The following is a 49,828-nucleotide window of genomic DNA, read 5'->3' on the forward strand; positions in this document are numbered from 1 at the left end:
AATGCTCCCGTTGTTTTAAGATCAATGGGTGAAGGAGCAACAGTTTGCGGTGCTGATGAACAAACACCGAATCCTCAAGTCTTAAATCCTGAATCTGTAATTGTAAATCAGCCGTCTGTCCATACCCTTCATTCCAACTGTGTACTCTCTTTTGATGTTGATAAGCCCAGAAGTATTGTACGCGAATTTTACGGGAAAGCTGCGGAAGAACCTCAGGAAGAATTATGCTGTCCTACCAAAAATTCTGATGAAGATACCAGTCATATTCCGCAGGAAGTATTGGACAGGTTTTATGGATGCGGAAGCCCGACAATTATTGCCGGGGTTCTACCGGGAGAGACAATGGTAGATCTGGGAGCAGGCGCGGGGATTGACTGTTTTATCGCGGCTAAAAAAGTCGGTCCGAAAGGAAAGGTATACGGAATTGATATGACAGACGAGATGCTGAAGGTTGCTAATGAAAACAGACTTCTGGTGGCAAAGAACCTCGGTTTCGATATTGTAGAGTTCAGGAAGGGATTTCTTGAAGAGATCCCGGTTGATAGCGGCACTGTTGATCTGATTACCTCTAATTGCGTTGTTAATCTGTCACCTGACAAAAAAGCCGTTTTCAGTGAAATGTGGCGGGTCCTGAAAGACCACGGCAGGATTGTTATATCTGATATTGTCTCTCAGGTAGAGACTCCCCCGCATCTCAAACTGAACAAACAGCTATGGGGTGAGTGTATCAGTGGTGCACTCACTGAAGATGAATTTATGGCCTACCTTGAACAGGCAGGTTTCTATGGACTTCAAACTTTATCCAAAGTATTCTGGAAAGATATTGAAGGGTACTCATTTCACTCGGTAACATTGCGAGGATACAAATTTGAAAAGAAAGAGGATTGTGTCTACATCGGACAGAGGGCCGTTTACCACGGCCCATATAAGGCAATAACTGATGAAGAGGGTCACCTGTTCCCCCGAAATGAACCTGTCGCAGTATGTACGGATACCGCTCAAAAACTAAGCAATCCTCCCTATACGGGACAGTTTGCAATTTTTAACGGGAATGATGGGAATAAGGCAGCATACAGTTGCAGCCCATCAAAGGAAGAAGGTGTTTCCTGTTGTTGAAAATACTATGTGAATTATACATCCATTTGAAAAAAAGAGACAAATTTGTTTTTTGTTTGCTATAATATCTCTCACGAGTCCCACCGTTTTCACAGAAGGAAAATATCGGTTCCACTTCTTTTCAAAAGAGGAAGAGAGAATGCATATACACGTTGTTTCTCCTGACGGAGAGGCGAAGTTTTGGTTAGAACCAACTATTGCTTTAGCGAATTATTCTGGTTTGAAAAAGAAGGAACTCAATTTTTCATAAAACAGTTGAGGAACACAGGAATGAAATCATTAGGAAAAGGAAAAAACATTTCAAGGTCTGAAATAACTAATATTTCAGAATACGGTTTTTGGATTCTTCTGGACAAGAAAGAAGACTTTCTTCCTTTTGCAAATATCCCTGGTTCATTGATGCCAAAATATCTACCCTGATTAATGTTACGTTACTACATGGCCGTCATCTCCACTGGTCTGATCTAGACGTTGACTTGTCATTGGAAATTGTAGAAAATCTGGAGAGGTATCCTTTAGACTACACACAAACGACAATAGTCTGGAAGATTTTGAGAGAAGTAAACCTACAAAGTCATTAATGAGGAATATGCATGACAAGGAATTACATTTTGAGCGTATTAGAACGTAAAATCTCATTAGTAGAATGGGACCGGTTGTAAACTCTCTTCTTACAAACTTGCTGTTGTTACAAAGATTCCGACGCTTCGAAAAATACCATAGCCCGTAAAAGCAATAACGGATGGAGAATGTACATATACTCATTATGAACAGAGTTTAAAAAGTGCATCAGCCTTTGTTACCATATACAAGACTCGATTATCTTTTAGATCATCAGGGTATTTAAGTAATCCCGTTGCTAATATTACTTGATGATTTTTTTCCAATAAGTCTAAGTCTTTAAATTTTTCCTATGCCGTTAATCAAATTATCCATTTCAATCCCTGCTGTTTCCGGTGTATCTACCAACAATAATTCAGGAAATGTAAGGTCTTCTTTATCTTGTGCTATAACTTCTCTGGTTTCAAGAATTTTGTCATCATTATCATGTATTGATTCTAAATCAACGTTCGATCTGGTTTCCCCAAAAGACTACGAAACTTGCCTTTTCGTTCTTGTCATTCTTTTTCTAGAGATTGAAGTTTTTCATTAATTAGATTTATATCGTCATTGCAATCACTAACAGTCAACTCTATGGTTGAAAGGGATTTCATTTTTGCTTTCAGTATTTTATTATATTCTTGCGACGTGTAATAGAAGCTTAAATATTGAGGCCAAGGATAAAAAGTCCTGCCAAACTACACGTCTGGCAAGTTTATGATTTGAGATTCCCGTCCTGGCAACATGGCCGGGCAAGTACGAATTAAGATTTAGGACACAGATTCATACAGATTAAGAAAGAGAGAAATTTAGCGATTGAGATTAGTTGACAATTGAAATATAAAATCATTTGATAAAGTCATAAATTTCTGTCACTGTTTTTGTTATTATTTATGTTATAATGTTTTTATAAAAAATTAAGCTCAGTGAAATACGAATAATATATAAGGATCAAACGTGGATCTAGAGAAGGCGATCAAGATCGTAAAAGAGTATGGAAATGTTCTGAGAGAAAAGTCGATAAGGAATGTTCAGGGCCGTTGTCAGTCACTATTACCATATGACAAAGATACGATAAAAGAGGCAATTAAGGTTGAGCTGATGTATGCGGGTACCGCAGAGCCGAGAGATGAGAAAATGTTCGGAACCCTGCAGTTGAGTTTTCTGCAGCTCGCCAGTTTTCTTTCTGATGGTGATGTAGTGCCGGAGTTTGAAGTTGATGGTGCTCTTGATACAGATGATGTCTGTCACGATTATTTCAAGTACCTTAAAAGTAGCGAAAAAGTAAGTAACCATATCCTGGAACAGACAAGCATTTTAGTAGATGAGCTTGATAAATTTTGTCAGGATAACGGGTTGTCGTAGAGGATAGAATTATTATATTCCTTCTATTAAATAGTTTAGGGATTTTAAAGTATGCGGATATGAGAACCCATTTTACCAATATGAACGAATTATGGACATTGAAAAAACCTGGGAAAAAGCCCTCAAATATACTGAAATAATACGACCGAGGGTAAAGCCTCTTGACACTCACCAAACCACCCATCTGCCATACATCTTTCTGGCTGAGTCCTCAGTCAATCTAGGAGATTGTGTGGTGCGCAAGGGAGAAGTCCTGGTTGAGAAACCCACGCTCTTGCTTCCGCCGGGTTCACCTCAGCTTGATGGGTTTGATTTCAGGGACGCATATCAGCAACAGCAGGATATGATTACTAATTTTTTTCTTGTCCGAGGTATTGAATTCCCGTCCCTTAAATATAATAATAAAACATATTCACTTGATATTTTTGAAGACAGGCTCAGCAAGGCGATTGAACAATACACCCAGGATCTGCAGAAAGAAGAGAATGTTACTTCCGGTCTTGTGATTGGCCCGGAAGATTGCTGGCAATTTTCTGTCCTCATATTCATCTGCACTCAGATCGTACGTTCTGCGGACAATGACATCAAGAGCTTCAGGAATAGATGGAACAGGTAGAATTTATATTACTATCCTTCGAAAATAAGGACAAGTCCGCAGTCAGGACACTCTTTTACATCCTTACCGACGTCGTGGCCACAGGCGGGGCATCTGTTCTGGTCGGCCCACTCCTGTGATTCGCGGTGTTCCGGATGCATTGTCATATAATGTTCATCAATATAGTCTTGCGCTTCATCAACATTCTCTTCGGTTACCATTAGGATGAACCTGCAACCACATGTTCCAGCGCTACATCCAGGTGCAAGCGTAACAGCGGTACCAATATCATTTTCAGTCAACATGTCAGCCAACTCTTTTATCCAATCCTGATCACCCTCCTTGACCGCTACCCACTCAACCTGAGCTTCTTCTGAATTTGGTGTTTCCATTTTTATACCTCTTTATAAGCTGAAAAATATTTTATTTGCAAATATAACATATAAAGGATTTTCTCGATTTAAGCAATCTCAAATTTATCTCTTTATCTGTGGCGTCTGGATTGTTGTAGACAAATTCTTGACAAAACTCTTGGACCTGAGGGACTGTAGTTACCCAGATAAGATACCGATTAGTACAAACAGAGTTTTTTTGAGCTTCATAACCACTCTCCTGTTTTATACGGCAAAAAATTACTCATTTTTTTGCACAAAGACATCTTTCTCTATTGTTAAGCAGGTACTAATAGTCTCTTTATAACCTGCATAGCGAGTATCAGTATATGTCCGTCGTGGCCCTTGATCGATTCTATTAAAGCTGCATCACCACCATTGTTTTCGGATATTTTTTCCAATTCGCTCTTTATCTCCTCACCAGGTCCTTTTCTTTTAATTTTATCCAGTGTATCACATACTTCTGATATATTGGTGTCTTCCAGAGAGTCTCGCAGTTTTGATATCAGTATCTGTATGTTGTCATCCGCAACTGTACCCATTCGCTTGGCAAGGTTCCTGTCTACCAGTTTTCTCTGGATCATCTCATCTACCTCTTCAAGTTTGTCAAAGTGGATCCCCGCCTCTTTTTCCCAAGATTCAAGCTGTTCGATTGATAAAGCCATTTCTAAAATTCCATCCTTTCAATTTTTATATTTTTTAAATGCGTCAGGTAGGTACTCAATAATGTCGGAAGCGATCATTGACAGCTCTCCCTTTTTCTTTGCCGCAATATCACCTGCCAGGCCATGGATGTAGACACCAAGTTGTGAAGCGTCAAATACATCGTATCCTTGGCCGATTAATGACACAATGGTTCCCGTCAGGGCATCACCCGCACCGGCAGTTGCCATTCCGGGATTACCCGTACGGTTTACGTATACTTTTTCATAATCTGCCACTATTGTTTTATCTCCCTTTAATACCAGGATAAGTTTTTTTTCATTACTCAATATTTTTCGAATTGATTGAACAAACTGTGTTGCCGTTTCCAACCTCTCTTTTTGAATATCCCTTGCCGAACCGAGCCCTGTTAAGCGTGACATCTCTCCGGGATGTGGTGTTAATACCACGTTTTTTTTATCTTGTGTAGTACATTTACATTATCCGTAAGCGCGTTAAGTCCATCGGCATCAATTACCATATTGCGATCTATATTTTTTATTAACCAGAGTATGAGTCCTCTCGTCTCCGGTTGTTGAGAAAGACCGGGTCCCAATGCGACGACATCGTGCGCCTCACACAACTTCATGATCTCTTTTCTCCCTTCATTGGAGAGTGTAGCCGCTTTTGTTTCGGGCAGAGGATGCGTCATAACGCACGTAAGTTTCACCTCCATTACAGGATTCAGGCTCTCAGGTATACCCAATGTAACAATACCAGATCCGCTCCTTAATGCGGCTTTCGCACAGAGGCAAGCAGCACCTGTCATACCCGGTGAACCGGCAAGCACCAATACACGGCCGTAGCTCCCTTTATGAGAGTTGCTTTTCCTGGTTTTTAATGCAGGCAGGTTTTTAATTTTGATCATGTTACCTGGTTGAAAGTTAAGTAATTTGTGTGTCATTTTTTTTTAAAAGGAGTCCAGCACTAATCTATGGGGGCTCCTGTGAAAGCAGGGTTTATTATAATTGATTGAATCTATTTAGTACTATTTATCAAAGACGCGACATAAGCAGCTCCAAAACCATTATCTATATTTACAACAGTAACATTTGCTGCACAGCTGTTCAGCATTGCTAAAAGTGGAGTAACACCACCGAAGCTTGTACCGTATCCTATGCTCGTTGGTACACCAATAACAGGACGGGCGACCATTCCTCCCACCACACTGGCAAGCGCCCCTTCCATACCGGCAATAACGATAATTACATTTGCAGTCATTATATCATTCTGATTGCTGAGCAGGCGATGTATACCCGCAACTCCCGCATCATAAAGGACCTTTACGTTGTTTCCCATTATTTCCGCAGTCTCCCTCGCTTCTTCAGCGACTGGTATATCTGAGGTGCCGGCAGTTACAATCAATATTAAACCCTTCTTCTTTTTTGAGCGAGATTTCTTAATAACGATTGTCCCGGCTTTCTCATTGTATCGGGCATTCTTATATTGTTGAGAAATACATTTATATATCTCTTTGTTGGCTCGTGTTGCTAATAGATCAGACCCATGTTTAATAATCTGACCTGCAATTTTAAGTACCTGTTCAGGAGTTTTTCCCGCACAGAATATCACTTCAGGAAAACCACAACGTATGGTCCGGTGAGTGTCAACCTTGGCGAATCCCAGGTCTTTATATGGCAGTTCCTTAAAACTCTGCAGGGCGTTTTCTATTGTAATGTCACCTTTTTTTACCTTTGTTAAAAGTTTTTTAATTGTGATATTGTCCATTGTAAATGCCTCAGAAAAAGTTATAAGTGCCTAAAGTTTCAAATGCGTTAACGTTATGGATTTTTTTATTATCAGGCACGGTCATTCACTTAAGGTACTTCATACTTGATTGCAGCGTTCAACACTATATTATATAGTGATACCTACTATGGTATTGCTTCAACTTCGAGATTAGAGAAATTTTTTTCTACATATTTATGAAATGCAAGTCCCGCTACCATTGCAGCATTATCCATACATAGCTTCTTTGAAGGATAAAAGAGTGGTATGCCACGCCGCTTTGCCGAATCGGTAAGTTTCTGTCGTAATCTAGAGTTACAGGCAACTCCACCGCCAAGGATAATGCTTTTAGTAGAAAATTTAGTTGCCGCAAAAATTGTTTTGTCTACAAGTACGTCAATAACCGCTTCCTGAAAACTTGCAGCAATGTCCGCAATCTCCTGATTAGTCAGCTTCGGCATTTCGCTGGCCTTACTTAAGTCCTGACCCATACAGTGATACAGGACTGCAGTTTTTATACCACTGAAACTGAAATCAAGAGATCCTTTTTTCAGATAAGAGCGAGGGAATTGTATTGCCCTCTCATTACCTTTTGCCGAAAGAGTATCGATCTCTGGTCCAGCGGGATATCCTAAACCTAAAATCTTACCAACTTTATCAAATGCTTCTCCTGCAGCGTCATCTATAGTAACTCCAACAGACTCAAAATTTATTTCACTATGTGTCAGAAATAAAGAGGTATGCCCTCCGGATACCACAAGACTGATCGCCGGATAATCAATATCATCATATTCTATTTTACTTGCGTAAATATGCGCATGTAGATGATTGACTGTTATCAGCGGTTTTTTCAATATCCAGCTTAACGACTTGGCTGCCGTAAGTCCAATTAATAGTGCCCCTATAAGACCAGGAGTATTTGCTACAGATATTGCGTCCAGGTCACTCATCTTTATATTCGCTTCAGCAACCGCTTTGTCAATTACCGTTATAATCGTGTCTGTGTGGGCCCGGCAAGCGATTTCTGGCACTACACCACCAAATCTTGAATGCAGGTCTTGTTGAGATGCAACTATGTTTGAATAGATTTTTTTACCATTTTCTACCACAGCCGCAGACGTTTCATCACAAGAGGTTTCGATTCCGAGAATTATCATATGTATTAAAGGAGGTTTGTCATGCGTGAAAGCAGCTGGAATTAGTCGTTTAAAACAATTAAATTTAGATCCGCTTTAACTGTTATATCTAGTTGGTTTCAGAATTATCACTCTTGCTTTTCAAAATATTAATTGCCCTGGCAAGCTGTGCATCAACAAATTTTTCTTTTTCATCATTAGTTTCTATTGGCTCTTTCCCGTTTTTCGTTCGTATGTCTGCCGCGTTTACTCTAGCCAAGTGCCTGTGCAAACCTCTCACTTCCTCTTGAGTAAGATCCACCTTTATATCCGGTTCAATACCTATACCATCAATCAGGGTCCCGGATGGTGTATAGTACTTTGCTGTTGTCAGTTTCAGTGCGGAATTTTTGTTTGTTATTGGTATTAAACTTTGGACTGAGCCTTTACCAAAAGTTTTGGTCCCCAGTAAAAGGCCGCGTTTATGGTCTTTAACCGCTCCCGCAACGATTTCAGAGGCGCTGGCGCTACCATTATTAACTAATATGATCAGTGGAAATTTTTTGTACGTTTTTGATCTGTGCGCTTTATATTCGTGATGCTGTGATTTGTGCCTGCCTTTTGTAGAAACAATTAATCCTTTTTTAATAAACTTGTCAGCCATCCCAACTGCAATATTCAAGAGGCCTCCCGGATTAAACCGGAGGTCGAGGACCAGGGATTCCATTCCTTGTTTTTGCAGTTCTTTCACTGCAACGTCCAGGTCATCTATTGTGTTATCTTGAAAACTGGTAACCGCGATATAACCTATCTTGCCCTCTTCATCAACGATCCTTGTGCCACGCGTACTGTTTAGATGGATTTTTGCGCGTTCTATAGTAATGTCAACCGGTTCACTTTCACCCTCACGTACTACAGTTATTGTTACCTTCGTATGTGTTTTGCCTCGGAGCATTTCAATTGCCTCAGGAATTGAAATATTCTTTGTTGATTTTCCATCAATTTTGATTATCACATCACCAATATATACTCCCGCGTGAAAAGCTGGTGAATCAACAATAGGCGTCAAAACCGTTAAAAATCCATTCTTTATAACGACTTCGATACCCAGTCCGTCAAACTCACCTTCTGTTTCAATTTTTAACTCCTTAAGGTTTTGTGAATCAATAAATTGACTGTAGGGGTCCAGGCCGGCAAGCATTCCCTTATAAGCGTTCATAAGCAACGTTCTCAGCCCGACTTCATCAACGTATTTATTCTGAATCTCCTTTATTATGCTTATAAACTCTTCAAAATCCTGAAAAAAGACGTCCGGATCAATTTTTTCCTCTTTCTGCGCAAGCAAGTAGCATGGATTTAAAGAAAAAATAAAAAATACTATCCAGATAATTATAAAGCTACATTTCATCCTTAACACTAATAACTGCTCCTCATTTTTTGAATCTTTCCCTTTTATTAATTATCATAGCAGGGTGAATTAAGTGAAACGGATCCACTCTTTATTTTACGGTATTAATGTGTGGGTATTTCGGTGGATTCGGCCGAAGGGCCTTAATCCACCCTAAACGAATATCTTTAAAGTCTACCCGTAGGGTGTTAATTTAATTCCTCCATAAATTTCCTCCTGTGAAGGAAGAATTTATGGGGAATAAAATGGGAAATTCAATGTGGTGGGCAGAGCCGGAATCGAACCGGCGACACCGGGATTTTCAATCCCGTGCTCTACCAACTGAGCTATCTGCCCTGAATTTTAATCAGAAGATGCAGTTTGTGCATTGTGGCTACTCTGTCAATACTTTCTCGGACGTCTTGTTCATAAATCTTATTCTGTCTCGTCCTAATTGCAACTTTAATTCATCTGCACTTTTAAACCTGGTTTCTTCTCTTAGTTTATAAAGAAACTGCACTTCCAGGTCCTTTCCATAAATTGATTCTTTAAAATCAATTATGTGGACTTCTACTACAGGCTCATCATCACACGTGCTTTCTCGGAATGTAGGACAAGTTCCTATATTGGTTATAGCATTATACTCCTTTCCTTCCAGAAGCGCTTTAGTCGCATATACTCCGGAAGGAGGTTTTATCTCATGATGAAGATTCAGGTTAGCAGTAGGAAACCCCAGCCCTTTTCCTCGGCCAGAGCCTTTTATAACCGTACCAAATACTGAAACACGCCTGCCCAACATTCCCCTTGCTTTCTGCAAGTTGCCTTGAATAATATGTTTTCGTATTGTTGTACTACTTGTTCTCTCGCCTTCAAATTCCACGGGATTGCATGTGACTACTTCAAATCCGTATTTTTTAGCATAGCTACTAACCATAGACGCATTACCCCTTCTGTCCTTGCCAAATGAACAGTCAAATCCTAGAACGACGACTTTAGCTCCCAACCACTCATACATTATTTTACTTATAAAATCTTCGGCGCTGACTTCAGATATTTTCTTATTAAATTCCAGCACCACTGATATATCAACACCGAGTTGTTCAAACAATACCAGTCTATGTTCCAGCGAAGTAATACAAGTTTGTTGTGTTTGTGAAAGAACGTTTTTAGGGCGACGATCAAAAGTCAGAACTATCGATTCCCCGTTTTTTTTGTTTGCCAGATGTATAGTTTTTTGAATGACCTTTTGATGGCCAGAATGAACACCGTCAAACACTCCTAATGTAACAACAGGCCAGGTAAGTTTTTTTTTATCTGTTTGATACCAAAAATTGTATCCAATTTGAACCTCTTGCGTACGTTAGCTTTTGCTCTTACCCAATTGAGTCTTTGTTCCTATCCAGGATTCCCATTCAGTCGAAAATGCAAACTGTTTTTCCATAAGATATTGTTGCATTATTTCATCTTTCTTTTCTTCGAATTCCTTTGGATCAACCCGCTTTCTATCCGCCAATGTTATTACATAACATGTCTTTTCACCTCTGTTTTCAACAGCAATGGCCGAGGTCCCAACTTTTAAACCGAAAGCAGTTTCTGCAATTTTAGCTTTTTCCGGTTCCAATACCTCCGTGTCATCACCTTCACCAAATATACCCGGTCTACAGACATATTTTGTTTCTACTATTGCTAATTTACCGGTCTCATTTTCTATAAATTTTATACCCTCTTCAAAAGATGTCTGATTTACTTTTTCAAGGCATTTTTTCGCAAACTCTTCCGTCTCTTCAAATGCTTTTTCATAACGTAGATCTTCGGCAACTTTATCATGGATCACTTTATAAGGAGGTATAAGTGGTTCGACTTTTTCTATTACACGAAAAATAAGTTTACCTTCCGCAGAACTTATAGGGGTCGATGGATCATTGACTTCCCTTTCAAATACCTGCTGGGGGAATTGTGGGAGATCAATAAACACTTCCCTTAATTCTTCTTTTGTGAAATAGTTTGTCCCGTTATTCCTGTTTGTAGCGACAACATGTGAAAGACCATATTTCTCAGCAAGTTTAGCAAAACTGATAAACCCTTCTTTGTCAATATTTTCATATATGTCATTATCCACATCAGCAATACGTTTGTTAAGCATTGTTTCGCGCTCTCTGAGAAGCATATTATTTTTAATTTGTGTTTTCACTTCATCATAAGGCTTGAATTCTGATACAGAAGTTTCATCCGGTTTTTCTACGGATTCTTTTTTGAACATAAGGGCTTTTTTTTCTTCATAATATTTTCGCATTTCTTCATCAGTAATATTAATCTGTTTCTCTACTTCATCAGACTTTGCGATTATATATTCAACTTTAACTTTTTCAGGTTCTTTATAGCCCCATATCCCCTCTGCAACATCAGGATAATTTTCTTTATACTTGTCGTAAAAAGATTTAATCTCGTCCTCTTTGATTTCAACCCGACGGATAAAATTCCTGGCACTAAGGGCAGCATATTTGATTTTTACCTGCTCATTTTCTTTGATATATCGCTGGAATGCCTCATTCCTGGTAACCTTTACGGAGCTTTTTAAGAGGTATTGAAGTTTACGGGATAAAAGATATTCTTTTATAGTTTGTTCAAACTGCGGTTCTGTCAAATGAAATACATTTCCAATCAAACGCCTGAAACCTTCTTTATCTTCAAAGATGCGCGGGTCAACAGGAAAAAAATTTCGTATCTCCTGCGCAAGTTCATCTTTCGTAATGACTATTCCCATGTTCTCCGCCTGACCGATGAGCGCCATCTGCCGCCACACCTGTTGGGCTACCGGTTCTTTGGAATCTCTGAAAAAAATCCGTGACCATCTGGTGGCAGTATTACTAAACTGGTCCTGAGTGATTTTCTGACCAAGGATCTCCCCGACACCAGGCTTTGGAATAATGTATTCCGCCGCAGGACCAATCCCCCAAATTAACATTAAAAACACGACTAGAACACCCAGGAGTTTTTTCTGATTTCTTCTAAACCAGCTTGTTGCAGCCATAAATACCTCTCATTTCGCATTTGCGTCACATTGAGTTTAATAAATCAAGAACAAAAATGCTTTATATTAAAATGAAACAATTCTTAAAAAATCGTGAAATAGTGAATAAAAACGAACGTTGAATTATATAAAGCAACGTAGTAACTATCAACTGCTTTTTATAAAAATTTATAATCAAGGTCCTATATCTGCTGAAAACACACAAGAAATTTAACAGGAAAACCCTTGACACTAACATACACCTTTGATTTAATTTTTAACTTTAGCATTATCAAGATATGTTTTCATTTTAAATCTTCAATAAATAATAGTAAGATTATTCGTATGGATAAAAACCTTGTAATAGTAGAGTCACCGGCAAAAGCAAAAACAATTGAGGGTTATCTCGGGAAAGACTTTACGGTACAATCATGTTTCGGCCATGTCCGGGACCTTCCCAAGACCAACAAAGCTATTGATATAAAAAACGGGTTTCAGCCAACATATGAAATCCCTAAAGAAAAAAAAGACGTTATAAAGGACCTTAAAAAGTCTGCAAAGAATGCTGACGTTGTATGGTTGGCAACTGATGATGATCGAGAAGGAGAAGCGATATCATGGCACTTAAACGAAGCGCTTAAATTAGATGAAAAAAATACTCGCAGAATTGTTTTTGGAGAGATCACTAAACAGGCAATATTAAATGCGATTGAGTCACCAAGAACAATTGATATTGATCTTGTCAACGCTCAGCAGGCCAGGAGGATTCTGGACAGGCTTGTTGGGTTTGAATTATCACCCATCTTATGGAAAAAGATCCAACGCGGCCTATCTGCCGGGAGGGTCCAGTCTGTTGCTGTAAGAATGGTAGTAGAAAGAGAACGCGAAATTGAACAATTTGAATCTAAGTCATTTTTCAAAGTAAGCGCAGAGTTCTTAGTTGAAGGTGACAAAGTGTTGAAAGCGGAGTTGTCCGAAAGGTTTTCATCCGAAAAGGAGGCTCATGGATTTTTATCCAAATGTGTTGGAGCCACTTTCTCAATAAGTAATTTGGAGAAAAAACCGGGGCAGAAAAAGCCGGCGGCGCCATTTACTACTTCTACATTGCAACAGGAAGCCAGCCTTAAACTCGGTTTTTCCGTAGCGCAAACTATGACCTTGGCTCAACGTTTATATGAATCCGGTAAAATCACCTATATGAGGACAGATTCTGTAAGCCTTTCACAATTAGCACTGGATAACGCCGCAAAGGAAATAGTTTCCGCGTATGGTACCGAATATTCGGAAGCAAGACAATACACTACCAAGTCGAGCTCCGCACAGGAAGCACATGAGGCTATCAGGCCGACAGACTTTTCAGAAAAAAGTGCTGGAAGTGATAGAAACCAGGCGCGTCTTTATGAGTTGATCTGGAAGCGGGCAATTGCATCACAAATGGCTAATGCACGTATAGAAAGAACCACAGCGACAGTCGCTATCTCCACGGTCCACCAAACGATGAAAGCGACAGGTGAGGTCATTACATTTGAAGGGTTTCTGAAGGTTTACCTTGAATCAAATGTTGAAGAAAAGGATGAAGAGGAAAGCAAAGGGCTTTTACCACCACTAAAAGTCGGTCAGGAGCTCAACCTTGATAAAATGAGGGCGGTTCAAAGGTTTACCAGATCTCCAGCAAGGTTTACTGAAGCAAGCTTGGTTAAGAAGCTGGAGGAGATGGGTATCGGCAGGCCATCTACCTATGCTCCCACCATTTCCACCATACAAAAAAGAGGATATGTGCTCAAAGAACACAGAGATGGCCAGGAGAGAGAATATCTTGAAATAATCCTGGCCGATAACAAAGTTGATTCCTTCACAAGAAAGGAAATTACCGGCGCAGAAAAAGCCAAACTCTTCCCAACAGATGTTGCCAGGATAGTCAACGACTTTCTTGTAAAAAATTTTTCAAGAGTCACTGACTATTCTTTTACCGCTTCCATAGAAAAAGAATTTGATGATATTGCCACCGGAAAGCTGGAGTGGGATAAAATGATTGGGGCGTTTTATGGTAGCTTTCATGAAAAAGTAGAAGCGACGGAAGCAATAGACCGGTCGGAGGTAGACACCTCAAGAGAATTGGGAAAGGACCCTAAAACGGGAAGGACACTGTTGGTCAGGCTGGGGCCATACGGTCCAATGGCTCAAATTGGAACGACAGAAGAGCTTGAAGAAGAAGAGAAACCTAAATATGCAGGTCTGCTAAAAGGGCAGTTGCTGGAATCCATTACTTTTGAGGAAGCCCTAAACTTATTTAAGCTGCCGAGAGAAGTTGGTACGTATGAAGGCAAAGTAATTACTGCCGCAATTGGCAGGTTTGGGCCATATATTCGACACGATAGCAAATTTGTTTCGTTAAAAGGTGATGATGACCCTTATACTGTTGAGCAAGAGAGGGCCATTGAACTTATAGAGGCTAAACGTAAAGCGGATGCGGAAAAGCATATCAAGTCATTTGACGAAAACCCTGATGTACAAGTGCTAAATGGCAGGTACGGGCCTTACATAAAGATGGGTAAAAAGAATGTCAAAATACCAAAGGATATAGAACCTAAAAATCTTACCCTTAAAGAGTGCCTCGATCTTGCAGAAAAAGCTCCTGAAAAGAGAGCAAGGGGAGGGAAGAAAAAGACCGTTACTAAAAAGAAAAAGTAGGGATTAATATTTCAATGTAACATAGCCCTTTGATTTGATATATAGGGAAATGGTTACGCCCTTATCTACAAACCCCTTCAATACTGTTTGAAATTCACTGACACCCTTTATATCACTGGAACCAACTCTTAAGATTATATCACCGGGTAAAATACCAGCTTTCTCTGAAGGACTATCGCTTACTACATATTTTACCAGTACTCCATGCCCCTCTTCAACTTCCGGGGGTAAGGTTTCTACTGCTAAACCTATACTGAGGCTTGTTTGCTCAATAAGCTTCCTGATTGTTACATACGACCGCCCGGACATGCTTTCAGGTTGTTCATCGATATTGATTGTTAATAGTTTTTCTTCTCTGTTACGAATGACTGTTACAGCGACATTACTGTTAACTTCTGAAACTCTTATAGCTTTCTGTAAGTCGTCTATATTTAAAATTTTGCGTCCGCCAAACGCAATGATAACGTCACCAGGAAGAATTTTTCCTTTTGACGCAGGAGTACCCTGCCAAACCTCGGATATGAAAGCCCCCTTATCCGAATCAAGACGAAATTCTCTCATCACATCGCTTTTACTGCCTAAGTTCAAATATGTGGCCAGGCTGTCATTTATATCTTGAAGCCCAACCCCCAGGTAACCTCTTACAACTCTGCCCTTTTCAATCAAGTCGGATATAACCTCATTTGCAATTTCCATGGATATCGCAAATCCAACTCCCTGAAATCCTCCTGTACGTGTTGCGATAGCAGAATTAACACCGATAATCTCACCGTGCAGATTTACCAGAGGACCACCGCTGTTACCCGGATTAATTGCGGCATCTGTCTGAATAAAATCTTCATATGCAAAAGGTTTGGCAAATGGGGTAATGTGCGTTCTTCCTATTGCACTTACAATTCCTGCTGAAACGGTCTGGTTGTACCCAAATGGATTGCCGATAGCGATGACCCAGTCCCCAACATTTACACTCTTTGGGTCTCCAAGAACAGCTTCTCTGAGATCTTCACAAGCAATCTTCAAAATTGCCAGATCTGTGTTTGGGTCCTGGCCGACCATTGCTGCATCATACTTGTCCCCGTTAGATAAGGTGACCGTAATTCTTCCATTTTCAAAACCGTGCACAACATGAAAATTAGTAAGGATATATCCTGATTTTTTTATTACTATTCCGGAACCAAAACTTGGCTTGTTAGGATTTTGAGATTTATTGTTCTTGTCGTCAGGAGATGAAAAAGAAGAGCCCCCTTCTTCATGGGGGTCAGTGTGTGTGCCATAAGCACCTTCTGCAACAATGCTTACTACGGAAGGAGCCACCAAGCGTGATACTTTTTGGAAAATTCGTACAAATGGATCTATAACCTTTTCCAATTCTAAAAGATCTTTTCTTAATTCCTCCGCTTCGCCACCAAGAGATACACTCTGGCTGAGTAAAAGCAAAAAAACAAAGCAAATTATTATTTTAGAACTCAGTAAATTTGAAACTCTTACAAACATAATAAAACAAATTGTACCAAAATATACATTCTTTACAACAAATCATTTGATTTTTGTATATTTGCTTTGTTACCATTTGTTCTCGTAAGGTAGATCTGTATATAGACTTTTATGTGACTCCGCCCTTCAGTCTGTCCACGGAAACGTCATTGCTGGATGTAGTGACGCTGAATGAAGAATCCGGATAATAACAACAATAATGAACAAGAACAGAACAGTAATATGAAAAAAGGTAAGCTTCTTGTAATTGAAGGGACCGATGGAAGCGGAAAAACGGTGCAAGCCGGTCTTCTCGTGGAAAGGCTGTCTAAAAAAGGCGATCAAGTCCAAATGACAGATTTTCCACAATATGGCAAGTCCTTTTTTGCAAAGATGATTGAGAAATATTTGAAAGGTGAATACGGTTGGCCACAGGAATTGAGAGATCATCTTATAAAACATCCACCTGCTGAGAGGACAAGTTTTACTGCTGACAATAAGAGTGCGGGACGACTTGAGTCACGCCCCAATGAGGTTAATCCATATCTGACTTCCCTTCTTTACGCGGGAGATAGATGGGAGGCAAATAAACAAATGCACAAATGGCTGGAAGAAGGTAGTATAATTATATCTAATCGTTATGTCTGCTCAAATATGGCCCATCAAGGAGCAAAGATCTGTGATTCGGTAGAGCGAAAACAATTTTTTAAATGGATCGAGGAGCTTGAACATGAAGTTTACGGCGTCCCAAAGGCAGACCTGACTATTTTTCTGCATGTTCCGATAAAAATTTCTCAAGAGTTAATTAAAGCCCGATCAAGAGAATCAGAAGGGTTGAAATCAGAAGTGGATCTACACGAAAAAGATACAGAGTACATGAAGAGAGTTCGGGATACTTATCTTGAACTTGCAGCTGGTGATAGTAACTGGCACACTATAGAGTGCACAGAAAACAATCAATTAAAATCTAAAGAAGAAATTTCAGAAGAGATTTGGAATACGATAAATAAAATTTTACATTAGTTCTTTATAGCGCCTGCGCATAAACTCGACTCGCATAAAACATGCATACTGTGTATAGTATATTAATAGTTTACCAGTACCATATGAAGCGTTGCATGTGGCTTAATCTTCTCTAGAATGGAGTTTATGCGTCTGCTCTCTCTATATATTTAAAAGTTATAACGATTATTAATGACAGAAAAAATAATCTATTCTTGACATTTTATAAGGTAATCAACTACAATAGCAAGTTTATAGTTACAAAAACAAAACAAATATGTATTGAAGGGGGTTTTTTTGGAAAATATATTGAAAAAAGATATAAGGGCGGTTATAGATGAATATCCGGAAGTTGGGCGCATTTTGGAAGAATATAATATTGGTTGTGCCCCATGTTCTGTTGGAAGCTGTCTGGTTAGCGATGTCGTTGGGGTCCATGGCCTCGACCCACAAACAGAAGCTACTTTGATGTATAAAATAGAAAAAGCTGTTTATCCGGATAGAGATATTCCGGAACCGAAGGTAGACATGTCAAAGGTGGTACCGAAAGAGATAAATTATTCTCCTGCAGTAAAAAATCTTGTAGACGAGCATGTACTGATTAAACGGCTCCTGGCTTTAATTCCTACTATTACTGATTTTGTCGAGAACAGTGCGACGGTAGATAAAGAGCTGATTATGAATTGTATTGATTTCATACGAGGTTATGCCGATAAGTTCCATCATATGAAGGAAGAGGACATCCTTTTTAAATATGTTGACGAAAAGTCGGAGATAATTAAGGTTATGTACGAAGACCATGTTACCGGAAGGAACCATGTTAAAAATGTCGTCGAAGGTGCAGAGACGGGAAACAAGGCACAGATCAAAGAGCATTTACATGGATACAGAGATTTGCTGACTCAGCATATAAAAAAGGAAGATGAAATCTTATATCCATGGATAGAACGTCAAATGTCTGATAGGCAGATTGGCGAACTATTTCAGAGGTGTAGTGCGGCAGATGCATCTGTAGGAGAAGAGCTGCCGAAGAGATATGAAAAATTTATAATTGATTTAGAAGAAAAATTTGCAAAGGAGAATTAATAATGAGTGATTGCTGCCCAGGATCAAAAACAATGGATTTTAGTGACAGTGCGCAGGGCGAAGATGAAACAGGCGCACGCCAATCTCAGCTGAAACAGTGGCCTATCCAGTTACACCTGGTTTCTCCACAGGCACCTTATTTTCAAGAGAGAGATATTTTACTTGCCGCAGACTGTGTACCTTTTACTTTGGCAGATTTCCACAAGGACCACCTTAAAGGAAAAAGCCTGGCTATTGCCTGTCCAAAGTTGGATTCAGATCAGGAAATTTATGTGGACAAGATTGCTTCTTTAATTGATGACTCAAAGATCAATACATTAACAGTAATGATCATGCAGGTACCATGTTGTGGTGGATTATCTCAGATTGCAAAATCTGGTGCGGAAAAGGCTACACGTAAGATACCCGTTAAACAGGTTGTTGTAAGCGTTGAAGGCGGACAAATCTTATCCGAAGAATGGCTTTAAAGATTTGCACGATCGTTTAAATATTAAAAAACCCTGGGAGAATAAAATGTTTCCCAGGGTTTTTTAATTCACTTTCCTTGTACCGTTATCTTATTCAATAACGACATTATTATCTACACATCTATAATATCCCTCTCACATAACAACGACCTGATTACTCTCCACAATTTTCAAACAGTCAATATCTTCTAAATAATCTGGAAGATTAATTATTGAATTTTTTTTGATTAAATGGTAGTAACTTAGATTAAGAATTTCAACGAGTTGTCATTAATATTTACTGAAGATGGATGAATTTTCTTTTATAAAATGGATAAAAAGTAATCAAAAAAAAGACAGGAATGTTATCATTGGTATTGGTGACGATTGCGCGTCTATAAGGATTAATGATGAAAATATGTTTCTGGTTTCCACGGATATGTTGGTAGAAGGTACACATTTTGACTTGAAAAAAAATACGCCGGGAGAAATAGGAAGCAAATCAATTGCCTGTAGTATCAGCGATATTGCCGCTATGGGTTGTTCGGCAAAATACGCGGTGGTTTCAATCTGTTTTCCTCACGAGACTGAGACGGAATTTGCCAGAGAATTGTACCGTGGTATAAATAAAATGGCCGATGCCTTTAGCATTAAAATAATAGGTGGAGATATTGTCAGCGGCAAAAAAACACTTGTTGTCAATGTAACTATATATGGCAGAAATGAAGGATTAAAAACCATATCCCGCTCTGGCGCCAGGGCAGATGATGCTCTTATGATAACCGGCGAGTTAGGCGGTTCAATATTAGGAAAACACATCACGTTCAAACCTCGCTTGAAAGAAGGTCTGTTATTAAATAAAAAATTTAATATAAACTCTATGATAGATATTAGTGACGGTTTGGCGGCAGACCTTGGTCATATTCTTGAGGAGAGCAGAGTTGGCGCTATTTTATATGAAGATGAAATTCCAATATCTGAAGATGCAAAGGAGCTGGCACGCAAGACCGGGTTTTCAGCGCTTCATCATGCTCTTTACGATGGTGAGGACTACGAACTGCTTTTTACTCTTTCCGGTAGAGAGTCACAGAAACTTTTAGCATCCAAGTCTTTTCCTTCACGGTTGTCAAAGATTGGCTATATCGACAAGTCAAAGGGAATAAGAATTGTGGACACATACGGTAATCAAAAAAAATAAAACCAATAGGATATAAACATTTTAAATAAAACAAAAAATACCATTTCCAATAATTCCGTCTACATTGAAACCGGAAATATCGAGCAGACAATCGAACTTGGCAGCTTAGTAGGCTTCCTCCTTAAAGCAGGTGACGTAGTCGCGCTTTCAGGTCAACTTGGCGCTGGTAAAACACATTTCACAAAGGGAATCGCGAAAGGCCAGGGAGTGAAGGACATAAAAGCAGTCACAAGTCCGAGCTATGTTATTGTTAAGCAACATACTGGTAGGTTGCCGATTTATCATTTCGATGCATACAGGTTAAAATCAGCAGATGAAATGTATGAAATTGACTGTGTCGGGTTTTTCTGGGGAGAGGGGATATCAATTATTGAATGGGCTGAGAAAGTAATGGAATGTCTACCGGACGAGTTTATAAAAATAACAATTAATATTCTGGGTAAAACATCAAGAGGTATTAATGTGTCTTATCAGGGAGAAAGATACAGGAATTTTATGGAAGAGGTTAAGGAGAAGGTTAAGTGTCTAAAATAAAGGTTTTACCAGAAACCGTTGTAAATAAAATAGCTGCAGGTGAGGTCATCGAGCGTCCCGCGTCAGTTTTAAAAGAGCTGATTGAGAACGCTATTGATGCAGGTGCAACGCATATTGAGATACAACTGGAGGATGGTGGTAAAAAGCTTATAAAAGTTACTGACAATGGTATGGGGATGGATGGGGATGATGTCGAGATCGCGTTTTTAAGCCATGCCACTAGCAAGTTGAGAAGTGATGATGACCTTTTCTCTGTTGATACACTGGGTTTTCGAGGGGAAGCTCTTCCAAGCATAGGGGCAATTTCACAGACAAGAATCATCTCCCGAACAAAGGACGTATTTATTGGCTCAGAGATTCATATTGAGGGAGGAAATCTTGGTAAGATTAAAGAAATAGGAGCGCCAGAGGGTACGCAGATCGATGTACGAAATCTATTTTATAATACACCGGTCAGGCGTAAATTTCTCAAAAGCACTCAAACGGAAATGGCACATATTACAGAAATGGTTACAAGGTACGCGTTATCGTATCCAAATATCCATTTTAATGCTATTCATAACGGTAAAGATGTCTTAAACTTTCCAATTGCTAAAAACTTGAAGGAAAGGATAAATACCATTTTTGGAAAAGAAGTAGGTGGAAATCTTATTGAAATAAATTTAAAAGAACCTGATCTCTCTATATATGGTTATATCCTGCCACCAACCCATAATCGTCCAAATTCAAAGATGCAATTTATCTTTCTTAACGGAAGGTATATTCGAGACAATACAATATTTCACGCTATTAATGCCGCTTATCGAAACTTCATGATGTCCAGAAGATCACCCATTGTTTTTTTGCTTCTTCAGATTGATAGCAGAGAAGTGGATGTTAATGTACATCCAACGAAGATTGAAGTCAGATTTAAAAATACGGGATTTATCCATGATCAGCTACATGCGACAATACGTTCAGCCCTTATGCAGACAGAAGTCCACTCTTCATTTCAGGTAACAAGACAACAGAATCGCCCTGGTACCGAATCTGTTACTAAAGCTGCCAATACATTTGCGGGAGATGCTGAGGCGCAACACAGACAGGAAAAAGGCGTTTTATCGGATGAAAGAAAAGAGTCTGTGATTAAGTCTATGTCTGACTTCTTTTTGACGTCTTTAGACAAAAACAAGGAAGCACCATATCAGAAAAGCGAGCCTATACCGTCCGTCATGCTATCTTCAGAAGAGAAACCTTTATTCAAACAAGAAAGCAAGATCACCTCTTACATACAAATCCATAATTCATACATAGTTGAAGAAACTGCAGAGGGTTTAAACATAATTGATCAGCACGCTCTGCATGAAGTTGTCCTTTACCACGAAATATGGGAACATATTAAATCATCAAAACTTGCAATACAAAAACTGTTAATCCCAGAGTTAATAGAACTGGCACCCCGTGATTTTGTTACAATTATGGGCCTTAGAGAGAAGTTTGAAACTTTAGGTTTAGAAATAGAAGAATTTGGAAAAAGTACAATAGCAGTTCGCACACATCCTCAAATATTGAAAAATCTGGATTTTCATGCACTTATTCAAACGGTTTTAGAAGAAATTGATAGTGATGAAGTTAAAAGTGAAACAGATAATATTTTGAGAAAAATCGTCCAGGTAATGGCATGTAAAGGTGCTGTCAAAGCAGGCCAGCGGCTTGCATCACAAGAGATCCAGTCGCTTTTAGAACAGAGAACAGACAATATAGTTACCGGTTTTTGCCCACATGGGCGCCCCACAGCGCTTGAATTTAAAATATCAGAACTTGAAAAACAATTCAAAAGAATCTAGTAAAAATTTTTCATATATAGTTAAACTTGAATTTACGATATATAGTATATTTTAAACGTGACAATTACAATATATAGTAATTACAGAACGTTTTTCATAAGGCTTTAATAATCATGATGTTAACTTTTTACTTGACGGTTTACAGGATTATCTATAGTATAGCACGTTTATAAATATTATAACATTTTATCGTGAATGGAGTTGGGTTTCTTATGGCAAAGATTCAGATTTCTGAAAATGAGAGCTTGCGTGAGGCAATTAGAAGATTTAAAAAGATGTGTGACAAAGAGGGTATTATAAATCAATCAAAACGTTATGCTTATTTTGAGAAGCCGTCTGATAAACGTCGACGTGAAGCGAGCAGGAGAATTAAAAACATTAAGAAGGCACAGAATCCAAACGCAAATATTGTTTAACTTATAAATTTTGCAAATTATATGTGATTCGCATGAGCTTTTTAAAGCCAGGAAAACCTTTCATCATATCTAGTTCTGTAAATCTATATAAAATATTACCATATAGATGTCACTTCCATAATTATTTATCGATAATGAAATCTTCTTTTTTTCTTTCCACCAAGACATTTTTTAAGTAATTCGCGTTTAGTAACTTTTCTTCTCGGGCGCTCAACTTATTGATAAAAAATACAGTATTAAGTCGGATGGTGAAAACAGTATAAGACTTGAAAATACAGGCGAATACCCTTTTTCCTTTGACACTAAATCTCTACCTGATAGATTATATAGATGACTACTGTCACTACTCAGAAAACATGGTTAATAACACATAGATACTTTCCTTTCAGTTCCTATTTACGGGAAAAATTTTCAGTTAAGGTTCATAAAGTTTCAATTCATGCCGGTTTTACATGTCCAAACAGAGATGGATTGGTGGGGGTTGGCGGGTGTACTTACTGTGCTAACGAAAGTTTTAGCCCAAACGTGCGAGAAACCATCTCACCCATAACTGAACAAATTGAAAAAGGCGTAAAATATTTAAAAAAAAGATACGGTGCTGAAAAATTTATTGCTTACTTTCAAGCGTTCACAAATACATATGCAGATGTTGATACGCTAAAGGCCCGATATGATGAAGCGTTGTCGAACAAAGAGGTAATTGGGCTCTCTATCGGGACCAGGCCTGACTGTATTACGGACGAAATACTGGATCTTATTTATAGTTATACTAAAAAATATCATGTATGGGTTGAATATGGTATACAGTCAATTCACGACCATACTTTGCAGGTAGTAAATCGTGGGCATGATTACAAGTCATTCGAAGATGCTATTATGCTCACGAAAAAAAGAGGTAATATAAAAATATGTGCTCATGTAATTCTTGGTCTTCCCGGAGAAGATCGCAACGATATGATGGAAACCGCACGAACAGTTTCCGCTATGGGTATTGATGGGATTAAGCTCCACCATCTGTACATTGCCAGGAACACTGCAATGGCTGATGATTACATTAAGGGCAAAATTAAGACGTTGAAAATGGAAGAATATGTTTCACTTGCCTGTGACTTTTTAGAAATAATTTCTCCGGATATAGTTGTACAGAGATTAGTTGGTGATACACATGGGGATTTCTTAATTTCACCCATATGGAATACAACCAAGGGTGAGGTTTTTGCTGCAATTACCAATGAATTAAAACATCGCAATTCATATCAAGGTTCAAAATACACACCACCGTTCTCTGCGTTGCCGCAAGTATAAGGGCTTTATCCTTTTTTACAAAGACGCAATAATACTTGACATGGTAAAGTTTGGACAGATATAATTTCTGAATGCGGGCGTAATTCAGTGGTAGAATACCAGCTTCCCAAGCTGGGTGTCGTGGGTTCGAATCCCATCGCCCGCTCTTTATGCAAACAATGATTCTATTTAAAGGGAAATGATAACTTGAGAAATTCTTCTGCAACAAAAACAATCAGCGGTTTTATGATTCTGTTTCTAATCATAATTTTTCTAACAGGATGTGCTGCAAATAACAGAACAGACATGTACCCCCCTGCAAAATTAAAAAATGAATTAAATTCATTAAGATCAAATGCAATTACTAATAAAGCATCAAGATATACAATTAAAAAAGGCGATACTATATGGCGGGTAGCCCATAATCATGGAATTTTACCTGATACTATTATCAAAGTTAATAATATCAAAAATGTTGAAAATATAAAACCCGGACAACAAATAATTATACCTGCGGGTGTTGCTACCGGGAAAATCGCTTCTGCACGGAAAGCGCCAACCTATACCAGGAAATTAAATGAAACATTCCAATGGCCTTTACGGGGTAAAGTATTGTATGGTTTTGATAAATGGATAGATGGCTATAAAAACAAAGGCATCGATATACAGGCGGTTAACGGGCAGGCAGTTAAGGCATCAAAAAGCGGTGTGGTCGCATTGACATCGGAGACACCTGATGGATGGGGCAAGGTTGTTGTACTTCAACATGATGACGGCTCATACACATGGTATGCTTATAACTCCAAAGTCCTTGTGAAGAAAGGAAACCGCGTTCACCAGGGGCAGAGAATTGCAGAGGCCGGTAGTACAGGAAAAGCGCAACAAGACAAACTCCATTTCAAAATATTTTTGCGTGGAGTACCGGTAAACCCAATGTCTCATTTACGGTAAGGAGCTATATATGAAAAATATCTGGGCGCCCTGGCGTAAGGAATTTATCTTGAGCGAAAAAGAAAAAGATTGTTTTTTCTGTGAGGCGATAAAAGCTGATCAAGACCGGAAAAGTCTGGTTTTGTACAGAGGTAAGGAGTGCTTCTGTATTCTAAACAAATATCCATATAATAATGGTCATTTAATGGTAGCCCCAAACCTGCATAAAGACGATCTGTCGAAACTAAGCAATACGGAGATGCTGGAATTTATGACATTAACACGAGATGTGAAGGATATCTTGAGTAAAAAAATGAATCCGGATGGTTTCAATTTAGGGATTAATATTGGCAAAGATGCCGGCGCCGGTGTTTTAGGCCACATACACTTGCATATAGTCCCAAGGTGGCAAGGTGACACAAACTTTATGCCAGTCATTTCTGACACAAAAGTTGTCCCACAATCACTCGATGAGTTGTATACAGAGTTGAAAGATTGTTTTTAATTGAAAAGATGTTTTCACTTGGCAGATTCCTTAAAATAGGATAACAATTAATATCAATTTTTAAGAACAATATTGAAGAACTGTTTTTAATTTCCTGCATTAGAATTTTGCAATTTGGAAGGATAGCGGTTGGCAAGCGAAAACCCTTCCACTACATCTGCATTTAATTTGCACAACTTTGAGTAAATATCATGCTGACAAGAGAAGAGTTGGAAAAAAGGGAAGATAGTTCTCTCGCGCCATATGCGATGAAAAGTATGCATACGCATGGGAGAGTGCATCCGGAGGATGAACATCCATATCGAAGTGTTTATCAAAGAGATAGAGACAGGATTATCCATTCCACTGCTTTCCGGAGATTAGAATATAAAACACAGGTGTTTGTAAATCATGAGGGTGATTACTACCGCACACGACTTACCCATTCAATAGAAGTCGCTCAGATTGCCAGGAGTATATCAAGGGCATTATGTTTAAATGAAGACCTTTCAGAGGCAATAGCCCTGGCACACGATCTGGGCCATACGCCATTCGGTCACTCAGGAGAAGACGCGCTCAGAATATTGATGAGGGACCATGGAGGATTTGAACATAACGTTCAGGGTTTACGTGTTGTTGATATCCTGGAAAAGCGATATTCACAATTCTCCGGCTTGAACCTTTCATGGGAGGTTAGAGAATCGATTGCAAAGCACAAATTACTATCGGATGATCCAAATGTTATTAAGTTTGATTTAAGTAAACAGCCTCTTCTTGAAGCAAAGATTGTGGACATTGCGGACTCTATAGCTTATGACAATCACGATATAGATGACAGTTTAAAAGCAGAACTGATTACGGAAAGCGGCCTGGAAGAGGTAGAATTATGGAGATACGCAAAAGAGAAGGTCGGAGAGCAGTACAACAATCTTACGAAAGAGATGGAAAATATACATACCATCAAATATCTAATCGACATGGAAGTGACTGATTTGATTACTCATACACAGCAAATGATTGAAAAGATGAAAATAGAAACGACTGATGATGTCCAGAAATGTAAAGAGAGATTAGTATCCTTTTCACCAGATATATCTAAAAAGAAGCTTGAATTGCAGGAGTTTTTACAGGAAAACGCATATAATCATTATAGAGTTGTGCGAATGGCCGATAAGGCAAAGCGGTTCGTGGAAGAGCTGTTTAATGCATTTATTGAAAATCCTATGCAACTCCCACCTGAGTACCAGAAATGGATTGAGGAAGCAGGGCTTTACCAGGGTGTTTGTGACTATATAGCAGGAATGACGGACAGGTTTGCTCAAGACGAGTATTTAAAACTTTTTTATCCTTATGAAAGGGTATGATGGAAGCAGATGTTTCTGTAATAATGCCTGCGGCAGGACTCAGTCTCCGGATGGGAGCCGGTGTCAGAAAACCATTTATAATGATAGGTGAAAAACCTATCTTTTTTTATACACTGGAAAAATTCTGTAAACTGGAAAGAGTAAAAGAGATTATTTTTGTTGTGAATGAAAAGGACCGGTCAACGGTGATTGAAAAATGGTCGGACGCGCTTAAGGAATACAAAGTAACTAAAATTGTTACGGGAGGCGAACGCAGAATGGATAGTATCTATAACGGGCTTTCTCATTTAGATCCCGACACTGAAATAGTCCTGATACATGATGCTGTGAGGCCGTTGGTTAAATCAGGTGAAATTGAGGCTGTTATTAAAAGTGCGGAGGAAAAAGGCGCTGCCATTCTTGCAAGCCCTATGAAGTTGACTGTGAAACAAGTCAACTCAAATCTTGAAATCATTAAAACCATCCCCCGGCATGATCTATGGATGGCACAAACACCTCAAGGCTTTAAAAGAGATCTGCTGGTTAATGCTTATGATGGGGTTAAGGGTACAAATGAAGAATTTACCGATGACGCGGAGGTGGTTGAAAAAGCCGGGCATACAGTAGGGATTGTTTCAGGGAGCTATGATAATATTAAAATCACAACACGCGAGGATTTAAAGCTGGCAGAATCACTGTTGGTAAAATGTTAAAGAACATTTTTGTACTCAAGGATTCAAAAAAAAATAACAGGCATATTGAACACCAACCGCTTGACTTGACCCAGCCTCATGTCTGATATTGGCGGCTCCTGCCCCTTATAATAATCCTCTTTTTATATAACCGAAGTTCGACAAATTATTCTCAAAAAAGGGCAAATCAAGCAAAAAACAGTAGAAATCTGTTGTAAGTTCTTTGTTTGTATGCCTGAGAGATGCTGACGTCTATTTCAATCAGGAAAATGACTATTTGCGCAAAGGACAGTATGATCTGGCAATCAGTAATTATTGCAAGCAAGGAAAATATTGTTCGGGGATGCTGGCTTGACAAACGAGGTATTTCGAAAACTATTATAGGTACTATGCTAAAAAAGAGTGGCCTTTTCAGATTAAAATTCTTTCAATAATTTCTTTTTTTTGTAGTCGTAATCTTCGTCAGTTATGAAACCTTCATCCCTCAATTCCAGATATACGGCCAAGATATCTTTAATATTCTTTTTCTTTTCACCGTCATCATGCTCTTCCAGCAGGTCTCTTTTCTTATGATCGTAATCGGTATCACTGATAAATCCGGCCTCTTTCAGCTTGCGAAGATCATTAAATTTATCTTTTATACTCTTTTCCTGTTTCTGGCCAAGGATCAATGCCTTTCTGAGTTCATAGTCTTTTCTGGTAATAAGTCCGGAAGATTCCAGTTCTTTCAGCTCGAGAAGCTGGTCTTTAATACTCATTCTTGGTAGTACCACTTGAGTGGGGCTATTTGAAATGGTTTCACCGGGATTAGCTACTTCTGGCTCTTCAGTAAGTGTTGCTTTTTTCCCATAGTCTTCTTTTTTTACAAAAGCATCTTCCTTTAAATCTATAATTAACCAATTTTCATGCCCTTTCCTAAATTTCTGGTCAGGACGCGGAATTAATCGCCAGAATGGGTTTTTCCTTATACTGAAAGGATCAATAAATGTAGTTTCATTTCTATTTAATATTATTGTATCATCTGAATTTTTATCTTCCAGCTCTTCATAATGTATTCTTGAGAACACAACATTTAATTTATCCTTAATGATGAATAATCCGAAAATGGTGTATAATTCCGATTTCATGAAACGTTTCCCTTTAGTGTAGTTTGAACAAACTAATATGTATTGCGATGGAGATGCCTTTGTAAAAGCATCTGTTATGTGGGGTGCTAAATTCAATAATTCACTCTCCAGAAACACATTCTTTTCTTTACTTAAACCGGTAAGGGCTTTTTCTTTAAAATAAATAGATGCAAGGGCGCTTGACAACGTATCTTTGTTCAAATATTTGGGATGTTCAAGAAATGTCTTTGCAGAGCCCTTAGTACTTTTTACTTCTTCAAGCCTTATATACGTCTTGCCTTGATTATATAAATTGTCGCTCTGGCCTTTAACTTGATTATCCTTGATAAAAGAATTCAAATCCAGATTTGTGCAGCCAATTGTTATAGATAAAACAAAAAATAATAAAATATGTTTAAAACTCATTCAAAAGGTCCTTTTTTTTCAATTCATAATCTTCTTCTGAAATTAATCCTTCATCACTGAGTACTTTTAATTCTCTCAGTTTGTCTCTTACATCTTGATATTTCTGCTTCTCTTCAATGAAGTTATTGCTGGTCCTTACCTTTCTTTCAATAGATCTTGTTCGACCACCTGTCTGAAGAGAATTTTCATTTACCTTATCAACTGCCTCACCACGACCGGTGACACCATACAAATTACTACTCAAATCTATAATGAGCCAGTTTTGATGTCCCGGCGCAAACCGTTGTCCTTCCATCGGAATAAGGTTCCAGCGACCACTCCTCTTAACTTCAAACGGGTCCTTAAACTTACTCTTATTACTTTTTCTAAATGACCTTCCATCAGATATACTTTTTTTATTTAGAATATCGCTAAATACAATGTTGAGCTCGTTATTTGAAATAAACATACTAAAATAACTTTGAGCATCAGCCAAAAGTACCTTGTCAGAAGTAGAAAAAACTAAAATATCCTGAGAATCATTGGCCATTGAAAACGCACTAATGATTGGAGGTATAATATTCTGTAGCTCTTCCTTTTTATATAATTGCTTTTTCCCTTTGCTACCCAAAATTATTGATTTCTGTGTATAATAAATGGACGAAAGGATATTCGCCAGCCCACCTCCTGTAAAATAATAGGGATGATTATAGTTTTTCTTTATCACATCTCCGTTTTCATCAATTTCTTCCCGTATCTCGACAGAAGCATTATGATCATCGACCGTTGCACCTACTATATTACTTTTTTTATAAGTCTTTTTATTAAATGAATTAAATGTGTCGCAGCCAAATACAAGAGAGAGCAACAGAAGTAAAGGTATAAATTTAAATGAAAAATATTGTTTCATAGAATTAAGTCCTAACAAAATTTATCAATTGCTTCTGCCAGAGAAGAGACCTCGGCCATTTTAAGAGATTCTGTTTTTGAAGAGTTTTTGGAATTATCTTTTGGAATTATCGCATTTTCAAACCCAAGTCTGGCCGCTTCTTTTATCCTGCTATCAAATTGACTCACTCCTCTTACTTCGCCGCCTAAGCCCAACTCACCTATTATGATAGTGTTACCGGGTATTGTTACATCCTTATAACTGGATGCGATTGCGATTGCAATTGCAAGATCTGCCGCCGGTTCATCTATTTTTACACCGCCAACAACATTTACAAAGATATCATATCCTCCCAGAAGAAGCCCCGTTCTTTTTTCCAACACTGCTATAATCATAGTCACTCGATTATGATCAACGCCGGTTACTTTACGTCCCGGCATTCCAAAGCTCGACCTGGTTACCAATGCCTGTACTTCTACTAGCAGAGCCCTTGTGCCTTCAATACATGAAATGATTACAGCGCCTGAGCTTAAGCTATGCGTTCTTGAGAGGAATATCTCTGAAGGGTCTTTAACTTCTCGAAGCCCATTCTTACACATCTCGAAGATCCCTATTTCATTTGTTGACCCATAGCGATTTTTCACAGCTCTGAGTACTCTGAACGACATAAATTTTTCGCCTTCAAAGTACAATACTGTATCAACTAAGTGCTCCAAAACCTTGGGCCCGGCAATCATCCCTTCTTTGGTAACATGTCCAACCAGAAAAATAGATGAATCCGTTTTTTTTGATATTTGTATCAGTTCATTAGCACATTGTCTGACTTGCGAAACTGTTCCCGGTGATGATTCAAGGTCTGGCTTGAACACAGCTTGCACTGAGTCGATTATAACGAGCTTGGGTTTGAATTTTCTGATGTGTTCAAGAATAACATTTAAATTGTTTTCTGCAACCAAAAAAATATTATTCGATGTGACATTGAGCCTGTCCGCACGCAATTTTATCTGCGCGGTTGATTCTTCTCCTGTTACGTACAAAGACAGGTAGTCCTGTTCACTGAATTTCTGGCATACTTGTAATAAGAGCGTTGATTTCCCAATTCCCGGTGTACCGCCTATCAAAATTGCGGAACCCGCGACAATACCACCACCAAGAATCCTATCAAACTCTTCGATGTAAGTATGAGTTCTGAGCTTACTAACCGACTTTATATCTGAAATAGAGACGGGGTTTTCAATATCATATTCCGGAAGGGGGTGTGTAAATGCAGATTCATTTATCTCTTCTGTCATTGAATCCCACTCTTCACAACCAGAGCATCGACCTACCCACTTATTCGTTTTCCATCCACATTGCCTGCAGACAAAAATAGTACTGAATTTTGCCATAGTATGAAGCTAAAAAACAATAAAAAAGGGGCTTGGCAGCCCCTTTTTTATACCCAATTTGCGCAATTAGTATTGATTATTTACTGTCTAAACCACTTGCAACTAACTCTTCCTTAACCGTCACTTCCTCAAAAAGCAATTCATTTTCACCTAATTTAACCTCTATAGAATCACCATCTTTAAACTTACCTTTTAAGATTTCTTCAGAGAGAGGGTCTTCTATTAAACGTTCTATGGATCGATGTAGTGGTCTTGCTCCATAATTTGGTTTATGGCTTTTGTCAATAAGGAAATCAGATGCTTCCTGCGTTATTGTAAGAGTTATGTTATAGTTATCAAGCCTTGAACGTATGCTTTCTAATTCAATTGCGACAATCTTTCTCAAATCCTCTTTTGCAAGATCTTTAAATACTGCGATATCGTTTATCCTGTTAATAAACTCCGGGCGGAAATGCTTTTCAACCGCTTCTAAAAGTTGCTCTCGAACCGCTTCATAAGATTGTTCACCGGTTGCATTTTTGAATCCAAGTGACGATGTGTTTTTAATTATATCACTACCAATGTTTGAAGTCATAATTATGATTACGTTTCTAAAATCAATATGACGCCCAAAGCTGTCTGTTAATTTGCCTTCCTCCATAACCTGTAACAACATGTTAAACACATCTGAATGGGCCTTTTCTATTTCGTCCAGAAGCACCACCGCATAAGGTCGTCTTCTAATTTTCTCAGTTAACTGCCCTCCCTCTTCAAAGCCGACATAACCCGGAGGTGCGCCTATCAATCGTGATACATTATGTTTCTCCATGTACTCGGACATGTCTATTTGAATCAGCGACTCTTCTTCTCCAAACAAAGATTTAGCCAATGCTTTTGAAAGCAGAGTTTTACCAACTCCAGATGGTCCTATGAAGATAAAGCTGGCGCTTGGTCTGTTTGGGTTCTGTAAACCTGCCCTTGACCTTCTCACTGCCTTTGCTACTGCTGTTATAGCATTCTCCTGTCCAATTACCGTTTTTCGAAGTTCTTCCTCAAGATTAAGCAATTTCTTTGCTTCTTTAGCCTCCATACGTTTGAGAGGTATGCCAGTCATAGTTGAGACGACTTCTGTAATTATAGCCTCATCTACCGTACCGTCTACCTCCGTAGAATTTTCACGCCACTCTTTTTCTACGTCACTTTTTTTCTTTTTCAATTTGTCTGCTTTATCTCGAAGCTTCGCTGCTCTTTCAAAATCTTGTAATGCCACAGATTCATCCTTCTGCTTCTCCAAATCTCCAATCTCTTTTTCTATATGCCTTAAATCCGGAGGATGTGTAGTTGCCTTCAATCTTACACGAGCGCCTGCTTCATCGATAACATCGATTGCTTTATCAGGCAGGAACCTTCCTGTAATATACCTTGTAGCATATTCTGTTGCTATTTTTATTGCCTCATCTGTTATTTGGACCTTATGGTGTGCTTCATACCTGTCCTTTAAACCTTTTAATATTTCAACGGTTTCTTCTTTCGAAGGAGGCTCGACAACTACCGTCTGAAATCTTCTTTCGAGCGCACCGTCTTTCTCAATATATTTCCTGTATTCATCGAGAGTGGTTGCACCGATACACTGTATCTCTCCTCTGGAAAGGGCCGGCTTCAGGACATTAGACGCGTCAATCGCTCCTTCCGCCCCTCCTGCACCGACAAGTGTATGAAGTTCGTCTATAAAAAGAATTATGTTTTTAGCTCTGCGGACCTCTCCCATTACGGCTTTAATTCTCTCTTCAAATTGACCGCGGTATTTTGTTCCCGCAACCATCATTGCCAAATCCAGGGCAACTATTCTTTTTTCACGCAAAAGCTCCGGGACCGCTCCGCTTATCACTGCTTGCGCTAATCCTTCTACTATGGCCGTTTTTCCTACTCCGGCCTCACCTATTAAAACCGGGTTATTTTTTGTTCGACGACTTAATACCTGTATCAAACGTTCGATAATAGACTGCCTGCCAATAACGGGGTCTAATGTCTGTTCCTTCGCCTGCAAGGTCAGATCACGACCGAAGGAATCAAGTGCAGGCGTCTTTGACTTGCCTTTTTTTTCATCTTTTTCTTTAGTGCCCTGTGTTGTTTCAGTCCCGAGAAGCTCAATTACTTCTTCCCTGACACCTTCCAGTTTTACGCCTAGATTCAGTAAAACCTGCGCCGCGACACCTTCGCGTTCCCTGAGTAGTCCAAGTAGTTGATGTTCTGTCCCTATGTAGTTATGCCCCATAGTTTTTGCCTCTTCCATAGCGTATTCTAACACCTTCTTTACCCTTGGAGTAAAAGGCAACTGACCAACAGAAACAAGATCGGGCCCTGCCTGGACTATCTTTTCGACCTCCATACGTATCTTTTTCAAATCAATGTCTAGATTTTGTAATACATTTGCCGCCACACCACTACCTTCTTTTACCAAACCAAGTAATATATGTTCTGTCCCTATATATTCATGATTAAATCTTTTTGCTTCCTCTCTGGCAAGCGCCATCACTTTTCTCGCCCTATCGGTAAATTTATCAAACATTTTTAACCACCTTTTTTTTATAAACCTTCAAGCCTCTTCCTTACGTAAGAGGCCCTGATAACATTTCTTTGTGCGGAATCCAGCTCACAGCCCTGCAGTTTTTGTAAATGTGCCGGAAGAGTCAGGACAAAGAGTTCGTTGAGCGTTTGCATTTCAATATCATCGATCATACCGATATTGACACCCATACGGACCTGTGAGAGTAATTGTAGTATCTCTTCAGACGTAATCATTCGAGCTGCCTTCAGCATACCATATGACCGCCAGATTCTATCTTCTAACTGGTCTTTACTTTCTAAAACCAAAGCCTTTCTGGCCATTCTTTCATAACTTGTAATTCGCGGTATCACACTTTCAATTATTGATAATATTTCCTTCTCTGATTTCCCAAGGGCAAACTGGTTTGAAATCTGGTATAAATCACCGGAAACCTTAGTACCCTCTCCATATAAACCTCTTACTACTAAACCAAGTTTGCCAACCGCATTAAAAACCTTTTCAATATGTTTTGTCATGCCAAGCGCAGGGAGGTGTAACATGACAGAAACCCGCATACCAGTACCAACATTTGTCGGACATGCAGTCAGGAACCCAAATTTTGATGAAAATGCGAAATTCAAACTTTCCCCCAGAATATTGTCAATTTCATCAATTGTGTCCCATGTGTTTTTCAGCTCGAAACCTGAACGGATTACCTGGATCCTGAGGTGGTCTTCTTCATTAATCATTAAGCTGACCGTTTCCGATTTTCCAAACGCAACACCTCTTTCTCCCTCCCCTTCGGCATGCTCTTTGCTGATCAAGTGTCTCTCTACCAATAATAACTTATCGACCGCAGTTGCCTGGTTCAAATTTACATATGAGACATCCTGCGCTATATCGCGTTCAATTATCGTTCTTCTCAGCAAAGCTTCTATCTCTTGTCTTTGTTTCAAATTTGCACGGGACAGAAAAGGATATCCTGCAATATTTCTCGCCAGACGGATCCTGCTGCTGATTACAATGTCAGATTCCTTGCCGGTTCCCCTTAGCCACTCACCGGTATTGTCATAAAGATCTTTAATCTCCATCTTCAACATTCCCTGAAAGTTCATAAATTCTATCTCTTAATTCTGCCGCCTTTTCGTAATTTTCTCTTTCCACTGCATCGTTTAATTCTTTACGTAATTGGATTAGTTCGTTTTTCTTAACAATCTCCGTACCCGCATTTGCAGGCACTTTACCCACGTGCTGAGAACTGCCATGCATCCTTTCAATTAGAGGTAACAGCCCCTTCTTAAATACATTATAGTCCATGGGGCAACCAAGACGGCCTTGAGATCTAAATTCCAGATAAGAGAGTCCGCATACAGGGCAGGTTGTTTTTGACATTTCCCTTATTTCGGGTGATACCTGGTTAATAAGGCTTGTTAAAATATCAGATGGGGATGGTGCTTTCGGAAAATGATTTGTAACATTTTGCGCACAGTCCTCACAGAAATGTCTCTCTTTCTTTTCATCCTCTATGATTTCTGTGAGATGTACTGTTGCCAATTTTTTATTACATGACTCGCATTTCATTAGTAAGTATCTTCCCCCCTCCTAACAGTTCTTATTTTTTTGTCCATTTAAGTAGTTCTGTGACCTCTGCAAGAGAAGTCTTCCCTTGAGAAATTTCTTCGCGTAATCTGTTTTCTCTTTCCAGCCAATCCATTGCGTAGTTAGCCATCTCTTTTGCTTCACGCTTTGGTAAAACGATCAGGCCATCACTATCACCTACGACCCAGTCACCATTATTTATTGTAATGCCTGAAATATTTATAGGAACACCTATTTCACCAAAGCCTTTAGGCTCTCCTGCGTTCGGCATAACCAGTTTTGCAAATACGGGAAATTGTAATTCCCTGACTTCGCCACTGTCACGTACTGCTCCGTTTATGACTGCCCCCGCAAGTCCCTTCTGTTTTGCGCTAAGTGTTGCAAGCTCTCCCCAAACAGCAGGGCCCACACCTCCAGCATCAACAACGATAATATCTCCTTCTTCCGCAATGTCTATCGCCTCAACCGGCTTTGCCCAGTCACCAGGATATGTTCGAACAGTTACAGCCCGCCCGACCATTTTTGTTTCTGAACCTATACAGTTCATCCCGGCGATTCCCTTCAGACGATGTCTGCCGTCTGATATATTTGCGGTAGAAACCCTCTCTAATATTTCACGGATATCATCACTTGAAGTTCTTTTATAGAGAACCTCCGCAACTTTCTCACGGGTTGATATAGCATTTTTTATTTTTTCTGTAGCAATCTTTATGTTAGGCGCCTTGCAAATTGAACCGCCTACCACTATTATTTTTGCACCCGCATTTACCGCATCAACAACTGTTTCAGAATTAATTCCTCCTGCAACAGCAACTGGGATACTGGCCTTAGAACAAATTTCTTTCAACTTTTCGAAAGGAAGGTTCCCATGCATCTGTTCATCGATTGCGGTGTGAACACCTATAATATCCGCACCCCATTTTTCAACATCTATTGATCGGGAAACAGAGTCAGTAACCCCAATGAGGTCAACTTCAACTTTTATCCCGTAATTTTTACCCGTATTTATACACTCTTTTATTGTAGCGTCTGTGGCGCATCCCATTACTACGGCGATGTCTGCTCCCGCCTTTGCAGCCGTTTCCATTTCCAGGCGACCCGCATCCATTGTTTTCATATCAGCTACTATCGTCGTCGAAGGAAATTCTTTCCGCAACGCCCTTATAGAATCCAACCCTTCACTTTTAATCAGGGGAGTGCCTGCCTCAATCCAGTCGACTCCAGAGCCAACCGCTTCCCTGGCCACATTGATTGCGCGTCTTAAGTTTATAAAATCTAAAGCTATTTGGAGGATAGGAGTGTCTAAATTAATATTCACTTATGGTTTGTAAAAGAACGGATTATATATAATATGCGGCAGCGCATTTTTCAGACTCCCATGTCTTAACTTTGGCTACAAATATTTCGGGAGGTAACTGCTCGCTCAAGTTGTCATATATTACCTTTGAAACATTTTCTGTTGTTGGATTCTCCTCTTTAAACTCACTCAACTCATTTAAATAAGAGTGATCAAAGCGTGAAAGAATTTCTTCAAGTCTCTTTTTAATATCCTTGAAGTCCATGACCATCCCCAATTCATTGAGTTTTTCTGCCTTTAGTGTAACTTCTACCCTCCAGTTATGTCCGTGTAATCTTTCACACTCTCCATCATAAGCACGTAAATTGTGAGCTCCGGCAAATGTTTTTTCGACAACTAATTCATACATATTTAGAAAACCAGTACACTTCTTATCGGCAGAAAATACTATTTGTTTAACTATTAATTCTACTTCGCTTAAAATTAAAGTCAAGCGTTTTTTAAAGCCTGCAATCAGTCAAATGGGCAATTTAGAAGGTAATCTTTTTTATCGATAAAACCTCAATGATGCAGCTAAAAACAGTATTACAAAGACCAATATCAGCGCAAATGCCTGTAATATTTTCTTATATACAGGCGGTTTTACTAAACATGAACAATCTTCTTCAGTTTTGTCTTCTTTAATGAGAAAGGCATTAACGCCGTAAATAATAAAGAGGCACACTGCGAGTAAAATCTTAATCCGAACTAATACCTTATATCCCGACTTTAAGTGTTCTTCAGTAACCGACATGATACCGTCAATTGAATTAAATATTCCTGTAATAATAAGTACCCCTATCAGCATCCCCACATAAATACGAAATCTATCATGGACACTATTGGAAAATGCCCCTATCCCTGAAACAGATGAGCTCCTCCCCAAAACAGGCCGTAATATCGCCACAAGAAATATCATCCCGCCAGCCAGAAGGGCCGCGGCAGAGAGATGAAGCCAATGGTTAATTATAATTAATTTATAAAGCATCATGTTAAATCTCCGTTAAAATATATCCGCTAATTTCACGCTCGCCTGCCGGACAGGCATCAATTCACACTAATTAAATTTTGCAATCATTCATTCACAAACAAGCGCGGTCCCTCTTTCAAGGTGCCGGTTTTCTTGATGCAATCCATTGTACAATAGTTTGTCATACTATTACAACACTGTTATTTTTTCCATGAACCAGGTAGTTGATTTTCATTAGAATGCATGCTAGAATTACAAAACAAATTATTAAAAAGGATTATAACATGAAGGCGAAAGAACGTGACTACTATGAGGTATTAGGGGTAAGTAATAATGCAACCAATGACGAGTTGAAAAAAGCATACAGGAAGCTCGCCATCAAATACCATCCGGATAAAAATCCGGGAGACAAAGAATCTGAACGAAAATTCAAGGAAGCCGCAAATGCATATGAGGTGTTGAGTAACCCTGAAAAGAGAAGGATGTATGACTTGAGGGGACAAGCGGGACTTGATGATATGGGCTTTCATGGTTTTGAAAGCAGTTCCGACATATTCAGTAGCTTTGGAGATATTTTCGGAGATATATTCGGCAAGCGATTTCATCGTGGAAAAACCGGACCCCAGCAGGGACAAGATCTCAGATACGAAATGAAAATTTCTTTTACCGATGCGGCGTTAGGAGGCGAGAAACAGCTCAGGCTTACAAAGAGTGAAGCTTGTGATGCCTGCAAAGGAACGGGCGACAGAAATGGAGCGTCAACAGTATGTCCTCAATGTAATGGCACCGGACAGATAAGCAGACAGCAACAACCTGGTGGTGGTGGTTTTTTTTCTATTAGTAGCCCTTGCCCTAATTGTAACGGTTCCGGCAGGAAGGTTAGTAGTCCATGCAATACTTGTAATGGTAAAGGAAGGGTGCAAAAACCCAGATCTTTGTCAGTTAAAATACCGCCCGGCATTGAGGACAGTTCCACATTAAGGCTTTCCGGTCAGGGAGAAGCTGGTACCAGGGGTGGAAGAGCGGGAGACCTGTATATACATGTTAAAATCGCTTCACACCCATATTTTGAGAGAGAGGGACTGAATATTCGATACAACGCGCATGTACCATTCACCAAAGCGGCATTGGGAGGAGAAATAGAGGTCCCAACCTTAAGCGGGAAAGCAACATTAAAGATCCCTAAATGCACACAATCCAATCAAATGTTAAGGATGACAGGACAGGGGGTCAAGACGAAAAGTGGGGAAAAGGGTAGCCAGTTAGTAAGGATAATAATAGAAATGCCAAAGAAACTGTCTGAACGCCAGGAAGAGCTTCTCAGGGAGTTGGAAACACTTGAGCATAATTAAAATGCATCACACCTTGATCTAGGAAAGGTGACCCTATTAACTTATGGTTTTTTAAAATTACATGCTTAAATATTTTGTGATTATAGCTTTGAAAACCCGCAAACTAACTCATCAGAACGTTCGTCAGATGGATATGTATGTTCGTATGTTTGATGATCTGAAGCGAAGTGATGGCGACATCCAACAATTTGAATGATCCTTTGTATCGTATGACAAAAGTGAAAGACAATATTCTCACGCAAAGCCGCAGAGGTTGCTAAGAACGTGAAAAGTGAATTATGGTCCATAAATATCCGTAGGTTTTCCCGGCAGTCTTATCCTTTGGGTTCTTTGCCGCTTTGCGTGATGATAAAAGTCCGTCAGTAGAATGCTAATTTAGTAACCGGCCTCTACCTTTACTATCTCCCTGTACGCCTTTATGAATGACGAGGTTTTTTCCCTGGTCCATTCCGGAATTATAAGTATCGTTGCAACTCTTGGAAAACCGGGATGAGGAGTGTGCGGTCCTGGGGTTTCTCCGGTGGTAAAACTCCTTGAGCCTCGGGTCTCCTGTCCAGACAAGTTCTTTGGATTGGTTCTTAATAACCTGACCGTCCAACTTATTATAAAAACCGTCCAGAAGACCGTAAATAAATGTTCTTCGATGTCTGTTCCCTCCAATTTTTTCTCGTCGTTTATGCTCTGTCCATAAAAACTCCGAGATATTTTGAAGGTAGTTATATACATACTCTGCCATTTCAACATTTTCAGGGGTTCCGTAAATTTCCAGGACCCGACCACTACGGTCTTTGTGTTGGTCATATCCGAATGTCCAGATCGCCTCCACAAAAAAAAATTTAGAGATTATAGAGCTGATAATGGACTTGATGGGATTACGCCTTCCCACCTCTCCTATCTGTTTAAAGATGTAGTTCCATTCAGTTTGCACATCTAATAATGAAATGTTGTGTTTTAATAAAAACTCATGAGCCTTGGTCATGGCATTCTGGGCCTCATGCTCGTTGGGGCTCTGTGCCAGCGCCAACAGCTTGTGGACTTTGTCCAGTATCTTGTGGTTTTCCTTACTTACAGAGGAGGTATTATTGCGATTTTCTACCCAGGACTTAATATCACCTGTGGCCGAAGGATCAATGTTATTATTCCGGCACACCCGTTTGAACGCCTCTCCATGGGGCAGGCTGTCCCGAATACCCAGAACTTCTTCTACATATTGATGCGCCATTTCATGATAAAGGACCTCCTGGACATATTCCCATTTATGGTTATTTATGAGAAAAGTGCTGATCGATAGACGACGGTGAAAGCCGCCTTTCCACGTACCTAAAACATCCTCTGAAAAAGAGAGTTCAAGGTTTGGAAGTTGCATGGAGTCTTTAAAATAATGGTAATTAGCATTTTTCCAATCTGCCTTCAATTGTCTGATCCAGGCCGTTTTTAATGTGTTGTCTATGTTATTCATAAGCAGGTTAATTTTGGTATACAAATCTTGTTCTATAATACCAGTTTAGTCAAGAGAGGGGTACATGATTTTGTTGATTTACTACAGGATTGAGAAGATAGTTGAAATGTGCGACTTATCTTAAATGAATAACACTATACTATTTACTATCAAGTTGTAATTCGGAGAATTTTGTGCCAAGTTCCTTCATTTTTTTCTGTACGTTTTGTTCTGTATTCAGATTCCAGTCATACGTTATCTTCTTCTCCATATGATGTACACGCTTTAACCTTTTCGGAGCAAATGTGTTGACAAAGTCTGCAACTCCTTCATATCCTCCGGTTTCAAAATCTTTGCTGAACCATTTAAAAAGCGGTGTTGTGTTCAGCTTGTCCTTAACCTTTCTCAGATGCAGTGGGTTTTTCAGCGCATTTTTCACTACTATGTCTAATTGCATGTCTATTTGATTACTATTAAAAACTTCAGCGTTCAAACTGGGGCATCCGACCGAAGCGCAGTTGATTGCAAAATGTATTCGCGGATCGGAGAGTGGGCGGATAACATTATGTTCAATGTCATCAAGGCTATAAAACACGCCGTCGACCTCGTGATGTCTGTTCTTCCAGCCGATCTCTTTCATACCAGTTATCGGATAATTATTGACGACATCAACTATTGTAAAAAAGTTGTATGCGTTGATCCAGAATGCAAGCTTATCTTTTGTCCATTTCGGCGACGTAACTGTTTTTAATTTCTTCAGTTGGAGTACAATTTTTTCCTGGAGAGCAGAGTCATTCTTTATTTTATCATAGTCGACCGATGTATGACTGAAATCTCCATAGATAGAAGAAAACGTATTTACTGTAATGGCGCTATTTAATATTTCCTGATAACTATTCCATAATGTATTGTCTCTTTCAGCAGATGTTGCATGCTGGGTAATAATGAACATAAGACAAAATATCTTAATAAATTTTTTCATGATTAAATTTTGTAGGGTTCGAGATTCACGATAAAAGCATTCGGGAATGACAGACTTCTCACTTAAAAGAGATTTGGTCTTAAGCTATCCAATTACTTTATTCCCGCACGCCAGTCATCTTTTCCATAATAAGGAATTTGCTCTCGACTACGATTGTGACTATCTCCATGTTTTAATTTTGCGAAGGAGAGTACGTCCATAGGACACTCTGTTACACAGGCCGAACATCTTACACACTGTACATCGTTCATTGGAATACCCCTGTTTGCAAAACTCATTACATCTATACCCATATGACACACCCTTGTACAAATTTCGCATGAGATACAATCCTTCTTTTCTGACAGGATTCGGTATCTGGTAAATCTTGTGTATATGTGCATTAGCGCCGCGAGCGGGCATCCATATCTGCACCAAATTCGCCCACCAAGAAAGAAGTAGACACCAAGGCCGAGAATGCCTGCAAATATTACGTCTATTACAAATTTGTATACACCCGTCATTGTATAGCTTAAAAGAGGAAATGAACTCCACATGCCTGATTTATTCAGATAGACAATTAGGGTAAAAATGATAGCAGCAAAAAGGATGATCTGTCCAACATTTTCAAGCCTTTTCGCCGTTGGGCCATGTGGTGTTTTACGCCTGTATTCATCTCCCAGTGTTTCTGCCATGCCCCCCACAACTGCAGATCCAGCCACAATATACACCTTTCCCATAATGCCGGATAAGGAAAAATAGAATTAAGCCAGTCTGTACAAAAGGAAACCATGTCCAGAAAAAGCTACTTCCAAATTCCCACATATGAGCGGCCAGAATAATATTAAAGCAAAACTACTCCATTTGCCGCTCGGGAAGAGCTCTGTCACTGCCCAGTGATTTGTACCCAGATTAGCCAGGATGAGAGGCTCGTACAGATGAAACGGAAAGAGAAAAAGAAAGAAAATTTGAATCGACACAAGGGTCGTCATCTGCCAGAAAACGTAGAGTGTTTTTCTGACGTATATACGGCGTATACCAAAGATGAGCATCGTTACACAATAGAAAAGGGAATACCAATATGTAGGTGATTCAATCCACTCTGCCGTCACCATAGTGTTATGCAGCGATTTAGAAAAATATAATATCGTAAAAAACCCGCTTACTCCAATGAAATATGTATACTTAAATGCATGCCATGGAGTTCGAAAGTTAGTTCTCCCGTGTCTTGCTAATAAACCCAGAGATCCGATTCCGGAAATTAAGAAAACCATCGAGCCCGCCCATCCCAGGATGAAGTTTAATGATGAATACCATTTGTAACCAGAAAGGTCCCAATTAAGCGGTGCTTTAAATGGCGCGCTTAAATATGCAATTATCTTTGCCCATACGGTATTAGATTCCACAAACAGATCAAAAGCGGTTCCTCCTTTACCAAAATAGAGCATAGAGAAGAAGCTTATTGACGCAACCATAAACCACCACCATGACACCCCTTTCTCTCCTTCCATACGTATGCCGCTACGTTTGAATAATTGTGTGGGCAGTTCACGGCCAATGAGGATAAAGATAACGTCATTAGGTATAGCTTTAACTTCTTCTTTTGTTTTCAGGAATACCTTTTCTTCTCGTATTTCTGTAACTATTGATTCTAAAAATGGTATAATACTGCCTTGCTCAACCAGGCCATTGAACCTGTTTATATTTTCCTCTTTTGGTCTGGAAAACTCTTCTTTACGATAAGAGTGGGTTATTCTGTTTCCTGATTCTGCAAGTGCGATAGAACACTCCAGCGAACTGTCACCACCACCAACAACCAGAATATTTTTACCGGTAAATTCTCCCGGGTCGTACAATTTATTGAATACTTTTGGCAATAACTCACCGGGTACTTTGAGCTGACGGCTCTTACCGGCTTTTCCTATGGATAGTATCACCTTCTGCGCCAAATACATTTTTTTGTTTGTTTCGATATGAATTGTATTCTCTTCGCGACTGAGCTTATGTACAAAAGTCCCCACTTCAATATTAAGATTTTCTCTTTCTATCTGGATCGTCAGTTCATGCAGGAGCGTCTCCTTGGTACCGTCAGCCATTTCTAATGGGACTTCCAGCCGAACTCTATCCGGTTTCAATGTAATGGGCTTCTCTTTTGGAAAATTTTCTATTGTATTCAGGATGCGACTTGATTCTAAAATAATGTAATTAATGTTCCTTTTTTTGCATTCTATTGCCGCGGAAATACCAGCGGGTCCGGCACCGACAATAACTAAGTCGTAGATGTCGGAATTATTCGCTTTTTCAGATGTAGTTTTTTGGCCAGAGAAGAGCCGTTTTACTATTTTTGATCCTCCATCTGCAGCAAGTTTAAGCATGGGTATACCGGTCAAATCTCCTACAATATAGACACCCGGTAAAGAAGTTTCGTTTTGTTCATCTATTTCAGGATAGCTCTCGACACTGTTTTCTGGATTGTTCTTCTGGAGCCAATTGAAATAGTTTGATACAAAGTTCATAAACGTTCTTTCCTTACTTAATGCATGAGGAGTTTTACTGTTTCTTATATCATACCCGAATTCCTTTATCGGGTATAACAAAAGCGGTATCCGCAAAAACCTAATCGGATGTTTGTGAGAAAAAGTATTAGTTGTTTGTTTTTATCTCGTTAAAGATCAAGTTACATCTTACTTTTGTATATATTGACAATTTATCTATTGGAATTATTCACTTAATTAAAGATCATTATTTCTCCTGCTTCCGTTTTGATTTAAAGAATGCGAGTCTTTTCTTTATCTCCTTATCAAATCCAAAATCTGTCGGTTTATAATATTCTCTACTTTGAAGCTCTTCCGGTAAACAGGATTGTCCTGCGAAACCACCATGGTCATGTGGATACTTGTATCCTTTTCCATAACCAAGGTCTTTCATGAGGGACGTTGGTGCGTTTCTGATATGAAGAGGCACGCCCAATGCCCCTTTCTCTTTGACATCACTCAACGCGCTTAGATACGCCTTATAAGACGCATTGCTTTTTGGTGCTGTTGCAAGATAAGTCACACCCTGCGACAGAGGTATCCACCCCTCCGGCATACCGATAAAATGAAACGCGTCTTTTACGGAAACTGCCATCTGGATAGCAGACGGATCAGCATTGCCTATATCCTCTGAAGCAAAAACAACCATGCGACGCGCGATAAAAAGAGGGTCTTCTCCTGCCTCTAACATACGTGCCAGCCAGTAGAGAGCCGCATCCGGATCACTGTCACGCATGGATTTGATAAAAGCAGAGATCACATTGTAGTGCTCCTCTCCGCCCTTATCATAAAGAAGTGCCTTCCGCTGCATCGCTTCCTGGGCGATTGACAGGGTAACCGTTCTCTTATCTGCCTTATTTGGTTCCGCCAGCATTACAGCTGTCTCAAGAGTATTTAAGGCGGACCTCGCCTCTCCATGAGAAAGGTCTGCGATGAAGTCAATAGCATTTTCATTTACCTCGACTTTTAAACTGGCAAGCCCACGTTCTTTATCTGATAAGGTATTGTTGATTATAGTTTTGATGCTTGCTATAGTGAGCTGTTTCAGTACCAGTACTTTACAACGGGAGAGCAGTGGTGCGTTAATCTCGAACGAGGGGTTCTCTGTTGTAGCGCCTATTAATGTGATAGTACCATCTTCCACGTGATGGAGGAAGGCATCCTGCTGGGACTTATTAAATCGGTGTATCTCATCGACAAAAAGAATAGTTCTTTTGCCGTAATATTTGAGCTGTTGCCGGGCATCTTCAATAACAGCCCGGATGTCCTTGACTCCTGACAATACAGCGGAGAAAGAGACAAAGTGGGCATCAAGGGATTTTGCAATAATTAAGGCTAATGTGGTTTTCCCAACACCCGGTGGACCCCAGAAAATCATTGATACCAACTCTTTTCTCTCCTTAAACCCGTTGAGGATTTTATCGGGACCTACCAGGTGTTCCTGTCCAACAAATTCAGCCAGGTTTTGCGGTCTCATCCTTTCCGCCAAAGGGGATTTTTTAGCAGACTTTGCCCTTGTGTCAAATAAGTCAGCCATTCTCAGTTATCCTCAATTCTAATTCCTGTTTTAAGCAGCAGCATCAGGTCAGATTTTTGCATATAACAAATTAATTTTCCAAAACCGTCATTCTTGGCCGCCTTCCCGCCCGGCTCAACCGTTCGGACGGGTACCTATTCGGGCAGGCATGCACCCTGCATAAAGCATGCGAGGACAAGCTTAAGTGGGTGCCCAGATTGAACGGGCCAACTGGATACCCGATAAAAGAATTCGGGTATGACAAAAGCGGCATCTACAAAAACCTGACCTGATGCTGCTGTGTTTTAAAAGTAATTATATTTCATTTTTGCAGAATTATTAAGCAATTCAACAAAATAATAGAAATCGTAATTAATAGCTTAGATAGTTAAGTCGTTACTTAAAGAGAATATTTTACTCATTAATGGTCAGCCAACAATTATGTTATCTAATTGTCGCTATTATGAGGAAAAAAGTTGAATTTGCCAGGTTGTTGTAATACTATTGCGGGAACAATAAAATATTATTCGTTCCACAGTTCTATGTGGAACAAAATTTTATAGAAAGGCGCGATTATATGATTAAGATTGTAGATGGATATGATAACAGTAAACAGATATATGAAATGATTGAAAACGTTGTTGATGAATTGGGTATAAAACAGAAACTGGAAGAAGTTACTATTAAACATACTCCGGCAGATTCTCCTATCGATATGAATTATCTCAGTTCGGATAATCGGTCACTTGTGCTGGAGATTGTGGACTCTTTAGACAACCTTGAGGGGCGGGTCAGGCATGAGCTTATGCATGTGGCTGACCAGTTAAACGAGAAGTTCCAACATAAAGAAAGTCTTGTTCCACCAGAAGGGACCGGTGCATTCAGAAGGTATAAATACCTGTGGAATGTATATATAGACAGTCGCCTTATAAAGAGCGGTAACCCTTCCTACGATACTCAGGATGCCAGAGAAAAGGAGATAGCTGAGTGCTATCCAGAGCTGAGTGAAGATCTCAGGAAAAAATGTTTTGATTTTCTCTGGGGAATTGAGAGCATTGATTTCGAGCAGATTTCAGCAATGAGTTACGATCTATTTTCAACGTTTGATGAGCTTCGGTCTCTCGCCGAATCGCATGGAGAAAAGCAGGTTACGTTTGAGACAATGGAGGAGCTGAAAAACTACGGAAATTAGAAAGCCCCATTTGAAGGGGGAATAGATAGACAGGTAGTATGTTTTTCACTTTATTGCACATGTGAAAATGTATATCTGGTTGGCAAGCTGCTTTGCAAGCTGATAAGCACTATTGACTTAAAACTTTCGTTAACACTATGACGAATGGACTAGAGAGAAACTTTATGCTGTCAATTTTTCAGGCAACTGCAAATTTACTATAAATTTTCTGCAATCAACAGAAAAATTGTTATAATCACCGGCATATCCATTCAGCTACAAAGAATTAGTTGCACAAACAGACCCTTCCAAAAACATTCTAACCCAGATGACGCTGGTTTTTAATGCACAAGTTTAATCAATTTGCAAATTTATAGGATTCCCGCATGTTTAAGCGCATCTGCCACCTTCTCATCCTTTATTGCCAACTCTTTCAGCACTCGCTCTATCTTATCTTCCCGCTCCTCAAGCTCTCTGTTTTTTTTTACCGCAGGCGCAAGAGTTGTTCTCCTGTCCCACAGTACAAAGCTGAAAATGGCAAAGATTCCTGCAAGAACCACATATGTAAGATTTCTTAAATCGGCGATATCGCCCTGAAGCTCACCTCTTAAGTTGGCGATATCCCCTTTAAGCTCACTTCTTAAATCATCAATCCTTTTGTTGATTGCCTTCTGCCATTCATCAAGCCTGATCAGCATCTCCCTGTCTTGCCGTATAAAAGACGCGTCACTGGCATACCCGACGCACGAGAAACTTAATATCGACAGCATTGCGATTAAAATTACTTTCTTCATCGATTAATAGCACCTTCCAATCTCGGAGTTCCATATTCGTACTTAAAGAATAGTATCAAAGATTTTAATCAATTTGTCAAGATGAAAGATTTATGCTTAGTGTTGAGTCTACAAAAAAGCTTTTTTATATGAAAATTGGTGTGGAAATACGAGTCTAAATACAAAAACCCAAGCCAAAACGGGGGAGGAAATGTTTTGACCTGGGTTTCTACACAAACTTTAAAATTTGCGCAGCATAAAAAATACATCATACATCAAAAACTTAGTTCTTGATAATTCTCCGCCTGTCAATTGGTAAAGGTTATTATGGCAGACGGAGATAATAAAAACAGTAACCAATTAACATTAAAATACGTATTCTGTGCCAAAAGCAAGTACGATTTCATCGTCATTAGTAAATTCGCCATCAGCACCATGTACCAGGCCCATACCGGCTTCCTCTTGAGCGTCTGAAACATTGTACTTGTTATACCTGATTTCAGGTCTCAGCAGAAGGTTATTCGCAATGGTAATATTATGCGTATATGTTATTGAATACATTGAATGACCAAAGCCCTTTGCGCCGTCATCGTCATCAAAATATTCATACCTGAGAGCACCCTGCTGATTATCAGTGAAATCATACATTGCATAGTATACCATCGCCCACCAGTGAGCGCTGCTGCCTGCGCTATTGTCTGCAGCAAGAGTTGCTGAGCCATCATCAAAACCATTCTCCTTAGCACGACCGTGGTCCCAGTTAAACCCAAGGCTTAACTTATCAACCTGTGGTAATGCATAGGTCATTACCACATCGTACATAAATACATTTTGACTGGAATTACTGCCATTAAAGCCCCCAGAGCCATCCATAGATGTTTCCGGTCCGTTTATTGCGGCTAGGGAGATGAAGAAATCGTCATTAGGCTGGTAAGAAAGGTAAGCTCCGTATGACTTTCCCTCATTGTTATCTATATAAGTATCCCATCCATTAACATAGTTAAGTTATAATCCCCATTTGTCACTAGGAATAAATTCAGTTACATCAAAACTTACACCCATGTGTGTACATGGTATCTCATTATTGTAAACCATACCGTGCGTATAATTTGGGTTACCAATGTTTTCTACCAACTCATAGCCAATCCAGGTATACATTTTTCCCATGGTAATTGGAAGTTTCTTTCCAAGTACCGGCGCATTCCAGGTAATATTTGCTACTGCTAAAGAAAATCTATCGTTTGTACCTGAATCATTAGCACCAGAAACAGAAGCATCAAGAGAGGCATCATGAGAGTGTGCTAAAGTGGTGCCTGTTCTGCCTGCTGCTGTGCCTCCAAGCGTAGTAGTTGCTGCAGAAGCGGCATCATCATTTCCAGGGCCAAAGAAAGTAATACCTTGTGTCAATTCGCCCATATATATATGAGCCTGCCAGCCTATCGGGTGTTCGTCGGTTGCTTCCTTGTCAAAAAACATTGCAAAGTTTTGTAGCGAAAATGTGTTGTCATCATTTTCACCTATGAAGTTTACCTTACGATTTGCATTCCTGTTAGAAACATTTTCACCGGAGTTTCTCAGGTTATACATGAAATTGGTATCGATAAAACCACCAACGGTTACACCTTTGAACAAACCGCTTAAAATTGCAGAGCCTGCCATTGCCTCATTAACTGCGGAAGAGATATCTTCGCTCATTATTTCAGCCCTGATTTCGTCTTTGAAATCAGCCGTTATGACATCTCTCAGGCCAATTGTTGCCTCTTGTATATCAGCCTTTGTTTCGCTTTTAAGTTCGGCCATTAACTCTTGCTTGAGTTCTGCCTTTAATTCTTCTCTAAGTTCAGCTTTCAGCGCTTCCATATCTATACTCTGCGCAAAAGAGACACTGCCTAACATCAAAACTGCGAACATTGGCAGCAACAAATAAAATTTGATTTTAGCTATCATTCATTTACCTCCCCATAACATAATAAAAAATTAAAATTCTATAATTTTCCAGCATGCATAAACGGACGCTACACACCAGAAAATACACATACATATAAAGGCTTTAAATACTTTCAATATACTAAAACGGCTGATATCGTCTGACGCAAACTGGCTAATATCAACTGCAATCATACCTAACTACTGCGTACAATGGTCGTTATTTAATCAAAATAAAAAGTAAAGTCAAGAAAAAAATCATGCCACCGGCAAGTCCTATCAGGCTTCCGGAGGGGAAAACATGGACAATTAAATGATTAGTATTATAATATGCTGAATCAATTTAACGTTGCCGATGGCCATGAATTACAAGACATTTTTAATTTGCAAAGCAGCCCATTTTAAGTCACGAGTAGTAAGAATAAGCGCAATAATAGTGCCAAAGCATGTATGTTTTCAATAAAGAAATATTTCAAGTATTGTAATTAGCAACTCTTAATTCTTTAAACGAGGTCATTGTAC

45 protein-coding genes, 2 tRNA genes and 2 pseudogenes (1 of these 49 cut by a window edge) are annotated in these 49,828 nt (G+C 39.4%); 22 read left to right on the forward strand and 27 right to left on the reverse strand.

The window, feature by feature from the left end; translation table 11 throughout:
- The 5 genes from SCALIN_RS14205 to SCALIN_RS14220 form a co-directional block, all read left to right on the forward strand.
- Positions 1-1,116, forward strand: partial view of a methyltransferase domain-containing protein gene (locus SCALIN_RS14205; RefSeq protein ID WP_096895120.1) — the 3' end only. 1,440 nt of this gene lie to the left of the window's left edge; only the last 1,116 of its 2,556 coding nucleotides appear in the window; its start codon lies beyond the left edge, outside the window; it ends in the stop codon at positions 1,114-1,116.
- 180 nt (positions 1,117-1,296) lie between these two features.
- Entirely contained in the window at positions 1,297-1,536 is a 240-nt protein-coding gene (locus SCALIN_RS23125; protein ID WP_162532315.1) for a hypothetical protein, read from the forward strand.
- On the forward strand, positions 1,455-1,697 hold the full coding sequence (locus SCALIN_RS24090) for a DUF2442 domain-containing protein (protein ID WP_420885438.1): 243 nt from the start codon (positions 1,455-1,457) through the stop codon (positions 1,695-1,697). The genes SCALIN_RS23125 and SCALIN_RS24090 overlap by 82 nt, the downstream gene beginning before the upstream one ends.
- A gap of 976 nt (positions 1,698-2,673) precedes the next feature.
- Positions 2,674-3,081, forward strand: coding sequence for a hypothetical protein (locus tag SCALIN_RS14215; protein WP_096895122.1), 408 nt, complete (start codon positions 2,674-2,676; stop codon positions 3,079-3,081).
- A 91-nt stretch (positions 3,082-3,172) separates the two neighbouring features.
- Positions 3,173-3,697, forward strand: a complete 525-nt coding sequence (locus tag SCALIN_RS14220; RefSeq protein WP_096895123.1) for a hypothetical protein — start codon at positions 3,173-3,175, stop codon at positions 3,695-3,697.
- Positions 3,698-3,708: 11 nt separating this feature from the next.
- On the opposite strand, the gene SCALIN_RS14225 is transcribed toward SCALIN_RS14220, so the two are convergent.
- The 10 genes from SCALIN_RS14225 to SCALIN_RS14270 all read right to left on the reverse strand — a co-directional run bounded on the left by SCALIN_RS14225 (position 3,709) and on the right by SCALIN_RS14270 (position 12,031).
- The gene (locus tag SCALIN_RS14225; protein WP_096895124.1) at positions 3,709-4,068 is read right to left on the reverse strand and encodes a zinc ribbon domain-containing protein; all 360 of its coding nucleotides are present in this window, start codon (positions 4,066-4,068) and stop codon (positions 3,709-3,711) included.
- Positions 4,069-4,346: 278 nt separating this feature from the next.
- Positions 4,347-4,733 (reverse strand): hypothetical protein, encoded by a 387-nt coding sequence (locus SCALIN_RS14230; protein ID WP_096895125.1) that lies wholly within the window; start codon positions 4,731-4,733, stop codon positions 4,347-4,349.
- Between the two features lie 18 nt (positions 4,734-4,751).
- A complete protein-coding gene (locus SCALIN_RS23445; protein ID WP_096895126.1) occupies positions 4,752-5,180 on the reverse strand; it encodes an ADP-dependent NAD(P)H-hydrate dehydratase in 429 nt (142 codons plus the stop codon).
- Entirely contained in the window at positions 5,171-5,638 is a 468-nt protein-coding gene (locus SCALIN_RS23450) for an ADP-dependent NAD(P)H-hydrate dehydratase (protein WP_162532334.1), read from the reverse strand. Before SCALIN_RS23450 ends, SCALIN_RS23445 begins: the two co-directional genes overlap by 10 nt.
- 110 nt (positions 5,639-5,748) lie before the next feature.
- Complete coding sequence (larB, locus tag SCALIN_RS14245) at positions 5,749-6,498, reverse strand: nickel pincer cofactor biosynthesis protein LarB (RefSeq protein ID WP_096895128.1); 750 nt, start codon at positions 6,496-6,498, stop codon at positions 5,749-5,751.
- A gap of 146 nt (positions 6,499-6,644) precedes the next feature.
- The gene (gene tsaD, locus SCALIN_RS14250; protein WP_096895129.1) at positions 6,645-7,655 is read right to left on the reverse strand and encodes a tRNA (adenosine(37)-N6)-threonylcarbamoyltransferase complex transferase subunit TsaD; all 1,011 of its coding nucleotides are present in this window, start codon (positions 7,653-7,655) and stop codon (positions 6,645-6,647) included.
- Positions 7,656-7,743: 88 nt separating this feature from the next.
- Entirely contained in the window at positions 7,744-9,021 is a 1,278-nt protein-coding gene (locus SCALIN_RS14255) for a S41 family peptidase (protein WP_096895130.1), read from the reverse strand.
- 260 nt (positions 9,022-9,281) lie between these two features.
- A tRNA-Phe gene (locus SCALIN_RS14260) sits at positions 9,282-9,357 on the reverse strand.
- A gap of 37 nt (positions 9,358-9,394) precedes the next feature.
- Positions 9,395-10,342, reverse strand: coding sequence for a bifunctional riboflavin kinase/FAD synthetase (locus SCALIN_RS14265; RefSeq protein WP_096895131.1), 948 nt, complete (start codon positions 10,340-10,342; stop codon positions 9,395-9,397).
- 18 nt (positions 10,343-10,360) lie between these two features.
- Positions 10,361-12,031 (reverse strand): SurA N-terminal domain-containing protein, encoded by a 1,671-nt coding sequence (locus tag SCALIN_RS14270; RefSeq protein WP_096895132.1) that lies wholly within the window; start codon positions 12,029-12,031, stop codon positions 10,361-10,363.
- Positions 12,032-12,355: 324 nt separating this feature from the next.
- On the opposite strand from SCALIN_RS14270, the gene topA reads away from it, so the two are divergent.
- Positions 12,356-14,701 (forward strand): type I DNA topoisomerase, encoded by a 2,346-nt coding sequence (gene topA / locus SCALIN_RS14275; protein WP_096895133.1) that lies wholly within the window; start codon positions 12,356-12,358, stop codon positions 14,699-14,701.
- Positions 14,702-14,704: 3 nt separating this feature from the next.
- Here the strand turns inward: topA and SCALIN_RS14280 are convergent, their stop codons facing one another.
- Positions 14,705-16,138, reverse strand: coding sequence for a trypsin-like peptidase domain-containing protein (locus SCALIN_RS14280; protein WP_162532336.1), 1,434 nt, complete (start codon positions 16,136-16,138; stop codon positions 14,705-14,707).
- 228 nt (positions 16,139-16,366) lie between these two features.
- Here SCALIN_RS14280 and SCALIN_RS14285 point away from each other — a divergent pair, with 228 nt between their 5' ends.
- From SCALIN_RS14285 to ispD, 13 genes are all read left to right on the forward strand, one after another.
- Complete coding sequence (locus SCALIN_RS14285; RefSeq protein ID WP_096895135.1) at positions 16,367-17,197, forward strand: dTMP kinase; 831 nt, start codon at positions 16,367-16,369, stop codon at positions 17,195-17,197.
- A 276-nt stretch (positions 17,198-17,473) separates the two neighbouring features.
- Positions 17,474-18,262 (forward strand): hemerythrin domain-containing protein, encoded by a 789-nt coding sequence (locus SCALIN_RS14290; protein ID WP_096895136.1) that lies wholly within the window; start codon positions 17,474-17,476, stop codon positions 18,260-18,262.
- 2 nt (positions 18,263-18,264) lie between these two features.
- Positions 18,265-18,729 carry a 4Fe-4S ferredoxin gene (locus tag SCALIN_RS14295; RefSeq protein ID WP_096895137.1) on the forward strand — a complete coding sequence of 155 codons (465 nt, stop codon included), beginning with the start codon at positions 18,265-18,267 and terminating at the stop codon, positions 18,727-18,729.
- A gap of 286 nt (positions 18,730-19,015) precedes the next feature.
- On the forward strand, positions 19,016-19,906 hold the full coding sequence (gene thiL, locus SCALIN_RS14300; protein WP_096895138.1) for a thiamine-phosphate kinase: 891 nt from the start codon (positions 19,016-19,018) through the stop codon (positions 19,904-19,906).
- A 78-nt stretch (positions 19,907-19,984) separates the two neighbouring features.
- Entirely contained in the window at positions 19,985-20,440 is a 456-nt protein-coding gene (tsaE, locus tag SCALIN_RS14305) for a tRNA (adenosine(37)-N6)-threonylcarbamoyltransferase complex ATPase subunit type 1 TsaE (RefSeq protein ID WP_338140391.1), read from the forward strand.
- Positions 20,428-22,266, forward strand: a complete 1,839-nt coding sequence (mutL, locus tag SCALIN_RS14310) for a DNA mismatch repair endonuclease MutL (protein ID WP_096895140.1) — start codon at positions 20,428-20,430, stop codon at positions 22,264-22,266. Before tsaE ends, mutL begins: the two co-directional genes overlap by 13 nt.
- Before the next feature lie 212 nt (positions 22,267-22,478).
- Positions 22,479-22,682, forward strand: coding sequence for a 30S ribosomal protein S21 (rpsU, locus tag SCALIN_RS14315; RefSeq protein WP_096895141.1), 204 nt, complete (start codon positions 22,479-22,481; stop codon positions 22,680-22,682).
- Positions 22,683-23,012: 330 nt separating this feature from the next.
- Positions 23,013-23,987 (forward strand): tRNA modification radical SAM protein MnmL/YtqA, encoded by a 975-nt coding sequence (mnmL, locus tag SCALIN_RS14320; protein ID WP_096895142.1) that lies wholly within the window; start codon positions 23,013-23,015, stop codon positions 23,985-23,987.
- A gap of 73 nt (positions 23,988-24,060) precedes the next feature.
- Positions 24,061-24,132, forward strand: a tRNA-Gly gene (locus SCALIN_RS14325).
- Positions 24,133-24,173: 41 nt separating this feature from the next.
- Positions 24,174-24,917 (forward strand): peptidoglycan DD-metalloendopeptidase family protein, encoded by a 744-nt coding sequence (locus SCALIN_RS14330; RefSeq protein WP_096895143.1) that lies wholly within the window; start codon positions 24,174-24,176, stop codon positions 24,915-24,917.
- A gap of 10 nt (positions 24,918-24,927) precedes the next feature.
- A complete protein-coding gene (locus SCALIN_RS14335; protein WP_096895144.1) occupies positions 24,928-25,401 on the forward strand; it encodes an HIT family protein in 474 nt (157 codons plus the stop codon).
- 191 nt (positions 25,402-25,592) lie between these two features.
- A complete protein-coding gene (locus SCALIN_RS14340) occupies positions 25,593-26,744 on the forward strand; it encodes a deoxyguanosinetriphosphate triphosphohydrolase (RefSeq protein WP_096895145.1) in 1,152 nt (383 codons plus the stop codon).
- A complete protein-coding gene (ispD, locus tag SCALIN_RS14345; RefSeq protein WP_096895146.1) occupies positions 26,741-27,436 on the forward strand; it encodes a 2-C-methyl-D-erythritol 4-phosphate cytidylyltransferase in 696 nt (231 codons plus the stop codon). Before SCALIN_RS14340 ends, ispD begins: the two co-directional genes overlap by 4 nt.
- A gap of 395 nt (positions 27,437-27,831) precedes the next feature.
- Here ispD and SCALIN_RS14350 read toward each other — a convergent pair whose 3' ends face one another.
- The 9 genes from SCALIN_RS14350 to SCALIN_RS14390 all read right to left on the reverse strand — a co-directional run bounded on the left by SCALIN_RS14350 (position 27,832) and on the right by SCALIN_RS14390 (position 37,656).
- Complete coding sequence (locus SCALIN_RS14350; protein WP_096895147.1) at positions 27,832-28,947, reverse strand: SHOCT domain-containing protein; 1,116 nt, start codon at positions 28,945-28,947, stop codon at positions 27,832-27,834.
- Positions 28,937-29,836, reverse strand: a complete 900-nt coding sequence (locus tag SCALIN_RS14355) for an SHOCT domain-containing protein (protein ID WP_096895148.1) — start codon at positions 29,834-29,836, stop codon at positions 28,937-28,939. Before SCALIN_RS14355 ends, SCALIN_RS14350 begins: the two co-directional genes overlap by 11 nt.
- A gap of 11 nt (positions 29,837-29,847) precedes the next feature.
- Positions 29,848-31,203 carry a DNA repair protein RadA gene (gene radA / locus SCALIN_RS14360; RefSeq protein ID WP_096895149.1) on the reverse strand — a complete coding sequence of 452 codons (1,356 nt, stop codon included), beginning with the start codon at positions 31,201-31,203 and terminating at the stop codon, positions 29,848-29,850.
- Between the two features lie 76 nt (positions 31,204-31,279).
- Positions 31,280-33,751: an ATP-dependent Clp protease ATP-binding subunit gene (locus tag SCALIN_RS14365; RefSeq protein ID WP_096895150.1), complete on the reverse strand. Its 2,472-nt coding sequence runs from the start codon at positions 33,749-33,751 to the stop codon at positions 31,280-31,282.
- 17 nt (positions 33,752-33,768) lie between these two features.
- Positions 33,769-34,821, reverse strand: a complete 1,053-nt coding sequence (locus SCALIN_RS14370) for a protein arginine kinase (protein ID WP_096895151.1) — start codon at positions 34,819-34,821, stop codon at positions 33,769-33,771.
- Positions 34,811-35,311 (reverse strand): UvrB/UvrC motif-containing protein, encoded by a 501-nt coding sequence (locus tag SCALIN_RS14375; RefSeq protein WP_096895152.1) that lies wholly within the window; start codon positions 35,309-35,311, stop codon positions 34,811-34,813. Before SCALIN_RS14375 ends, SCALIN_RS14370 begins: the two co-directional genes overlap by 11 nt.
- Before the next feature lie 31 nt (positions 35,312-35,342).
- A complete protein-coding gene (gene hxlA / locus SCALIN_RS14380) occupies positions 35,343-36,647 on the reverse strand; it encodes a 3-hexulose-6-phosphate synthase (protein ID WP_230406630.1) in 1,305 nt (434 codons plus the stop codon).
- Between the two features lie 22 nt (positions 36,648-36,669).
- Positions 36,670-37,119 (reverse strand): 6-carboxytetrahydropterin synthase QueD, encoded by a 450-nt coding sequence (gene queD, locus SCALIN_RS14385; protein ID WP_230406631.1) that lies wholly within the window; start codon positions 37,117-37,119, stop codon positions 36,670-36,672.
- Positions 37,120-37,173: 54 nt separating this feature from the next.
- Complete coding sequence (locus tag SCALIN_RS14390) at positions 37,174-37,656, reverse strand: hypothetical protein (protein WP_096895153.1); 483 nt, start codon at positions 37,654-37,656, stop codon at positions 37,174-37,176.
- Positions 37,657-37,919: 263 nt separating this feature from the next.
- Between SCALIN_RS14390 and dnaJ the strand changes: the two genes are divergently transcribed.
- Both dnaJ and SCALIN_RS24095 read left to right on the forward strand, forming a co-directional pair.
- The gene (gene dnaJ / locus SCALIN_RS14395) at positions 37,920-38,987 is read left to right on the forward strand and encodes a molecular chaperone DnaJ (RefSeq protein ID WP_162532337.1); all 1,068 of its coding nucleotides are present in this window, start codon (positions 37,920-37,922) and stop codon (positions 38,985-38,987) included.
- 55 nt (positions 38,988-39,042) lie between these two features.
- Positions 39,043-39,165 (forward strand): annotated as a pseudogene (locus SCALIN_RS24095) (hypothetical protein); the annotation flags it as partial.
- Between the two features lie 192 nt (positions 39,166-39,357).
- On the opposite strand, the gene SCALIN_RS14405 reads toward SCALIN_RS24095, so the two are convergent.
- The 5 genes from SCALIN_RS14405 to SCALIN_RS14425 form a co-directional block, all read right to left on the reverse strand.
- Positions 39,358-40,446: a DUF2786 domain-containing protein gene (locus tag SCALIN_RS14405; protein ID WP_096895155.1), complete on the reverse strand. Its 1,089-nt coding sequence runs from the start codon at positions 40,444-40,446 to the stop codon at positions 39,358-39,360.
- A 139-nt stretch (positions 40,447-40,585) separates the two neighbouring features.
- The gene (locus SCALIN_RS14410) at positions 40,586-41,377 is read right to left on the reverse strand and encodes a DUF547 domain-containing protein (RefSeq protein ID WP_162532338.1); all 792 of its coding nucleotides are present in this window, start codon (positions 41,375-41,377) and stop codon (positions 40,586-40,588) included.
- A gap of 122 nt (positions 41,378-41,499) precedes the next feature.
- Positions 41,500-42,108 carry a 4Fe-4S binding protein gene (locus tag SCALIN_RS14415; RefSeq protein WP_162532339.1) on the reverse strand — a complete coding sequence of 203 codons (609 nt, stop codon included), beginning with the start codon at positions 42,106-42,108 and terminating at the stop codon, positions 41,500-41,502.
- A 42-nt stretch (positions 42,109-42,150) separates the two neighbouring features.
- Entirely contained in the window at positions 42,151-43,902 is a 1,752-nt protein-coding gene (locus tag SCALIN_RS14420; protein WP_133111935.1) for an NAD(P)/FAD-dependent oxidoreductase, read from the reverse strand.
- 226 nt (positions 43,903-44,128) lie between these two features.
- Entirely contained in the window at positions 44,129-45,457 is a 1,329-nt protein-coding gene (locus tag SCALIN_RS14425) for a replication-associated recombination protein A (protein ID WP_096895159.1), read from the reverse strand.
- Between the two features lie 556 nt (positions 45,458-46,013).
- On the opposite strand from SCALIN_RS14425, the gene SCALIN_RS14430 reads away from it, so the two are divergent.
- A complete protein-coding gene (locus SCALIN_RS14430) occupies positions 46,014-46,628 on the forward strand; it encodes a hypothetical protein (RefSeq protein WP_096895160.1) in 615 nt (204 codons plus the stop codon).
- 350 nt (positions 46,629-46,978) lie between these two features.
- Here the strand turns inward: SCALIN_RS14430 and SCALIN_RS14435 are convergent, their stop codons facing one another.
- Together SCALIN_RS14435 and SCALIN_RS23135 are read right to left on the reverse strand one after the other, a co-directional pair.
- Positions 46,979-47,401, reverse strand: a complete 423-nt coding sequence (locus SCALIN_RS14435; protein ID WP_096895161.1) for a hypothetical protein — start codon at positions 47,399-47,401, stop codon at positions 46,979-46,981.
- Positions 47,402-47,746: 345 nt separating this feature from the next.
- Positions 47,747-49,327: pseudogene (locus SCALIN_RS23135) on the reverse strand (outer membrane beta-barrel protein).
- Positions 49,328-49,828 lie beyond the last annotated feature (501 nt).

The organism is Candidatus Scalindua japonica, from assembly GCF_002443295.1.
GTDB lineage: Bacteria > Planctomycetota > Brocadiia > Brocadiales > Scalinduaceae > Scalindua > Scalindua japonica.

Excerpts from the sequence above, each read along its gene's own strand:
- SCALIN_RS14220 (WP_096895123.1), top strand. The coding sequence starts at position 3,173 with ATGGACATTGAAAAAACCTGGGAAAAAGCCCTCAAATATACTGAAATA.
- SCALIN_RS14225 (WP_096895124.1), bottom strand. The coding sequence starts at position 4,068 with ATGGAAACACCAAATTCAGAAGAAGCTCAGGTTGAGTGGGTAGCGGTC.
- SCALIN_RS14230 (WP_096895125.1), bottom strand. The coding sequence starts at position 4,733 with ATGGCTTTATCAATCGAACAGCTTGAATCTTGGGAAAAAGAGGCGGGG.
- SCALIN_RS23450 (WP_162532334.1), bottom strand. The coding sequence starts at position 5,638 with ATGATCAAAATTAAAAACCTGCCTGCATTAAAAACCAGGAAAAGCAAC.
- larB (WP_096895128.1), bottom strand. The coding sequence starts at position 6,498 with ATGGACAATATCACAATTAAAAAACTTTTAACAAAGGTAAAAAAAGGT.
- tsaD (WP_096895129.1), bottom strand. The coding sequence starts at position 7,655 with ATGATAATTCTCGGAATCGAAACCTCTTGTGATGAAACGTCTGCGGCT.
- SCALIN_RS14255 (WP_096895130.1), bottom strand. The coding sequence starts at position 9,021 with ATGAAATGTAGCTTTATAATTATCTGGATAGTATTTTTTATTTTTTCT.
- SCALIN_RS14270 (WP_096895132.1), bottom strand. The coding sequence starts at position 12,031 with ATGGCTGCAACAAGCTGGTTTAGAAGAAATCAGAAAAAACTCCTGGGT.
- topA (WP_096895133.1), top strand. The coding sequence starts at position 12,356 with ATGGATAAAAACCTTGTAATAGTAGAGTCACCGGCAAAAGCAAAAACA.
- SCALIN_RS14285 (WP_096895135.1), top strand. The coding sequence starts at position 16,367 with ATGAAGAATCCGGATAATAACAACAATAATGAACAAGAACAGAACAGT.
- SCALIN_RS14295 (WP_096895137.1), top strand. The coding sequence starts at position 18,265 with ATGAGTGATTGCTGCCCAGGATCAAAAACAATGGATTTTAGTGACAGT.
- thiL (WP_096895138.1), top strand. The coding sequence starts at position 19,016 with ATGGATGAATTTTCTTTTATAAAATGGATAAAAAGTAATCAAAAAAAA.
- rpsU (WP_096895141.1), top strand. The coding sequence starts at position 22,479 with ATGGCAAAGATTCAGATTTCTGAAAATGAGAGCTTGCGTGAGGCAATT.
- mnmL (WP_096895142.1), top strand. The coding sequence starts at position 23,013 with ATGACTACTGTCACTACTCAGAAAACATGGTTAATAACACATAGATAC.
- SCALIN_RS14335 (WP_096895144.1), top strand. The coding sequence starts at position 24,928 with ATGAAAAATATCTGGGCGCCCTGGCGTAAGGAATTTATCTTGAGCGAA.
- SCALIN_RS14340 (WP_096895145.1), top strand. The coding sequence starts at position 25,593 with ATGCTGACAAGAGAAGAGTTGGAAAAAAGGGAAGATAGTTCTCTCGCG.
- ispD (WP_096895146.1), top strand. The coding sequence starts at position 26,741 with ATGATGGAAGCAGATGTTTCTGTAATAATGCCTGCGGCAGGACTCAGT.
- SCALIN_RS14350 (WP_096895147.1), bottom strand. The coding sequence starts at position 28,947 with ATGAGTTTTAAACATATTTTATTATTTTTTGTTTTATCTATAACAATT.
- SCALIN_RS14355 (WP_096895148.1), bottom strand. The coding sequence starts at position 29,836 with ATGAAACAATATTTTTCATTTAAATTTATACCTTTACTTCTGTTGCTC.
- radA (WP_096895149.1), bottom strand. The coding sequence starts at position 31,203 with ATGGCAAAATTCAGTACTATTTTTGTCTGCAGGCAATGTGGATGGAAA.
- SCALIN_RS14365 (WP_096895150.1), bottom strand. The coding sequence starts at position 33,751 with ATGTTTGATAAATTTACCGATAGGGCGAGAAAAGTGATGGCGCTTGCC.
- SCALIN_RS14370 (WP_096895151.1), bottom strand. The coding sequence starts at position 34,821 with ATGGAGATTAAAGATCTTTATGACAATACCGGTGAGTGGCTAAGGGGA.
- SCALIN_RS14375 (WP_096895152.1), bottom strand. The coding sequence starts at position 35,311 with ATGAAATGCGAGTCATGTAATAAAAAATTGGCAACAGTACATCTCACA.
- SCALIN_RS14390 (WP_096895153.1), bottom strand. The coding sequence starts at position 37,656 with ATGATGCTTTATAAATTAATTATAATTAACCATTGGCTTCATCTCTCT.
- dnaJ (WP_162532337.1), top strand. The coding sequence starts at position 37,920 with ATGAAGGCGAAAGAACGTGACTACTATGAGGTATTAGGGGTAAGTAAT.
- SCALIN_RS14405 (WP_096895155.1), bottom strand. The coding sequence starts at position 40,446 with ATGAATAACATAGACAACACATTAAAAACGGCCTGGATCAGACAATTG.
- SCALIN_RS14410 (WP_162532338.1), bottom strand. The coding sequence starts at position 41,377 with ATGTTCATTATTACCCAGCATGCAACATCTGCTGAAAGAGACAATACA.
- SCALIN_RS14420 (WP_133111935.1), bottom strand. The coding sequence starts at position 43,902 with ATGAACTTTGTATCAAACTATTTCAATTGGCTCCAGAAGAACAATCCA.
- SCALIN_RS14425 (WP_096895159.1), bottom strand. The coding sequence starts at position 45,457 with ATGGCTGACTTATTTGACACAAGGGCAAAGTCTGCTAAAAAATCCCCT.
- SCALIN_RS14430 (WP_096895160.1), top strand. The coding sequence starts at position 46,014 with ATGATTAAGATTGTAGATGGATATGATAACAGTAAACAGATATATGAA.
- SCALIN_RS14435 (WP_096895161.1), bottom strand. The coding sequence starts at position 47,401 with ATGAAGAAAGTAATTTTAATCGCAATGCTGTCGATATTAAGTTTCTCG.